Origin of the sequence: Streptomyces azureus, from assembly GCF_001270025.1 — a bacterium.
GTDB classification, from domain to species: Bacteria; Actinomycetota; Actinomycetes; order Streptomycetales; family Streptomycetaceae; genus Streptomyces; species Streptomyces azureus.
The window spans coordinates 23,407-80,034 of sequence record NZ_DF968392.1; the positions used below are offsets into that span (position 1 = coordinate 23,407).

Below are 56,628 nucleotides of genomic sequence, written 5' to 3' on the forward strand. Positions count from 1 at the left end.
AGGGGTGCTAGCCCCTGAACCCTTCAGTCCCTGTACCCCCACGCCTGGGCCAGTTCCCTCAGGCGTGGGGGGAGTTCGACGTCCGGGTCGGCGGAGCGGGCCGACTGGATGCGGCCGGACTTGATGGTGCTGGACCAGTCGCCGAGCTGGGGGCGGAAGATGCCGTGGTCCTTGCTGCCGTAGTCGAGCATGCCGGGCTCCCAGGGGACGCCGAGGTGGTCGCAGATGCCCCGGGTGACCTTCTCCGGCTCGGTGGTGAGCTCCTCGTAGGTGATCACATGGGGGGCGAGGTTCAGGCGGGCCTCCTCCAGCTTCTCGCTGTAGTCGAGTACCTCGGCGCGGACGGCTTCGTGATCGGGGTCGGCGCGCCGGTCGGTGAGGGATGTGACGACCGCTCCGGGGTGGCGCAGCAGCAGGATGTAGCGGGCGTTCGGCCAGCATCGCCGCAGGCGGGGCCAGATGAGGGTGTTCGGCGGGGTCTTGTCGACGATGATGTCCTTGCCGCTGCGGGTGATCTCCAGGTGCAGCACCCGGTCCCACAGCACGTGCTCCAGCTCGTCCTTGTCGAGGTGGAGCGCCCGCATGGCGTCCGCGGTGAAGTCGCGGGACAGGTTGACGTGCACCGTGCGCAGGTGCATCTCGTGCGGGGCGCGGATACGGCTGTGGCTGTTGAGCAGGACGCGCAGCAGGGTCGAACCGGAGCGCACCGACGACAGCACGAAAACCGGCGAGTCCACCAGCCGGGGGGCGGGCGGGGCGGCGTAGGTGTCGGCCGCCGGGCGCGGGGCGGGGATGGCGTCGAGGTTCCGGCGCGGTGGACTGACCGCCTGCATCACCAGCCTTCCGCGACGCTTCAGGCCCTTGCCGATCGCAGCCATACGCGGGTCTCGCACGGTGACACCTTTCGTTCGCGTTGTGCATTCCGCATCCCAGGGGGAACGGGCGAACCTCAGGTGTCCGGTAGGCGAACCGGCCTGCTCACGGGCGTCCACATACCGCCCGTGAGCAGGCCACTCACCGGTTTCTTAAACTTTCGTCAGAATCGGCCGACTCCGCGGTAGAGCTCCAGTTCCCCTTCCAGTTCCACGGCCAGCACCGTGGCGTGCGGGTCGAGGTCCGGCGCGGCGGGAGGCTCGATCCACAGGACGCCCGGTGTCTCGTGGAGGCCGCCGGTGACCCGGTGGGCCAGTTCCGTGCCGCTGTCGAGCACCGAGACCCCGCGGACCTTGCTGAGCAGTCCGCGCACGTTGATCTCGGCGCGCGGGACGTCGAAGAGGATCAGGTAGAGGGTGCGGCGGTCCTTGGAGAGGGTGCTCGGGCCGTAGTGGTGGCCCGGCGGCAGCCCTCGTTCGGTGCCGTACACCGCCTCCGCGTGCCTGGCGATCCAGTCGCCGAGCCCTTCCAGCCGCTGCGCCTGCTCGGCCGGGATCGTGCCGTCCTCCCGCGGGCCGACGCTGAGCAGCAGGTTGCCTCCGCCGCCGATGGTCTCGGTGAAGTAGCGGATCAGCTGGTCGACCGACTTGTGGTTGTGGTCGTGGTGCTGGTGGCCCCAGGAGTCGTTGATCGTCAGGCACAGCTCCCAGGGGCCCTCGGGCGCAATGACCGGGGCACCCTGTTCCGGCGTCGCGTAGTCGCCCTCGCCGAGCATGCGGGCGTTGAAGACGACGTCCGGTACCTCGGAGCGGATGAGAGCGGCGAGTTCGGGGATGCGCCACTGTTCCTCGCTGCGGTCCCACTCGCCGTCGAACCACAGCAGGTCCGGCTGGTAGCGGGAGGTCAGTTCGCGGATCTGGCCGTCGCGGTAGGCGAGGAACCTCTCCCATGCCTCCAGGTCCTCGTCCTCGGCGGCGACCTCCGAGTAGCGGTTGTCCTCCAGCTCCGGCGGTCGGCCCGGCTTGCGGGTGGAGGCGTAGTCGGGGTGGCTCCAGTCCGAGTGCGAGTAGTACAGGCCGACCTTGAGGCCCTGCTCGCGCAGGGCGTCGGCGTAGCCGCCGATCAGGTCGCGGCCCACGTTCAGGTCGCCGTGCGCCGTGTCCCACAGGGCGACGCCGTCGTGGTGGCGGCTGGTCAGCACGGCGTACTTCGCGCCGGCCCGCGCGAAGAGCCTCGCCCAGTCGCGCGGGTCGTAGCGGGAAGCCGTGAAGCGGTCGAACTGGGACATGTACTGGTCGTACGGGACGATGTCGTCGTAGAACGACCATGACTCCTGGACGCCGTCGACGGCGTAGATGCCCCAGTGGACGAAGATCCCCAGCTTGGCGTCGGTGAACCAGGGTTGCATGGCCATGGGTCAGCCCCTGCGCAGACGCAGTGTCAGGATCTGGAAGGGCCGCAGTTCCACGGGAACACCGCCGCCGCCGTCCACGGGCGCCTCCTCCAGCGGCCGCTCCAGCAGGTCGGTGATCTGCGCGCCGGCGAGCGGGAAGCCGGTGTGCAGGACGCCCCGGGCCCGGCCGCCGCGGGACTCGTAGAGCCGTACGACGACGTCGCCGGAGGCGTCGTCGGCGAGCTTGACCGCCTCCACTGTCACGCCCTCGCCCTCGGCGGAGACGACCGGTGTGGGAGCGCCGGCCGCGTCGGCCACCCGGAGCGGGAGGTTGAGGGCGTAGCCCTCGGCGACGGCGTCCCCGATGGTCGCGCCGGGGAGCAGCGCGTAGGTGAAGCGGTGGCGGCCCTGGTCGGCCTCGGGGTCCGGGATGCGCGGGGCGCGGACCAGGCTGAGGCGCACGGTGGTCGTGGTGCCGCCGTCCTCGCGGACCGTGCGGGAGACGTCGTGGCCGTACGTCGAGTCGTTGATGACCGCGACGCCGTAGCCGGGTTCGCCGATGTGCACCCAGCGGTGGCCGGAGACCTCGAAGCGGGCCGCCTCCCAGCTGGTGTTGGTGTGCGTGGGCCGCTGGATGTGCCCGAACTGGATCTCGGCGGAGGAGTGCGGGGCGCGGATGTCGACCGGGAAGGCCGCCTTGAGGATCTTCTCGGTCTCGTGCCAGTCGATGTCCGTCTCGATGTCGATCCGGGGGCTGCCGGCGCGGACGGTGATCGTCTGGGTGATCTTCGAGCCCTTGCCGAAATCACGCTCGACGCGGATCGCGCCGATGAGCGGGTCCTGCTCGACGACCGTGACGGACGAGGCGTCGAGGAGGTCCGTGTAGCGGTTCTTGTAGTGCTTGTCGATGTCCCAGGCGTCCCAGTAGTTGGGCAGGTCGGTGTGCAGGCGGAGCAGGTTGCCCTGGTCGGCCAGGACCTCGCGGTTCGCGCGCAGATCGCGGACCGACGACAGGGTGCCGTCCTCCGCCACCTCCACGCGGACCAGCCCGTTGTCGAGCACCCGGCCGTTCACCGTCACCGGCTGCGGGGGCTCGGCGGCGGCGAGGGGCGCGGAACCGCTCGCGGGCACCTCCACGTACACCGGTGCGCCGTCGGCGGTGCGGACCACCTCGGCGCGGTCGTAGGGGCTGGTGTTGAAGACGCGGGTCCCGCCGGCGCCGAGGGCGGCCACCGCCTCGGCGGTCAGCGCCTGGAGCTCGCGGGCCACGCGGGCGTACTCGGCCTCGGCCTCGCGGTGGACCCAGGCGATCGACGAGCCGGGCAGGATGTCGTGGAACTGGTGCAGCAGCACCGTCTTCCAAAGCCGGTCCAGCTTCTCGTACGGGTACGTGTAGCCCGGCGCGTGCAGAGCCGCCGTCGTCGCCCACAGCTCCGCCTCGCGCAGGAGGTGCTCGGAGCGGCGGTTGCCCTGCTTGGTGCGGGCCTGGGAGGTGTAGGTGGCGCGGTGCAGCTCCAGGTAGAGCTCGCCGACCCAGACGGGCGCGTCCGGGTACTCCCCGCGGGCCTTGGCGAAGAACTCGTCGGGGTGTTCGACGACGACCTTCGCGGACCCCTCCAGGTCCGCCAGCCGGCGGGCGCGCTCCATGATCTCGCGGGTGGGGCCGCCACCACCGTCGCCCCAGCCGAAGGGGGCCAGGGAGCGGCTGGCGCCGCCCTTCTCCGAGTAGTTGCGGACCGCGCGGGACATCTCCTCGCCGCTGAAGCGGGCGTTGTAGGTGTCGACCGGTGGGAAGTGGGTGAAGATCCGGGTGCCGTCGATGCCCTCCCACCAGAAGGTGTGGTGGGGGAACCTGTTGGTCTGGTTCCAGGAGATCTTCTGGGTGAGGAACCACTCGTTTCCGGCGAGCTTGGCGAGCTGCGGGTAGGCCGCGTTGTAGCCGAAGGAGTCCGGCAGCCACACGCCCTTGGTCTCGATGCCGAAGTTCTCGATGAAGAACCGCTTGCCGTGGATGAACTGGCGGGCGACGGCCTCGCCGCCGGGCAGGTTGCCGTCGGCCTCGACCCACATGCCGCCGACCGGCGCCCACTGGCCCTTCTTGACCGACTCCTGGATGCGGGCCCAGACCTTGGGGTAGTTGTCGCGCACCCACTCGTACTGCTGGGCCTGCGAGCAGGCGAAGATGAACTCGTCGTACTCGTCTGCCAGGGACGTGACGTTCGAGAACGTGCGGGACGTCTTGCGCTTGGTCTCGCGGATCGGCCAGAGCCAGGCCGAGTCGATATGGGCGTGGCCGACGCCGGAGATCGTGTGCGCGCTGGCGTGCGCGGGCTTGGACAGCACCGGCTTCAGCGCTTCGCGCACGGCGGCGGCGGAGCCGGAGACGTCGTCCAGGTCCAGCAGGTCCATCGCCCGGTCGAGCGCGTGCGCGATCTCGTGCCGGCGCGGGTCGTGCTCGCCGAGCTCCAGCATCAGCTCGCGCAGCACCTGGACGTCGAGGTCGAGGTGCCAGACCTCCTCGTCGAGGATGGCGATGTCGGCGCTGCGGAAGGTGTAGAGCGGCTTGTCGCCTGCGGTGAGGATGTCGCCGAGCGGGGTCGTCTTCGAGAAGTTGTCGGCGAGGATGTCCGGGTTGGAGGCGGCCTCGACCAGGTAGTCGACTGTCTCCCCGCCCTGCGCCGGGTTGGCGATCGCCACGTACTGGTTGAGCGGGTTGACGGCCTTCAGCGGGGTGCCGTCCGTGAGGTGCACCAGTGCCTCGGCCTGGTTGCCGGGCCAGTCGCCCACGAAGCCGAGGTCGATGACGGCCTCGACGCGGCGGCCCGCCCACTCCTCGGGCACCTGTCCGCGCATGCGGAACCAGGTGGTACCCCAGGGCGGGCCCCAGGGGGTGCCCATCGCGAAGGGCGCGTACGAGGCGGCGGCGGCCTCCTCGAACGGGACCGGCTCCCCGGGAGCCTGCCAGGCCTCTACCTCGAAGGGGACGGTCGCCGCGTAGATCGCGGACTTGATGCGCTGGTCGTGAAGGCGCTGCACGCGCTCCTCGATCCGGCGGCTTTCGTCATGCATGGGATGTCTCCAGGAAGCGGGAAGAGCGAGCAGGCGGGAAGCGGTAGGGGAAAGCGCTTACCGAGCAGCGTTCACCTAAGGTACGCCAGCCCGGGGTGGACGTCGGTGTAGCCCTCGACCAGCCTGCGGGCCACATTGACGGAGTCGACGAGCGGGTGCAGCGCGAAGGCCTTCACGGCGGTCGCGCGGGAGCCCGAGTCCGCCGCGGCCAGCACCTCGCGCTCGACCGCCTTGACCGCGCAGACCAGACCGGTGGCGTGGTCGGGCAGCGGGTCGACGGTGACGGGGTGGGCGCCGTTGGCGTCGACGAGGCAGGGGACCTCGATGACGGCGTCCGTGTCCAGGACCGACAGGGTGCGCTGGTTGCGCACGTTGAGGATCAGGGTCGTGCGCTCGTCCCGGGCGATCGCCCGCATCAGTGCGAGGGCCACCTATTGTGGCGGGAAAGGTGCAGGTCTGAACCCTCCGCTGCCGCCCTCTCCCTCGCGGTCGGCCTCACGACCACGGCCGCCACGCCCGGCCAGGCCCCCGCGGCTTCCGTTACGGCGGCCGCAAGCCCGCCGCCTCCGGACCGGCCGGCTGCCCCGTCCAGTTCGACGACAAGATCAAGGCCACCGCCGACCGCCGGGTCCAGACCGACCGCCTCACCCCCGGCCCGTCCTGGCGGACCAGCTGCGGCACCCTCTACCGCGCCGACGGCCGCGGCCCGTCCGTGGTATTCGAGGAGGGCTTCCGCCCCCGGGACGTGGTCAACGGCCAGTACGACCCGGAGAAGTACGTCCTGGTCAACCAGCCGTCCCCGGATGTGTCCGCCACGTACGACCACGACCTGTTCAAGAAGTGGAAGTCCGCCTTCAACTACTACGTCGACGCCCCCGGCGGCGTCGACGTCAACAAGACCATCGGCGACACCCACCAGTGGGCCGTTCAGCGGGAGGCCGCCTTCCCCGGCGGCATCGCCCGCGAGTACATCGTCGGCGTCTGCCCGGTCGACAAGCGGACCAGGACCGAGATCATGAGCGAGTGCGAGAGCAACCCGCACCACGAGCCATGGCACTGAGCAGCACCTCCGAGCCCGCCGGCCGGTAGCCGGCCGCCTGGAACGCCCGCAGACTACGGGCGTTCCCCGCCGCCACCTGAGCCCACACCGGTGTGCCTCCGGCCAGGTGCCGCCCCGCCGCCGCCAGCCGCCGCCCGAGCCCCCGGTGCCGTACCCCCTCGTCCACCTCGACCGCGACCTCCCACCGCCCGGCCACGCCACGGCCCAGCACGAGCACCCCGCCGTCCGCCGCCCACACCCGCACGTCGTCACGCCGCCGGCGTGCGGACGCCACCCGTGGATGGCCGGGATCGTCGATCTCCGTCAACGCGAGCGGAGGCTCCCCGGGCAGCGCCGCACCGGTCAGCAGCACGTCGACCGTGTCGGACGCACGGCCCGTCCGGTCCATCAGTGCCGCCAGGAAGCGGACGTTCATCGTGGCCGCGAGCCGGTCGCAGTCGGTACCGGCCAGAGTCCGGCGCACCCAGTCCGGATCCTCGTCCGTGAAGACGACCGAGTGAGCCGTGAAGGCGATCACCCCGGCGTCCCGGGCGGAGGGCTGGCTCACGATCGTCGTCCCGCCGTCCGCCGGCGGGAAGACGCCCCGGGCCGCCGCGTCGAGAATGTCCCGCAGGGTTTCCGCCACCGAGCCTCCTTGAGTCTCCACCCACTGGAAGGCCCAGACTCCCAGACATGATCGACGACGGCACCGGACTGCTCACCATCGGCGAACTGGCCCGGGTCACCGGACTGACCGTGCGCACCATCCGGTACTGGTCCGACGAGGGCGCACTGCCCCCGGTGGGCCGGTCCGCAGGCGGTTACCGGCTGTACGACGCCGCGTCCGTGGCGCGTCTGGAGCTGATCCGGACCCTGCGCGAACTCGGCCTCGGGCTGGCGGACGTCCGCCGGGTGCTGGCCGGTGAGACGACGGTCGCGCAGGTCGCGGCCGCGCACGTGGTCGCGCTGGACGCGCAGATCCGGTCGCTCAAGGTGACCCGTGCGGTGCTCTCGACGGTCGCGAAGCGGGGTTCCGGCACGGAGGAGATGACCATCATGAACAGACTGGCACGGCTGTCGGCGGCCGAGCGGCGGCGCATCCTGGAGGAGTTCGTCGACGAGATCTTCCACGGGCTGGACACGGCCGACCCGGTGATCCGTGAACGCATGCGGAACACCGCCGCCGACCTGCCCGAGGAACCGACACCCGAGCAGGTGGACGCCTGGCTGGAGCTGGCCGAGATGCTCCAGGACCCGGACTTCAGGGCCGAGATGCGCACGGCCGCCGAGTTCAACGCGGCCGACCACGGCCATGACGCGCCCGCCGGGGCGTCCCTGTGGTTCTCCCGGCGGCTCGTACAACTGGGAGCCCGGGCCCGCGAGCGCGGCATCGCCCCCGATGCGCCGGAGGCCGCTCAGGTGCTGCGCGAGCTGCTGGGCGACGCCGACCCCGCCACCGTGCTGGAGCGGCTGCGGTCGCACGCCACCAACCGGATCGCCCGCTACCGCGAGTTGCTGGCCGTCGTGAAGGGAACCGGGCCCGGCGCGGCGTACCGCGAGGAGTTCGCGTGGGTGGTCGCCGCACTGGAGGCGCATACGGGCAGTTAATCTGACCTGCGTCAGCAAGACGCAGAACACGAGAGTAGGGGCGGATCGGTGGCGGACATCGAGGAAGCACGCAAGCAGTTCGAACAGATCGACACGGATGGTGACGGATTCATCACCGCTGCCGAGTTCAAGTCCGCCCTGGCCCGGTCCGGCGACTGGAACGTCACCGAGTCGGTCGCCGAGGTCGTCATCAAGACCCGCGACCTCGACGGCGACAAGAAGCTGAGCTTCGACGAGTTCTGGGGCTACCTGAACAAGTGACGCCGGCGCTCCGGCGCTGCGAGGAGTGGGGCCCGGTCCGTCCGCGGACGAACCGGGCCCCTCGTCTTACCCGGCGTGGCCAGACGCAGGGGGCGGGACCTTATCGACGACCCCGGCTTGGACACCGTCGACGCGGGCGGCCTCGACGACTCCTGGCGGCAGCGGCCGGACACCTCGGTTACGGCTGGCCCCCGCTCCGCTGGTCCTGGTCGAGTGCCTTCGCGACGAAGGCGTCCAGGACGCCCGTTCCCACCGCCACCGTTCGGGTGCGGCCGCGCCAGTCGGTGACCGAGTGGGACCGGGCGGCCTCGCGGTGGGCCAGGACAGTCGCGCGGGTGCCGGTGCCCTCGCGCAGGGCCATCGCGGCCAGGGCGGCCCGCGCCCAGTCGCTCGCGCACGCCACCCACGGTGCCGCCGACCGCCGCAGCGGCGCGGGAAGGGTGCCGCGCACTCCCGCCAGGACCGTGAGGCGTTCGCGCAGGGCGCGTTCCGCGCCCGCGCCGCCGCGCCAGTAGGCGGTGGTGAGCGCGGCCAGCCCGGGCGCCCGGCGGGCGTTGAGCCGGGAGGCGTGGTTGACGTCGGCGAAGGCGCGCAGCGCGGTGAGCGCCTCGTCGTCGCCGGCCGCGAGTACGGCAAGGCCCGCGTCGAGCGCGGCGGCCGGCCGGTATGCCGCGGGGTTCCAGGTGTACGCGGCCACGGAGAACAGGGCCGGGCCGGAGGCGGCGGCCTGGTTCATGGGATTGGCCGTCAGGCCGCCCACCGCGCCGGGCAGGCCCAGCTCGCGTCCCTCGTACGGGCCGAGCAGCAGGCGGTCCGCCGTGTAGTCGTTGGCGGGGTAGTTGTCCCACACCAGCAGCGGGTGTGCGTACAGCCGGGCGGCCTCGCGGGCCTGCTCGGTGCGCAGCGCCGGAGACACGACGAGGGGGCCCGTCCACATGACGGTGATGCGGCGGTCCAGCGCGGAGGCCAGCGCGCTCTTGTACGCGCTCGGCCGTGTCCCGTCGTATTCGGTGGGCACGGTGATCAGCGGAGCGGCGCCGGGCCGGCTGTCGAGGAACCGGCGCTGGACGGCGTTCAGCAGGTCCGCCTGTGCGCGCCCGACCGCTCCTCGGCCCTCGCCGTAGACGGCGGCGTCGCGCGCGCAGTTCCAGCGGTTGATGTCGATGTCGTCCAGAGGCACCGCGAAGGCACGCACCCCGGCGTCCCACAGCTGGCCGAACTTGCGCACGAGCGCGGCGGCGTCGGAGGCGGAGGAGTAGCACACCGACGGGCCCGGCGAGAGGGCGTACACGAAGGAGACGTGGCCGGACGCCGCCCGCCGGGCCAGTTCGCGCAGCTCGGCGAGCTGGTTCTCGGGGTACGGGTCGCGCCAGCGGGCGCGCAGGTAGGCGTCGTCCTTGGGACTGTAGAGGTAGGTGTTGAGCTTCCAGCGGGCGGCGAAGTCGAGTTGCTCCAAGCGCTCCCGGTGCGTCCAGGGCTTGCCGTAGAACCCCTCGACGACGCCCCGGACGGCGGTCGCGGGCCAGTCGCGGATGCGGACGGCCGGCACAGTGGTGCGGGCCGTCGAGCCGACCGGGCGCACCAGCTGGGCGAGGGTCTGCGCGGCGTGGAAGGCGCCGGCCCGGTCCGTCCCGGCGAGGACGGCCCGGGGCTCGCCGTGGTCGGTGCCGACGGCGAGGACGTACCCGCCGGCGGGGAGGCCTGTCGGCGGCTGCACGGCGAAGGGTTCAAGGGCGTCCGCCGTGCCGTCGCTGACCACGGTGACCAGCAGCTCGCCGGACTTCGGCGCGTCCCCGATCCGGACCTGCCGGGCGCCGCCCGCACGCAGGCTGCGGACGACCTCCTGCAAGGTGGCCGGGTCCGTGCCCGCGTCGCCGTGTACGGCCGCGCTGGTGCCGATCCGCACCGCCTCCCCGCCCCGCTGCACCTGGCGTGGCGGCGGCCAGAGGGCGGGTGGTGCCGCCCGGGCGCCGTCGGCTGGAGCCGTACGGGTCGTGCCCCCGTCGGCCGGCGCGGCCGGGCTGCCGCCGTCGGCGGTGCAGGCGCGGGCGGACAGGACGCATACGAGGCCGAGTACGAAGCCCAGCAGCAACGCCGTCGGGACGCGGAACGCGCGCACGGCCTTCCCCCCTTGCGCGAGTAGTGGTGCGGCGAGGCCGACTCGCCGGGCCCGACCCGAGTATGACGGGGCGGCAGATGCCGGCGGGGCGGAACGCGGGAACGTCCGCCGGGGCGAGGTCAGTGCCCGCGCGGCCGCTCGTGAGTGGTGCGGGGCGAATAGTCAAATGCACCACTCAGTGCGCCACTTGGCGTAGACACTGCTGGTTGCAGCTCGTATTCAGATAATCGCGGGGCGCGAGCGGCCCTGCCCGAGCACGGGAGGTCGCCGATGGTGGCGCCGGATCCACTGAGTCACTGGATCGTTCTCCTCGACATCGAGGACTTCAGTCTGCGTCCGGTGACCGCCCAGGCGACGCTGCACGAAGAGCTCTACCACGTGGTGGAGTTCGCGCTGGCCCGCGCCGGTCTCGACCTTGACCGATGCCTGGTGCAGGACCGCGGCGACGGTGTGCTGATCCTGGTTCCGAGCGGGACCAGCCCCACCAGACTGCTGCGGGAACTGGTGCGCGGGCTGGAGGACGCGCTGGTGGAGCACCGCGGCAAGTACAACGACGACCACCGGATGCGGCTGCGGGCCGGACTCCACCAGGGAGTGGTGATCCAGCGGGGCGAGCGGTGGACCAGCGACGCGATCAACGACCTGGCCCGCCTGGTGGACGCCAAGCCGGTCAAGCAGGTGCTCGCCCGGGCCCGCAGGGCCCATCTGGTGCTGGTGGTCTCCGAGGAGATACACCGGTCGGTGGTCCTGGGCCGCTTCCCGGGCATCGACCCGGCGGCATATCTGCCGGCCGACTTCGTCACCAAGCACGACGAGCCGCGCCGGGGCTGGGTCACCGTACCCGGCTATCCGGCGCCGCCCGGACTTCCCGCGGAACCGGGGGAGTCGCCACGTGACCGCGAGAGAACGGGGGGAGCCTCCGGCACGGGCGACGACGCGGGAGGAGTGGGCGGCGGGGCCGACACGGGGAGCCCGGCGCCGCCGCCCATGCCGCACATCCACGATGTGACGGGAAGTCAGATAGTGGTGGGGGACGGTGCCCTGGCCGTCTCCGGTGACTACGTGGAGGGCGACAAGAACGTCCACCACCACACGCACGGGGTGGACGGCACGGTGGGGCTCCGCCGCGTCGCCCCCACTGACGGCTCATGAGCACGCCTGCCGGACCCGCGCCGGCCCCGTCGCCCGCGCCGGCGCCGCCCGCCGCCCAGCAGGCACCGCCGCCCGGACCCGCTCCCGCACCGCCGAACGGCGGCACCCCACAGGCCGCGGGCGGCGCGGACGGACAGGCGGCGGCAGCGCCCCAGGCCGACGCACCGCAGCCCGCCCCCGACACCTTCAACGTCGGGGCGGGCGCGAGCGCCAGCGAAGCCACCACCCGTACCGGGCAGGGCAGTCTGCGCGCCGGACTGCTGCGCGAGGCGTGGACCCACATCGGCGGCGACCACGTCCAGGGCGACAAGATCGTCATCCACGCCGCGGGAGAGCGCGGCGTCGTCCTTCGCACTCTGGCAGCCGCCATGGTCGAGGCCGTGCGGTACGCCTTCCAGCCGCCGCCTCGCTGGGAGGACATCCAGGCCGATGCCTGGCAGCGCCGCTCGGTCGTGCTGCGCGGGCCGGGCGGCGCGGGCAAGACCGCGGCCGCCGTGCGGCTGCTGCTCGCCGCCGGCGCCAAGGCCTGGTACCTGCTGGACTCGGTGGCGGAACTGACCCGCCTGACCGAGCTGCGGCAGCTCGGAAGCGGCGCCGGCCTGGTGCTGGATTGTCCCCGGGACCTCGGTGAGCTGCGCGGCTCCCATCTGGCGGGTCTGGAGGACCTGCTGGAGCGGGCCGACGCCCGCCTGGTGCTGATCGCCGGACCGGACGCCGAACTGGACCGCACCGTCGGAGAGTACGTGCAGCGGGTCGCCCGTCCCGACGCGCTGGACACCGTCCTGGCCGCCCATCTGGCGCAGCGGCTCGGCGAGGACGACGCCGAGCGCGCCCTCGCCACGGCCGGCGTCGCCGACCTCGCCGCCGAGCTGCTCGACGCCGGCGCCGCCTGCCGCGACGCCGCCCGGCTCGCGGAGGTCCTCGCGCACGAGTACGGTGCCGGCGCCCTCGACCTGGACCGGATCCGCACCCGCATGGACCAGACCGGCGGCGAGTCCCCCGAGGAGTGGTTCGAGGGGCTCGGCGACACCGTGCTGCGCACCCAGGCCATCGCCCTCGCCGTCCTCGGCGGCCTGCCGCAGGAAGACGTGGCGCTGGCCGCCTCCAGCCTGCTGGACCGGTTCCGCGGTGAGCGGGGCGTCCTCAGCGCCAGCGTCGAACAGGGCCCCGTGCCCCTGCGTCAGGACCCGTTCGCCCGGTCCCGGCGGCTGTTCGCCGAGAAGCTGCGCGCCCGCACCGTATCCGCCGTGACCCGCGGCAGCTACGGACGGTTGCCGTGCACCGTCGCCGAATACCGCAACCCCGGCTATCCGCCGCGGATCATCCGGCACGCCTGGTCCGAGTACCACATCCAGCACGAACTGGTCGGCTGGCTGGCCGAACTGGTCGACTCCCCCTCGCAGCAGGTGCGCAGTTTCGCCGGTACCGCGCTCGGCCTGATCGCCACCGAGTCCTTCGACCACATCGCGACCCAGGTCTTCCCCGGCTGGATCCGCGACGAGGACAGCGGCTACCTGCGCCGCGAGGCCATCGCCTACGCCCTCCGGGTGTGCGCCCGCGAACCCGCGCTGCGGCCCGGCGTACACGCCCTCGTGGACGGCTGGTACCTCAGCGGCACCTGGCAGTTCCAGGCTGCCGCCGCCCGTGCCTACGGCCTCTGCCTGGGGGGCGCCGACCTCGACACCGCGGTCCACGCGCTCACCCGGCTCGGCACCGTGGACCACATCCGCGTAGCCGTCGCCATCGGCGACGCCTGCGCCGACCTGGTGGAGGAGGACGTGGCCGGGCACGCGCCCGTGGTGCTGCGCGCGGTCGCCGAGATGGTGCACGAACCGAGCAGCCGCGCCTGCGGCCACCTGGTGTTCCTGATCCTCGCCGACGCCCTCGTCGCGGAGGAACCGGACGCCGTCGGTACCCCGCCGCGCAGTCGCCCCACCCTGCTCCAGCTGGCCGCTCGGAGCGCGCCGGGGAGCGAACTGCGCCGGCTGCTCGGTTACCTGTGGTCCGAGGTGATCCGCGGCGAACTCTTCGCCGACCAGGCAGCGGGCGTGCTGGAGGGCTGGGCAGCCCAGGCCGAGACCGACCCCCTCCTTCTCGACGACCTGGTCCGCGTCCTCGTCGAGGACGTGGCTGAGCCCAGTCCGCGCGCCGCCCTGCTCCTTCAGCGGTACACCTCGCGTTGGACCGAGCGCGACCGTTTCCGCCCCCTGCCCCGCTCCGCGGCGGTCCTCGGCAGCGCCCTGCGCCGCACCGCGACCGCCGGCTCCGCTCATCCTGGAGGTGCCCGGTGACCCAGCCGGTGTCGTTGATCGTCAACCAGTCGCCGGTGCCCCGCATGGCCGTGGGCCCCACCAAGGCGACTCAGCCGCACCTTGCCGTCGTCTACGCCACCGCCGCCGGCGAGGTGGTGTGCTTCGAGGGCCGACCGATGAAGCCCACACAGCAGGTCTTCTCCAAGTACTGCACCCGCTACGAGGTCGACATGCGCCCGCAGCAGCGCACCGCCGTCCTCGGCCGCAATCCGCTGATCTCCGCCGATGGCGTGCACGCCTTCGAGGTGCAGGTCTCCTTCTGTTTCTGCGTCGACGGCTGGCAGGGCGCCGAGAACCTGGTGCGCTCCGGACTGTCGGACGCGCTGCCCGTGGTGCACGGCTGGCTGGTCGGCCGGTTCCACGGCGCCGGACAGCGCTTCGCGATCGAGGACTCCTTCGGCCTCGAGCGTCACCTCAACCAGCTGTGCGCCGCCCCGGTGGTCCTCCAGGAGGGGCTGAAGGTCTACGGCTGCCGCGTGTCCGTGCGGCCCGACGCCGCATCCCTGTCACATCTGGAGTCCCTGATCGAGGCCCGGCGGCGCGAGGCGCGGGGCGCGGCCGAGCACATGCCGAACACGGGCGACGTCGTACGCAAGGGCGAACTCGAAGCACTTCAGCAGGACTTCGCCATCAGGGCCACGGCCCGGCAGGCGGCGGCGCTCGCCGAAACCCTCACCACCAGCGAGGGACTGATCCGCCACTACCTGATCACCCACCCGCACGATGCCGCGGGCGCCTTCGCCATGGCCCGGCAACTGGAGGAGGCCCGCGCCGCCACCGCCGAACTGCAGAACCAGCGTGCGCTCGGTCTGTTCCAGGTGATGGCGGAGAAAGGCCTGATCCAGGCCGGTGACCTCGACCACGTGCGCCAGCAGCTGACCGGCACGGTGGGCCGGGCCACCGGCGGCGACGGACAACTCGCCTCCGCCGTCATGCCCCAGTTGCCCGGCGCCCGCCCCTGGGACGCGCCCCAGCTCCAGGCCGCGCCGGCCCCGGCCGCCGCGGTACCCGGCTCCGCGGGGCCCACACCCACCCTGGTGGAGCCCGTCGTCACGGAGCCCGCCCCCCGGCGGACCGCCGCACCCGCGGCGGTCACGGGTACGGCGCTGATCTACCTGGTCCTGGACGAGTCGCTGGACCGCGAGTGCGTCGGCGAGCTCCAGCGCGGCCTGGACGCGCTGCACGCCGCGCTCTCCGCAGCACCGGACGTCTCCAGCGTCCTGCGGCTGTGCGTCCTCGGCATGGCCGACACCACCGAACAGCGGCTGCCCCTGGCCAGGGTCGGGCCCGGCACGCGGACCCCGATCCTCCTAGCCCGGCGCGGGCTGTCGTACAGCCAGGCCTTCCGCACCCTGAAGTCCCTCATCGGGCAGGACGCCACCGTCGTCAAGAGCGAGGGCGCGCAGGTCCTGCGGCCGGTCGTCTACTTCCTCACCGGCGGTGTGCCCGACGAGGGGAACGCCTGGCACACCGCCTTCCAGGAGCTGACGGACCCCTCCGCCAACCCCGCCGCACCGCGGATGGTGGCCCTGGGGCTCGGCCGGGCCGAGACGCCGGCCGTGCGCACCGTGGCGACCTTCCCCGAGTCCGCGTTCATGGCCGCCCCCCACCAGGACGCCGCATCGGCCGCCCACAACTGCGCCGCGTTCCTGCGCGACAGCGTGGTCGGCTACGGGCGACGCCTCGCCGACGGCGAGGCGAACTTCACAGTCAGCCCGCCGGACGGCTTCCGGCGGGCCGAGGACGCTCTGTGACATCTCCCTGTGTAACTGACGCAACGTCACCTACGCTGCCGGGCACGGCAGTTGAGCAACCGCATCCCACCCACGCCAATCCCAACGGGACCAGAACGGAACGACGATGATGGAAAGCAACCGGGGGCACTTGCTCCCCATCTACGTCCTCGCCGACGAGTCGGGCTCGATGACCGCGCACATCGACGACCTCAACGACGGGCTGAAGTCACTGCACCAGGCGTTGCTCGGCGAGCCGATGGCGGCGGCCAAGGTGCGCTTCTCGGTACTGGGCTTCTCGGACGACGTGATCGAACGCGTCCGCCTGGTGGACCTGCGCAGTGCCGGCGAGTTCCCGCGCCTGACGACCCGCGGCATGACCAGCTACCTCGCTGTTTTCGAGGACCTGATCTCCCGCATCCCGGCCGATGTGAACAGCCTGAAGGCGGAGGGCTACCAGGTGCACCGGCCCGCCGTGTTCTTCCTCAGCGACGGCCTGCCCAACAAGGAGGACTGGAAGGACGCGCACCGCCGGCTCACCGACCGGGGCACGACCCTCGGCGCGCCGAACATCATCGCCTGCGGCATCGTCGACGCGGACGCCAGGACGATCAACGAGGTCGCCACCCAGCCGGAGTTCGGCTTCGTCGCCAACAAGGGCGTCGACGTGGGCGCGGCCATCGCCAAGTTCTGCACGGCCCTCACCAAGAGCGTGATCGCCTCGGGCCGTTCGCTCGGCTCGGCGTCTCCCCAACTGGTGGTGGACAGGCCGGAAGGCTTCACCGTCGCGATCGATGTGATCTGACGTGGGCAAGCACCGTCACCAGCACACCGAGGACCAAGGGGAGGCGGGCCGGCCCGTGCCGCCCCCTCCCGGCCCGGCTCCCGCCCTCTATCCGCAGGCGCCCCAGGCACCGGGGGCACCGCACGAGCCCGGCCTCGCCGACGTCTACGACTGGCGGCGGGACGGCTGGTCGGCCGACGGGCCTTCCCCGGCGCCCGTCCCCCCTGCCCGGCAGGTGCCCGAAGAGCCGTCTGCCCGGCGCTGGGACCCGCTCACCGTCGGCACCGCCGGACCCGCGTTCGAGCCCCGGCCGGCGACGGGCCTGTCGTACCGGCCCGACACGGTGTGCGACGGCTGGTCGACGGACGCGCTCGCACTGCGGCTGGCCTCGGTCCGCGGATACCAGCACCGGTACGACGGCCGCCCGCGTGAGGACGACGCCGCGGCGGGCTGGGACCAGGACACCGGCACCGTGGTGTTCGCCGTCGCGGACGGCGTGTCCGACGCCCGGCAGCCGCACATCGGCTCGCAGCTGGCCTGCCGCAGCGCGGTCGACGAGATGCTCGGCCAGGTGCGGGCGGGCGGCGGTTTCGTCGCCGACTGGAACAAGCTGCTGTCCACGGTGCACTGGCAGCTGCGCGAACAGGCCAGTCGCCTCCTGCGTTCGCCGGACACGAGCGTCGAGGAGACCGCCGGCCTGCTGGCGACCACCCTCGTCGCCGGAGCGGCCACACCCACCCCGAGCGGTGTGGAGGTCACGCTGGTCTCGGTGGGCGACTCCGGGGTCTGGGCGATCAAACACGAGCAGCTCTACCCGCTGACCGGCGGAAAGCAGGCCGGGGCCGACGGCCTGGTCTCCTCGGCCGTGCAGCCGCTGCCCTACGTCCCCGGTGACCTCCGCCCGTTCCATTTCTCCCTGGACCCGGGCACCGTCCTGCTGGTCGGCACCGACGGCTTCGGGGACCCCGTCGGCGATGGACGGGGCGCCGTGGCCCGGCTGTTCGCCACCGCGCTGCGCCGCCCCGTACCGCCGTTGGGCTTCGCCCACCTGCTCGACTTCTCCCGGGAGACCTTCGACGACGACCGGACGCTGGTGGCACTGTGGCCACGGAACGAGGGGCCCGGATGCGCGATGTAAGGGTGCCCTGGGTCCGTCCCGGCCAGTTGGGCGACTACCGGCGGAACCGGCTGGGCGACGGCGGGCAGGGTGTCGTCTACGGCGTGCCGCGTCCGCCGGACAGACTCCCGGGCACGTATCTGGCCTTCAAGGAGTACAAGGTTCCGATCGACGCCGACGTGCTCCACGACATGTGCTGCTTCCTCGACCTGCTCAGCGACGAGGACCGCGCCTTCCTGGAGCCACGGCTGACCTGGCCGGTCGCCATGGTCTACACGGGCAGCCCGCCGAACGCACCGCCGCCGTCCGCGAATCCGGCCACAACGGTGGTCGGCTTCCTGATGAACCGGGTCACCGGCGAGTTCGAGCTCAGCAGTCCCACGCTCGGGCAGACGAAGCCGCAGGCCCTGGAATTCCTGCTGAACGGCGACGACTACATGTCGATGATCGGGCTGCATGCCGACGACGGACAGCGGCTGCGGCTCCTGATCGACCTGGCACACACGCTCGACCGGTTGCACCGGCAGCACGTGACGGTGGGCGACCTGTCACCGAAGAACGTCATGTTCACGCTTGCCGGACAGGGCAGATGTCTGCTGATCGACTGCGATTCGATGCGGTACCGGGGCAGGGATGTGCTGACCCAGGTGGAAACCACCGGCTGGGAGGTGCCCGAGGGCGAGAAGGGCACGGTGGCCTCCGACTCCTTCAAGTTCGGACTGATCGCCCTGCGCCTGTTCAACCGCAGCCAGGACCTCATGGACCCCGGCCCGCTGCGCGGCGTGTCGCCGGATCTCGCGGACCTGGCCATGCGGAGCCAGAGCAGGGAACCGCACCGGCGGCCGAGGCCGGCCGACTGGCTGTCCGCGCTGGACCGGGCGGACAGCCGGTTGAAGACCCGCCGGAGCACGGCCGGCACCGGGCCCGGTATTAACGGGACGGTGACCGTCGCCCCGCATCAGCAGGTCACCGGCACCGGGTCGGCAGCCGTGCCGCCGCAACCGCCCGTACCCGGCCCGGCCGGGGGCTCGCCGGGCGGCGGCCGTGCGGCCGGCACGCTGGTCGTCCTGCTGGTGATGGCCGTGCTCGGCTACGGCGCGGTGAACCATTTCGACTCGTCGAACGGCTCCGACGACTCCCCGTCGCCGGTCAGCAGCGGCAGCCCGTACGGCGGCTCGACCTCCGACAGCGGCCCGGGCTTCGGCTCCCAGGAGACCGAGGACTCCGGGTCGGCCCGGGCCGAGGCGCCCGGCGCCGCCGTGGACTACTCCCAGGTGGCCGGCGATCCGGAGGCCGAGGAGGTGGCCGCCATGTTCGCCCGCTTCTTCGGTGCTATCAACACCCGGGACTACGACACGGCGCTGAGCTACTACGACCCCGCCACCACCGCCGTCGACATGGACTCCACCGTGAGCCGCAACAAGTGGAAGCAGGTCATGTCCACCACGAAGGACAGCCGCTTGGTCCTCAGCGGTTTGGACACCTCCGGGAAGTACACCTTCGCCACCGTGCACTTCCGCAGCCGGCAGTCTCCCGGCTACGGTCCGGCGGAGCGGCCGAACGACACCTGCGACGACTGGACGGTGACGTACCAGCTGACCCGCACGGACGGCTTCCGCATCTTCAAGGCGCCGCGGGACGGGGTGAGCTATGCCCCCTGCTGACCCTGACGCCCGCGCGACGCGGAGCCAGAGCGGGGAACCGGGCCGGCGGCCGGCGCCGAGCGCATGGCAGCCGGTGCGGCAGCGGGCGATCGAGGGAGGCAAGTCGGACTCCTCCTGGATCGATGCCGATCCCGTCTGAACACCTCCGAGCGCATCCCGGCCGGCCCAGAGTGGGTCGATCGACCCCGAGAGACGGGCGGTCACCCGCCGAAGGCCTGCCCCTTGAGTTGGTCCATGGAGCGCACCAACAACGTCTGGCGCCCCGTCATGACCCAGCCCTCGGAGCGCCACTGTTCCAGGACCCGGCTCACCGTGCGACGGGAGGTGAGCAGCAGGCCGGCCAGGTCGTCCTGGGAGAGGGGCAGGCCGATACGGCGGCCGGTGCCGTCGGGCGCGGGGTGGCCGCAACGTTCGGCGAGGTCCAGCAGGAGAGCGGCGAGCCGGGCGGGCACGGGCTCGGTGATGCCGGTGCGCTGCAGATCCGCCTCGCGCAGGCGCTGGGACAGGGTCTGCTCCAGTGCCGCGGCGATGCTCGGCCGGGCACGGGCGAGGCCGTGGAAGCGGGCCGCGGTCACCTGGAGCACGTCGACCGTGGTGGCCGTCAGCAGAGAGGCCGAGCGGCGCCGTTGCTCCAGCCCGGCCTGCTCGCCGAGAAGTTCGCCCGAACCACGCAGGGCGAGCAGGGCGCGGTAGCCGGCGTGGGACTGGGCGACGACCTTGATCCAGCCGCGCAGCAGCACGATCAGATGGTCCGAGTCCTCGCCCTGGGCCAGCAGTTGCCGGTCAGCGGGCAGCGAGCACTGTGTCGCCACCCGCCGCAGCGCGGAGCGGTCGTCCGGGTCCAGTGCCTCCCAGAAGGGAGCGGGGCGGCCACCCATGATGGTCAGCCCAGCAGCCACGCGAGCGCAGTGACGGCCACGCCCGCGACGGCGAGCACGAGGGACTGCCGCACCCGCTGGTGCTTGGCCCAGGCGATCTGGCTCATGTCCACCAGCTGACGCGTCAGGGAGGGCAGCGGAGAGGTGGTCGTGAGCTTCTCGGTGAGGTGCTCGGGATCCCAGTGCCGCAGATCACCGAAGTACACGAAATGCTGGTTGGGGTCGTGCCCCGGCTGTGACCGCAGCCGCGGGCTCACGACGGACACGGACGCCAGGGCGGCCAGCCCGAGCAGCGCCACACCCAGCCACAAGAGCAACCTGGGGACCGTGCCGTGCACCTGCCCCAGGTGGTGGCCGGATCCGGACAGCGCGACCAGGGCGCCCAGTACCGCCGACTCCAGTGTGAGCGCGAAGCCGGCCTTCGCGTCGACCCTGCCTGTCCAGTCGGCCAGTGCCGCGTGGATTCGCCAGGCCGTCTCCACGGGATCCGTCTCCGCCATGGCCCCCGCCCCCCTCGTCGACTGCATCGAGACTGCATAAGTGTGGCCTCGGGCGATCCCTGCAAAACCTGATGGTCCCTGGGAATTCACACCGAGCCGAGCGCCGGGCCGGTCCGCCGGTGGGCCGTACCGACTCCCGTCAGGCGTCCTCCGCCCACTTCCGCAGCGCCGCCTTGCTCCCGAAGTCGGCCACGTTCTTGTCCAGCGGGTCGTCGGTGTACTGGTGGAAGCGCCACTTGGCCTTGATGCGGGGCTTGCCCGCGGAGACGTAGTCGGCTATCCACAGCCCGTCGCCCGCGTAGGACGTCGTGTCGATGTTGAGCCAGAAATTCCGGTTGCAGTAGAGCACCACCTGGTTGTTCGGCCGGAGGTCCTTCAGCTTCCGGATGAACAGGTCCTTCTGCGCGTTGCTCGCGTGCGTCCCTTCGCTGGTCGTCTCCCAGTCGACGGCGAGGATGTCGCCCGGCCGGTCCGGGGCCTTGGCGGCGAAGTACTCGGCCTGGGCGGTGAGGTTGCCGGGCCACAGGAAGTGGTAGAAGCCGACGACCAGCCCGGCGTCGCGGGCACGCTTCGTCTGGGCGGCGAGTCTGGGGTTGACGTAGGAACGCCCCTCGGTCGCCTTGACGAAGACGAAGGACAGGCCGTCGGTGTCGTAGGAGGAGGACTGGTAGGAGCTCACGTCTATGCCGCGCAGCATCGGGGTCTCCCTGGAGTGCCGGTGAGGGGCGGGGAGTTGGTGCCTACCACCATGGCACGGGCTGCTGTGGACCGACGTGGAAATGTCAACTTGGGTGGGCCGTGGGGTGGGCGCGGGCCGCCGTGGCGGCGATCCGATCGGCCAACTCGGCGACACTCGCGAGGAGTTCGGCCGGTGGGCGGGCGAGGTCCAGGGCGTGGGCCGTGACCGTGATGCCGGAGCGGCGGATGACGTGGCCGTCCGGGCCGTCCTGCGAGGTGGCGGCGTAGACGAGGTGGCCGTGCGGCAGGCCGAGCGCGGTGCAGTAGCCGAGCAGTTGGCCGAGGTGGTCGGTGGAGGGCGCGAGCCTGTCGAGGAAGACGTACTTCGCGTCGACGACGGACACGGGGCGGCCCGCCCGGTACAGCACGATGTCCGGACGCAGACGCACCCTGCGGGCCTCGTCCAGGCGGTGGTGTCCCTCCTGCCCGGCGCATTGGACCCCCTGGCGGGCGAGGACGTCGCAAGCCCGATCTGCTCGGGCACCAGCGGCGCCATGTTCACGAACAGCAGCTCGGCGGCGAGGACCACCGTCGCGTCGGGGGCGCCGTCGAGCTGGCGCCGCAGCTTGACCAGGAAGGTGTCCGAGGACTCGTCCGGCTGGTCCACGAACCGGACCCGCAGATCGGAAGCCGTCGCCCCGCTCCAGGCCGGCAACTCCCGCGCGAACGCGGACGTCCCGCTCAGCAGTCCCTCGCGGAAGACCCGCCGCACCGCCGCCACGACATCGGTGCTTTCCGGCCGCCTCGCCATTGTGCCCCACCCCCTGGTGCTCGAAGGGCCCAGACTAGGCGGAGGACGGTGCTCCGGGTGAGGGTTCAACAGCCCTCCAGGGCACGCAGACCACGACGGCGAACGAGAACGGTGTCCGACCAGATGACGACAGCACACACCCCCGCTGTGACCCCGACGGCAGCGGACGACGGCGGCGGGGCGGGGAGCAGCACCGTGCTCTACCTCGGCCTGCGGCGCTCCCCCCTGGAATGGCGCGCCGAACTCGGCGCCGCCGCCGCACGGGGACTGAATGTCCACGTCGCGTCCGACGCCGACGTCTCCCACACGGAGCTGCCCGGCCACCGGCTCGGTTCCTTCGACCGCGGCTCCTCGCTCGCGGAGCAGGCCGCTCAGGCCTCTCCGGACCGGATCCCCGCCGCCGTCGTCTGCTGGGGCGACAAGTACGTCGGCCTCACCGCGCTGCTCGCCGAGCGGTTCGGGGTGCGCGGCATCGGTACCGACGCCGCGGCCGTCACCACCGACAAGGCCGCCCAGCGCCGGGCCATGGAGCCGTACGGCCTCAACCCCCCCTGGCGGGCGGGCCGGACGCTCGACGACCTGCGGGCCGTCGCGTCGGAGCTCGGCGCCGCGGGCCGACCCCTGGTGTTCAAGCCCGCCCACTGCTCCGGCGGCCGCGGCATGGCGCTGATCACCCAGGACACCGGCCTGGACGAGGTGTTCGCGCTCACGGCCGCCAACTACTCCAAGACCAGCGACTTCCTCGTCGAGGAGTACGTCGACGGCTCCGAGCACTCCGTCTCGGGTGTCGTCTCCGACGGCACGGTGCGGATCCTCGGCGTCACCGACAAGAGCGTCGACGGGCCGTTGTCCCCGTCATGGGCCACGGCTGTCCCCTCCGCCTTGACGGACACGCAGGTCAAGGACCTGATGCGGGCCGCCGAGCAGGCCGTGCACGCCGTCGGCCTCGGGACCGGTGGGTTCCACGTCGACCTGCGGCTCGGCTCCGCGGGCCCGTTCGTCCTGGAGGTCGGCGGGCGGCTCGGCGGCGACCTGATCAACTCGCACCTCATCCCGTACGCGCACCAGGGAGCCGTCCGGCCGTACGAGGCGCTGCTCGCCCTGCTCACCGACGGAGAGCTGCCCGGCGAGACCCCCGAGCCCAGCCGCGGCGCGGCCACGGTGCTGCTGCCCAAGGACGGGCGCCCGGCGGGCGAGGTGGCCGTGGCCGCGCTCGCCCGCCCGCGGGTCGTCCTCGCCGAGGACTGGCCCGGCACGGACACCGTCGTGGCGATCGTCGTCACCGAGGACCCGGCCGACCTGCCCGCGGCCGTCGCGGACGTCCGCGAGTCGGCCCGGTGACCGCCGGCCCCTGAAACCGTGCCCGGCCTTCGAGCGGCTGACACGCCTCACCGGCACGGACGGCGACGGTGTCTTCCGCTACGGCCCCGGCACGGACGGCGACGGTGCCTTCCGCCACGACCGCGGCGGCCGCTGCCCGGCGCCGCGCCGGCCGTCAGCACTCGATGATGTTGACCGCCAGCCCGCCCCGCGCCGTCTCCTTGTACTTCACCGACATGTCCGCGCCGGTGTCCTTCATCGTCTTGATGACCTTGTCCAGGGACACCTTGTGGGAGCCGTCGCCGCGCATCGCCATGCGCGCGGCCGTGACGGCCTTCACCGCGGCCATGCCGTTGCGCTCGATGCACGGGATCTGGACCAGGCCGCCTACGGGATCGCAGGTCAGGCCGAGGTTGTGCTCCATGCCGATCTCCGCGGCGTTCTCGACCTGCTCCGGCGAGCCGCCGAGCACCTCGGCCAGCGCGCCCGCCGCCATCGAGCAGGCGGAGCCGACCTCCCCCTGGCAGCCGACCTCGGCGCCGGAGATGGACGCGTTCTCCTTGAACAGCATGCCGATCGCGCCCGCGGCGAGCAGGAAGCGCACCACGCCCTCCTCGTCGGCGCCGGGCACGAAGTTGACGTAGTAGTGCAGGACCGCCGGGATGATGCCGGCCGCGCCGTTCGTCGGGGCGGTGACGACCCGGCCCCCGGCCGCGTTCTCCTCGTTGACCGCCATCGCGTAGAGCGTGATCCACTCCATGGCGAGGGCCTTCGGGTCGCCCTCGGAGCGCAGCTTGCGGGCGGTGTTCGCGGCCCGGCGGCGCACCTTCAGACCGCCCGGCAGGATGCCCTCGCGGGACATGCCGCGCGCCACGCACGCCTCCATCACCCGCCAGATCTCCAGCAGGCCTTCGCGGATCTCCTCCTCGGAGCGCCAGGCCCGCTCGTTCTCCAGCATCAGCGCGGAGATGGACAGGCCCGTCTCCCCGGCCATGCGCAGCAGCTCGTCGCCCGTGCGGAAGGGGTACTTCAGCACGGTGTCGTCGAGCTTGATGCGGTCCGCGCCGACCGCGTCCTCGTCGACGACGAAACCGCCGCCGACCGAGTAGTACGTCTTCGTCAGCAGCTCCGCGCCCGAGGCGTCGTACGCCCACAGGGTCATGCCGTTCGCGTGGTACGGCAGCGCCTTGCGGCGGTGCAGGACCATGTCGTCGTCGTAGGAGAACGCGATGTCGTGCTCGCCCAGCAGGTTCAACCGGCCGTCGGCCTTGATCGTCTCCACCCGCTCGTCGGCCGACTCCACGTCCACCGTGCGCGGCGAGTCGCCCTCGAGACCGAGCAGCACCGCCTTGGGCGTGCCGTGGCCGTGGCCGGTGGCGCCGAGCGAGCCGTAGAGCTCCGCGCGGACCTTCGCGGTCGGGGCCAGCAGTTCCTCGTTGCGCAGCCGCCGCGCGAACATCCGGGCCGCGCGCATCGGGCCGACCGTGTGGGAGCTGGACGGGCCGATGCCGATCGAGAACAGGTCGAAGACCGAGATGGCCACGGGGAACTCCTGACTACGGGGGTGGTGCAGAGGGGGTGGGCGCCGCGCCGCTTGTGGCCGCACGGCGCCCGAAAGGCTTCTTCGTTATGGGTTCAGACCCGGGTAGAGCGGGTGCTTGCCGGCCAGGGCCTTCACCCGGGCCTTGAGGGCCTCCGCGTCGTAGGACGGCTTCAGCGCCTCGGCGATGACGTCCGCGACCTCCGCGAAGTCCTCCGCCTGGAACCCGCGGGTGGCCAGGGCCGGTGTACCGATCCGCAGGCCGGACGTCACCATCGGCGGACGCGGGTCGTTCGGGATGGCGTTCCGGTTGACCGTGATGCCCACCTCGTGGAGGCGGTCCTCGGCCTGCTGTCCGTCCAGCTCCGAGTGGCGCAGGTCGACCAGGACCAGGTGCACGTCCGTGCCGCCGGACAGGACGTCCACGCCCACGGCCCGGACGTCGTCCTTCACCAGACGCTCGGCCAGGATGCGGGCACCCTCCAGCGTACGGCGCTGGCGCTCCTTGAAGTCCTCCGAGGCCGCGACCTTGAAGGCGACCGCCTTGGCCGCGATCACATGCTCCAGCGGACCGCCCTGCTGACCGGGGAAGACAGCCGAGTTGATCTTCTTGGCGAGCTCGGCCGTGGAGAGGATCACACCGCCGCGCGGGCCGCCCAGCGTCTTGTGGGTGGTCGTGGTCACCACGTGCGCGTGCGGGACCGGGTTCGGGTGCAGCCCCGCCGCGACCAGACCGGCGAAGTGCGCCATGTCGACCATCAGGTACGCGCCGACCTCGTCCGCGATCCGGCGGAAGGAGGCGAAGTCCAGCTGCCGCGGGTAGGCCGACCAGCCCGCGACGATCAGCTTCGGCTTCGACTCCTTGGCGAGCCGCTCGACCTCGGCCATGTCGACCCGGCCGTCGTCGCCGACGTGGTAGGCGACGACGTCGTAGAGCTTGCCGGAGAAGTTGATCTTCATGCCGTGGGTCAGGTGCCCGCCGTGCGCGAGGTTCAGACCCATGATGGTGTCGCCCGGCTTGAGCAGCGCGAACATCGCGGCGGCGTTGGCCTGGGCGCCCGAGTGCGGCTGCACGTTGGCGTGCTCGGCGCCGAACAGCTCCTTGATGCGGTCGATCGCGATCTGCTCGACCACGTCGACGTGCTCGCAGCCGCCGTAGTAGCGGCGGCCCGGGTAGCCCTCGGCGTACTTGTTGGTGAGGACCGAGCCCTGCGCCTCCATGACCGCGACCGGCGCGAAGTTCTCCGAGGCGATCATCTCGAGCGTGGACTGCTGCCGGTGCAGCTCGGCGTCGACCGCGGCGGCCACGGCCGGGTCGAGCTCGTGCAGGGGTGTGTTCAGGACGGACATACGGCTACGCCTCCTCAGCCGGCGGAGAACGCGGTGTACTCGTCGGCGGAGAGCAGGTCGCCCGGCTCGTCCGTGACCCGCACCTTGAACAGCCAGCCGCCCTCGAAGGGGGCCGAGTTCACCAGCGACGGGTCGTTCACGACGTCCTCGTTGACCTCGGTGACCTCACCGGAGACGGGGGAGTAGAGGTCGGACACCGACTTGGTCGACTCCAGCTCGCCGCAGGTCTCGCCCGCGGACACGGAGTCACCGACCTCGGGGAGCTGGACGAAGACCACGTCGCCGAGCGCGTTGGCCGCGTGCTCCGTGATGCCGACCGTCGCGACGCCGTCCTCGGCGGCCGACAGCCACTCGTGTTCCTTGCTGTAACGCAGCTGCTGGGGGTTGCTCATGGCCTGGATTCTCCTGTACGCGCGGGAGTGCTGTTGACGGGGGGACTACTGGTGAGCTGGAACGAAGGACCACGGGGGCGCCTGCGGCGGCCCCCGGCCAGTGTCTACTTCTGCCGCTTGTAGAACGGCAGCGCCACGACCTCGTACGGCTCGTGACTGCCCCGGATGTCCACGGCCACGCCGGGTGTGCCGGGCGCGGCGTGCGCGGCGTCGACGTACGCCATCGCGATCGGCTTGCCGAGGGTGGGGGAGGGGGCGCCGGAGGTGACCTCGCCGATCACCTCGCCGCCGGCCACGACCGCGTACCCGGCGCGCGGGACCCGGCGGCCCTCGGCGACGAGCCCGACCAGCACGCGGGGCGGGTTCTGCTCGGCGCGGGCGGCGGCCTCCCGCAGGGCCTCGCGGCCCACGAAGTCGCCCTCCTTCTCGAACTTCACCACCCGGCCGAGCCCGGCGTCGAAGGGCGTCAGGGAGGTGCTCAGCTCGTGCCCGTACAGCGGCATGCCCGCCTCCAGACGCAGTGTGTCGCGGCAGGACAGCCCGCAGGGGACCAGACCGGCGCCCTCGCCCGCCTTGGTCAGGGCCTGCCACAGCTCGACCGCGTGCTCCGGCTTCACGAACAGCTCGAAGCCGTCCTCGCCGGTGTAGCCGGTGCGGGCGATCAGCGCCGGGACGCCCGCGACCGTGCCCGGCAGACCGGCGTAGTACTTCAGGCCGTCGAGGTCGGCGTCGGTGAGGGACTTCAGGATCCCCGGGGACTCCGGTCCCTGCACGGCGATCAGCGCGTAGGCGTCCCGGTCGTCACGCACCTCGGCGTCGAAGCCCGCGGAACGTTCCGCCAGGGCGTCCAGGACGACCTGGGCGTTGGAGGCGTTGGCGACGACCATGTACTCGGTCTCCGCGAGCCGGTAGACGATCAGGTCGTCGAGGATGCCGCCGTCGGCCCGGCAGATCATGGTGTAGCGGGCGCGGCCGGGCTTGACGCCGCCGATGTTGCCCACCAGGGCGTGGTCGAGGAGGGCGGCGGCCTGCGGACCGGTGACGGTGATCTCCCCCATGTGGGAGAGGTCGAACAGGCCGGCCTTCGTGCGCACGGCGTTGTGCTCGTCGCGCTCGGAGCCGTAGCGCAGGGGCATGTCCCAGCCGGCGAAGTCGGTCATCGTCGCGCCGAGCGAACGATGCAGGGCATCGAGCGCGGTGTGGCGGAGTTCTCCTGTACTGCTCATCGGTCGGTCGTCTCCAAGGGCATGACGGGCGAGGTCGTTCCTCCCCATCTGTCATCGGAACCTGAGAGGTTCGCCATGACCACACGGTCCTGGCTTGCACCTTGGGTGGAGCCGCACCCCTTGTCCTGGACAGGGGAAGGCCCGCTTTTCAGATGTGCCTCGCCCGCGCGGTAACGGGGCCTGAGAGATTCAAGGGAGGGACTTGCTCCTTCGGCGCCCCAGCGTCAGCGATGCTGGGAACTCTCCCGCGCGGATTCAAACGGCCGGTATGCAGTTGGCGCGCACATCATTGCACGCATCGTCGCGGGGTGGCAGGGGCACCACCCTGTAGCAGGCCTGTTGCAGGAAGAGGACTAAAACCAGAGAGATCGGGCATTACCTTCTCTTTACACTCAGCGGGGATGGGACTCCGTACCTGGCCCCAGGGGAGGACATCACGGTGAACAGGACCACCGCGTACGCCACGACATCGGGCGTCGCGCTGCCCGAGCAGCCGGCCGCTCCGGCACGGGCGGCCTGCGGCCCGCTGCCGGTGCCGGTCGTCCGCGATCTGCGCGAGCGCGCCGGCCGCAGCCCGCACGCGCTGCTCTTCGGCCCCCGCGACCTCGTCGTGGTCACGGGCCTGCCCGGCAGCGGCAAGTCCACGCTGATGCGGCGCACCGTGCCCGGCCGGCGCATCGACTCCCAGGACACCCGCGACCGCTGGGACGGCCGCATGCCGCGCTTCCTGCCGTACGCGGTCTACCGCCCGCTCGTCCGCCTCGCCCACTACGCCGGGCTGCGCCGCGCCCTGCGCGCCGGCGAGGGCGTCGTCGTGCACGACTGCGGCACCCAGGCCTGGGTCCGCCGCTGGCTGGCCCGCGAGGCCCGCCGCCGGGACGGCACCCTGCATCTGCTCATGCTCGACGTCACCCCCGAGGAGGCCCTGGCCGGCCAGCGAGACCGCGGCCGCGGTGTCTCGCGGTACGCCTTCCTGCGCCACCGTGCGGCGACCACCCACCTGCTGCGCGCCGTGGAGCGGGGCGAACTGCCCGCGGGCTGCGGCTCGGCGATCCTCGTCGACCGGGACGCGGCGGACACCCTGCGCCGGATCGGGTTCACGGGCTGACCGCAGGCGGCCGGCGAGACGCTAGCCTTTTGAGCCACAGCAGTGGTTCCAGGCAGGCGGTAGGCAGATGGACTTCCCGGCGGACTTCTCCGCGGACTTCCCGGCGCACACGCAGACCCACCCGCACGGCGGATGGCCAGGCAACGAACTGGAGGAGGTGCTCTCGGCCTCCCTCGGCGCCGGGCCGTCGGCCGGCGGGCGGATCGTCGAGGTGCTCGGCCGGAGTTTCGTCTGGGTCCCCCTGCCGAGCGGCGGCGGCCCGCGGAGCGGTCCCCTCGACCTGCCCGGCATCGAGATCGAGGGCCAGGCGTACGTACCGGTGTTCAGCTCCGAGGAGCAGTTCCGCCAGGTCGTCGGCTCCCACATGTCCTACACCATCGCGCCCGCCGTGGAGTTCGCCCGCGGCCTGCCCCCGCACGCCGGGATAGCCGTCAACCCGGGCGGCGTGGTCGGCATACCGCTCCCGCCGCCCGCCGTGGCCGAGCTGTGCCGGGCCGGCCGGACGCCCCTGGACGGCCCCGCGAGCGGCGGCCGGGTCCGCCTCTTCGAGCCCGACTGGCAGGACGACCCGGTGGACTTCCTCGCCGCCGCCTCCGCCGAGTTCGAGGCGATCGGCGTCGTCGTCACGGCCCGCCGCTGCCTCGCCGCGATCGAGACCGCCGACCCGGTGATGTTCGTGGGCGTCGAACTCTCCCAGTGGGAAGGCGACCTGCGGGCCCTCCCACTGGACGCCCTGTCCCGGGCCGTCACCAGGTCCCCGGCCCCGTGGCAGGTCAACCTGGTCCTCCTGGACGTGGCGGAGGACCCGGTGGGTCACTGGATGCGGGAGCGGGTGCGCCCGTTCTTTCAGCGGGCTCACTAGCGAACGCTCCCACGAGTGAGGCGCGCGGCCGGCCACGGCCGGACCCGCACCCGCCGGACGAGGCAAGTCCCGAGTCGGCGGGCGGGCTTAAGCTAGGTCACGGTCGAGGCGTTGTACGAAGGGGCGGTAAAGGTGAGCGCGAGCGGCACGGCCGCGGCCGGACAGGTCGAGCACATGCTGCGCCAGGTCACGCCCGGGCGTTACGACGCCTACGAGGCACTCCTGCGCGCGCTCGCGACCCCGCACTCCGGCCAGATCTGGATGCTCCTCTGGCACGGCCAGGCGGGCTCCCCCGACGCCCAGTACGGGAACATGGAGGTCGACGGCTACGGCTACGCCCCCTGTGTGACCTCCGCCCAGGAGCTCTCGGCCAGCGGCTGGAACCGCTCGTACGAGGTGGTCGACGGAGTCGACGTCGCCCGCGCCCTCTACCCCGACCACTACGGCCTCTGGCTCAACCCGCACGCCCCCGGCGGCGGCGTCGGCATCCCCTGGCTCGACCTGCGCCGGATCGCCACGGGCCTGGACCGCCAGCCCGCCGGCCCGCTGCGGCTGTCCGAACCGGCCATCGAGATCCCGCAGTTCTACGCCCTGCTCGCGCAGAACGCCCACCGCACCCCGGCCGTCCGCTCGCTGCGCCGGGCCTGGGTACAGCCCGCGCTGGGCGCGCCGTATCTCGCCATCGGACTGGATGTGTACGACACCTCGCCGCCGGCCGTGGATTCAGTGCGCGCGATGATGCAGCAGTCCCTCGGTGCCGTACCGGACGGGCTGCCCGTCTCGACCGTCGCCATGTCCGACGAACACGACCCGGTCGCCATGTGGCTGCGCGCGAACGCCCGCCCCTTCTACGACCGTGAGGCCCATGCCACGGCCCCCGTCCAGGCCCCGGCCTCCGGCCACGGCTTCCCCCCGGCCCAGGGCAGGTACTGACCCGGCCCGCACCGGCCGTTGCCGCGCCGGCCGTCCAGCTCGCGGGTGCCAGGTGCTCTGCGCGCAATGCGCATGTTTCAAGGCCGTATCGTCCGGACCACGTGCCCGCGTGTCCGGATAACGGAATCCCCCAGTCGGCATCACGGTTGCGCATACTTTCTCCACCAGGCCTGGCGTGTGATCGTAAGCGCGTTGAAGACTCGCCTCTCAGGCGCGAGGCCGTCGATCCTGTGAGCGATACCAAGCGAAGGATCGGCCTGACGGTGGCCGTACCATCTGCGGACGCCGCGCCATAGCCACAGTGGAGCAAGCCGCCGACAACGGTGGGCAAGGGGGCCGGTGACCACCGGCGAGAAGGGGCAGGGCACTTGTGACGGCACCGATCGAGACCACCGGATCGCAGGCCGAGGCCCAGCCGGAGGCCGTGCTGGCGGGTGTGAAGTCCCAGAACATCGAGGGCCGGTCCCTCGGGCAGATCGCCTGGACCCGCTTCAAGCGCGACAAGGTGGCGGTGGCGGGCGGCGTCGTGGTCGTGCTGCTCATCCTGACGGCCGCCCTGTCCCGTCCGCTTCAGTCGCTGCTGGGCCTCGACCCCAACGCCTTCCACCAGGACCTCATCGACCCCAACACCACGCTCCCCAAGGGCGACTTCGGCGGCATGAGCTGGGACCACCCGCTCGGTGTGGAGCCGAAGTTCGGGCGCGACATCCTCGCCCGCATCCTGGAGGGCTCCTGGGTCTCCCTCGTCGTCGCCTTCGGAGCGACGGTGCTGTCCAATGTGATCGGCACCGTGCTCGGCCTGGTCGCGGGCTACTACGGCGGGCGCGTCGACGCGGTCATCAGCCGGCTCATGGACACCTTCCTGGCCTTCCCGCTGCTGCTCTTCGCCATCGCCATCTCGGCGACGCTCCAGGGCGGCGCTTTCGGGCTCGAGGGCCTCCCGCTGCACATCCTCGTGCTGATCTTCGTCATCGGCTTCTTCAACTGGCCCTACATGGGCCGCATCGTCCGCGGTCAGACGCTGGCGCTGCGAGAGCGGGAGTTCGTCGACGCCTCCCGGGGGATGGGCGCTTCCGGGCCGTACATCCTCTTCAAGGAGCTGCTGCCGAACCTGGTCGCGCCGATCATCGTCTATTCGACGCTGCTCATCCCGACCAACATCCTCTTCGAGGCCTCCCTCAGCTTCCTCGGCGTGGGCATCCAGCCGCCGCAGGCGTCGTGGGGCGGCATGCTCAACCAGGCCGTCGACTTCTTCGAGGTCGATCCGCAGTACATGCTCGTCCCCGGTCTTGCCATCTTCATCACCGTACTGGCCTTCAACCTCCTCGGTGACGGCCTCCGGGACGCTCTCGACCCCCGCAGCCGCTGACGTCTGCGGTCGCGGCCGGTGCCGCGTCCAGCCCAAGTGTTCAACTTCAGAAGGGGAATCCGACCATCATGCGAAGGTCAGCAATTGCCGTCGCCGCGGCCCTCAGCAGCGCCAGCCTCGTGCTGGCGGGCTGCAGCAAGGCCGACGACAACGGCGACAACGGCGGCAGCAAGGCCACCGCCGACGCCGCCACGAAGTCGGTCGTGAACGCCTCTACGGAGAAGGGCGGCACGGTCACCTACGCGATGTCCGACGTCCCGGACTCGTTCGACCCGGGCAACACGTACTACGCGTACATGTACAACTTCAGCCGCCTCTACGCGCGTCCGCTGCTCACCTTCAAGCCGGCCCCCGGCGAGAAGGGCAACGAGATCGTGCCGGACCTCGCTCAGTCCAAGGGCCAGTCGTCCGACGGCGGCAAGACCTGGACGTACAAGCTCCGTCAGGGCGTGAAGTACGAGGACGGCACCGAGGTCACCTCGGCGGACGTCAAGTACGCGGTGGAGCGCTCGAACTTCGCCCGTGACGTGCTCTCCCTCGGCCCGAACTACTTCGCCCAGTTCCTGGACGGCGGCGACAAGTACAAGGGCCCGTACAAGGACAAGAGCGGCAAGGGCCTGGCGTCGATCGAGACGCCGGACAAGTACACGATCACCTTCAAGCTCAAGCAGCCGTTCACGGACTTCGACTACCTGGTCACCGCCCCGCAGACGGCTCCGGTGCCGAAGGCCAAGGACACCGGCGTCGACTACACCAAGAAGATCGTCTCCTCCGGCTCGTACAAGTTCCAGAGCTACGAGGAGGGCAAGTCGGTCACCCTGGTGCGCAACCCGGAGTGGAACGCCAAGACCGACCCGCTGCGCAAGCAGTACCCGGACAAGATCGTGGTCAACCTGAAGGTCAACCAGGCCACGATCGACAAGGACCTGATGGCCGGCAGCACCACCGTCGACCTCGCGGGCCGCGGCGTGGACACGCAGACCCAGGCCCAGCTGCTCAACAACAAGGACAAGAAGGCCAACACCGACAACACCTACGGTGGCCGTCTCGTCTACGCGGCGCTCAACACCACGGTCAAGCCGTTCGACAACGTCGAGTGCCGCAAGGCCGTGCAGTACGCCATCGACAAGGTGGCCGTGCAGACCGCACAGGGCGGCCCGGTCCGCGGCGACATCGCCTCCACGGTGCTGCCGCCGGACGTGATCGGCTACCAGAAGTTCGACTCCTACGCCACTCAGGGCAACAAGGGTGACGCCACCAAGGCCAAGGGACACCTGAAGGCCTGTGGCCAGGAGAAGGGCTTCAAGACCTACATCTCCGCGCGCAGCGACCGTCAGCAGGAGGTCGACGCGGCCACGGCGATCATCGACTCGCTGAAGAAGGTCGGCATCAACGCCGAGATGAAGCAGTACCCGTCCGGCAAGTACTTCACGGACTACGCCGGTGTCCCCGCCTTCGCCAAGAAGCAGAAGATCGGCATCATGATGATGCAGTGGGGCGCCGACTGGCCGACCGGCTACGGCTTCCTGAACCAGATCCTCAACGGCAAGGCCATCAGCACCTCCGGCAACACCAACCTCTCGTCGTTCGACAACGCGGAGGTCAACAAGCTGCTCGACGAGGCCATCCAGAACCCCGACGAGTCGGCGCGCAACGCCGCCTACGCCGAGGTCGACAAGAAGACGATGGACGAGGCCGTCATCGTGCCGCTGACCTACTTCAAGGTCTTGCTGTACCGCTCGCCGAACGCCACCAACGTGGTCTCCTCGGCCGCCTGGAGCGGTCAGTACGACGCCCTCAACCTCGGTACGACGAAGAAGTAGCGCGAAGAGCAGCCCTGGAAGGCAGGTGAAGGCATTGGCGCCCGTGGGTTTCACCCCCCGCGGGCGCCGGCGCCGGTCCCCGTGATCTCGTACATCATCCGCCGGGCGATCGCGGCAGTGATCCTGCTGCTGGTCGTCACCGCGGTCACCTTCGGCATCTTCTTCCTGCTGCCGAGACTGGCCGGGCAGAGTCCCGACCAGCTGGCCGCCCAGTACATCGGAAAGAACCCCTCGCCCGAGGACATCCTGGCGGTCAAGCAGAACCTCGGGCTCGACAAGCCGGTCTACGAGCAGTACTGGGAGTTCATCAAGGGGATCGTCTCCGGCGCCACTTACAACCTCGGCCCCACCACGGCCAAGTGCGAAATGCCCTGCTTCGGCTACTCCTTCAAGAACCACATCGAGGTCTGGCCGCAGCTCGTGGACCGGCTGCCGGTGACCATCTCCCTGGCCGCGGGCGCCGCCGTGCTGTGGCTGCTGTCGGGTGTCGCCGCAGGTGTGATCTCCGCGCTCAAGCCGGGCTCGTTCTTCGACCGCGCCGCGATGGGCGTGGCCCTCGCCGGTGTGTCGCTCCCCATGTTCTTCACCGGCCAGCTGGCCCTGCTCGTCTTCAGCTATCAGCTGGACATCTTCGGGCGGACCTATGTGCCGTTCACCGAAAACCCGTCCCAGTGGGCCAACACCCTGTTCCTGCCGTGGTGTTCGCTGGCCCTGCTGTATTCCGCCATCTACGCACGGCTCACCCGGTCCGGCATGCTCGAAACCATGAACGAGGACTTCATCCGCACCGCACGGGCCAAGGGCCTGAAGGAGCGCAAGGTCGTCGTCAAGCACGGCCTGCGGGCGGCGCTCACGCCGATCGTGACGGTCTTCGGCATGGACATCGGCCTGCTGCTCGGCGGCGCGGTGATCACCGAGTCGGTGTTCTCCCTGCCCGGCATCGGCCAGTACGCCGTCCAGGCCATCACCGACAACGACCTGCCGCCGATCCTGGGCGTCACCCTGCTGGCGGCCTTCTTCGTCGTGCTCTGCAACCTGGTGGTGGACGTGCTGTACGCCACCGTCGACCCGCGGGTGAGGCTCTCGTGACCGAACTGACCAAGACCGGGGCCGCCGTGGGCGAGCCGACGAGCAGCGGGGAGGTCCCCCGGGCGTTCCTCGATGTGCGCGACCTCAAGGTGCACTTCCCGACCGACGACGGCCTGGTCAAGTCCGTCGACGGGCTCTCCTTCCAGCTGGAGAAGGGCCAGACCCTCGGCATAGTGGGCGAGTCCGGCTCCGGCAAGTCGGTGACCTCGCTGGCCATCATGGGCCTGCACCGCCTCGGCAACCGCGGCAAGAACGTGCGGATGTCCGGCGAGATCTGGCTCGACGGCAAGGAACTCGTCTCGGCGAGCCCCGACGAGGTGCGCCGGCTGCGCGGCCATGACATGGCGATGATCTTCCAGGACCCGCTGTCCGCGATGCACCCGTACTACACGGTCGGCAACCAGATCGTCGAGGCGTACCGGGTCCACCACGACGTCGACAAGAAGACCGCCCGCAGGCGCGCCGTCGAACTCCTCGACCGGGTCGGCATCCCCGAGCCCGACAAGCGCGTCAACAGCTACCCTCACGAGTTCTCCGGCGGTATGCGCCAGCGCGCCATGATCGCCATGGCGCTGGTCAACAACCCCGAGCTGCTGATCGCGGACGAGCCGACCACCGCGCTCGACGTGACCGTGCAGGCGCAGATCCTCGACCTGATCCGGGACCTGCAGAAGGAGTTCGGCTCCGCGGTCATCATCATCACGCACGACCTCGGCGTGGTCGCCGAGATCGCCGACGACATCCTCGTGATGTACGGCGGACGCTGCGTGGAACGCGGACCGGTCGACACGATCTTCTACCAGCCGCAGCACCCCTACACCTGGGGCCTGCTCGGCTCGATGCCGCGGATCGACCGTGAGCAGACCGACCGGCTCATCCCGGTCAAGGGCCAGCCGCCCAGCCTCATCAACGTCCCCTCGGGGTGCGCGTTCAACCCGCGCTGTCCGCACGCGGACGTCCCCAAGGGCGGGATCACCCGCACCGAGCGGCCCGAGCTGCGCGAGGTGGGTGGCAGGCACTTCACCGCCTGCCACCTGTCGCAGGAGGACCGCACCCGGATCTGGAACGAAGAGATTGCGCCGAAGCTGTGAGCGAGACCGATACCCGGGCAGGGACGACGGCCGTGACCGACGACGATGACAAACCGCTGCTCAAGGTCGAGGGACTGGTCAAGCACTTCCCCATCAAGAAGGGCCTGTTGCAGCGGCAGGTCGGGGCGGTCAAGGCCGTGGACGGCATCGACTTCGAGGTGCGCCGCGGTGAGACCCTCGGCGTCGTCGGCGAGTCCGGCTGCGGCAAGTCGACCATGGGCCGTCTCATCACCCGGCTGCTCGAACCCAGCGGCGGGAAGATCGAGTTCGACGGTACGGACATCACGCACCTCGGCACGAGCGGCATGCGCCCGTTCCGCCGCGACGTGCAGATGATCTTCCAGGATCCGTACGGATCGCTGAACCCCCGGCACACCATCGGCACCATCGTCTCGGCGCCGTTCAGGCTTCAGGGCGTGGAGCCCGAGGGTGGCGTCAAGCAGGAGGTCCAGCGCCTCCTGGAACTGGTGGGCCTGAGCCCCGAGCACTACAACCGCTACCCGCACGAGTTCTCCGGCGGCCAGCGCCAGCGCATCGGCATCGCCCGGGCACTGGCCCTGAAGCCGCGGATGGTCGTGGCCGACGAGCCGGTCTCCGCGCTCGACGTGTCGATCCAGGCGCAGGTCGTGAACCTGATGGACGACCTCCAGGACGAACTCGGCCTGACGTACGTGATCATCGCGCACGACCTGTCGGTCGTCCGGCACGTCTCGGACCGGATCGCGGTGATGTACCTCGGCAAGATCGTCGAGTTGGCCGACCGCGGCTCGCTGTACGCCAGTCCGATGCACCCGTACACCAAGGCCCTGCTGTCGGCGGTGCCGATCCCGGATCCGCGGCGCAGGGCGGCCAAGAGCGAGCGCATCCTGCTCAGGGGCGACGTACCCTCGCCGATCGCCCCGCCGAGCGGGTGCCGCTTCCACACCCGGTGCTGGAAGGCCACGCAGATCTGCAAGAGCACCGAGCCGCCGCTGATCGAGCTGCGGCCCGGCCAGCGCGTCGCCTGCCACCACCCGGAGAACTTCGAGGACCAGGCCCCGCAGGACACCGTTCTGCTGTCCGCCGCCAAGGAGGCGGCGGCACTGGTCGCCGACGAGGTGCTGGCCGAGTCGGCACAGACGTCGGCGGCGGTGGCGGCGGAGAAGGGACCGGAGTCCTCCCGGGAGGGTGCCGAGACGGAGGCGGAGGCCTCCGTGGAGGAAGCGGCAGATTCCGCCTCCAAGGAGCCCGGGGGCAAGTGACCCAGCCCTGCCAGAGCGCCTGTGCCTTGACAATTAAGGCCGAGGCGCTCTGGCAGGTAAAAATGTTCGGGTGCTCCAGCAACTGTTCAGCCCCTCCGTCCAGCACACGCTCGACCTGATCGGCATCTTCGTCTTCGCGATCTCCGGCGCCCTGCTGGCCGTGCGCAAGAACTTCGACGTGTTCGGCATCGCCGTGCTCGCCGAGGTCACGGCGCTGGGCGGCGGGCTCTTCCGTGACCTGGTCATCGGGGCCGTGCCGCCCGCCGCCTTCACGGACCTGGGGTACTTCCTCACCCCGCTGCTCGCCACGCTCCTCGTCTTCTTCCTGCACCCGCAGGTGGAGCGCATCCAGGTCGCCGTGAACGTCTTCGACGCGGCCGGCCTCGGACTGTTCTGCGTCGCCGGCACGATCAAGGCCTACGAGTACGGGCTCGGCCTGACCGCCTCCGCCGGGCTGGGTCTGACCACCGCGGTGGGCGGCGGTGTGCTGCGGGACGTCCTCGCCAACGAGGTGCCCTCGCTGCTGCGCTGGGACCGCGATCTGTACGCGGTCCCGGCGATCGTCGGCTCCGCCCTGGTCGCCCTGTGCATCCGCTACGACGTCCTGAACCCGCTCACCAGCGCCCTCGCGGTGGTCACCGCCTTCGTACTGCGCCTGCTCGCGATGCGGTTCCACTGGCGAGCTCCGCGGGCCTGGCACCGGCGGTCGACGGTGAGCGAGGAGGAGCAGCCCGTCCTGCCGTGACGTGGCCGCGGCCGGTCACCTCCGTCAGCCAGCGGAACGCCGGGACCACCTGCGGCCGCCACAGCGCCATGGTGTGACCGCCCGCGCTCCTCGGGATGTACACCACGTGCACGGTCGTCGGCGCCTTCGCGGCCTGTTCCAGGGCGACGGCCGCCTCGTAGCCGTCGTGCGGCTGGCCGGAGAGGTAGAGCGAGATGCGCGGCGGGACGGGCGCCTTGCGTAGCAGCAGGTAGGGGTTGTTCTCGGCCCGGAGGGTGGGGTTCTGTGCGGCGAGCGAGTCGCGTTCGCCGATCGGGTCGTCGTAGCCGGACAGGCTGACGGCGGCCCGGTAACGGTCGGGGTGGGCGACGGCGAGCTTGGCCGCGCAGTGCCCCCCGGCCGAGTAGCCGGCCACCGCCCAGCCCCGTGGGGCGGACTCGGCACGGAAGTTGTCCATGACCATCATCGGCACGTCGACGCTCAGCCAGGTGTCGGCGTTGACCGTGCCCGGGATGTTGGCGCAGCCGGTGTCCACCCCGGCCAGCAGATTGGTGCGCGGCGCCACCAGGATGAACGGGGCGACCTGCCCGTCCCGCATCAGCGGCTCCAGCTGCTCGTGCACGTGCAGTGAGCCGAACCAGGCCTTCGCCGAGCCGGGGTAGCCGGGCAGCAGCTCCACGACCGGGAACTTGTGGTGACGATAGGCAGGCTCGTCATACTGCGGCGGTAGCCAGACGTAGACCTCGGCGTTCACACCCGACACCCGGCCCTTGAGCTGGGTGACCCGTACCCCGCCGGCCGCGCGCGTGCCGGGCCCGGTGGCCGGCCGGAAGGTCTGGCGCACCTTCGGCAGCCGCTTCAGGGCGATGCCTCCGGTGCCGTCGGCGCCCAGGTCGGCCGCCTGCTGCACGTGGTCGCCGGTGCCGAGCAGGTCGGCCCAGTTGTCGTACAGGTTGTTGGCGTTGTTGACCAGCGTGAAGACCAGCGCCACGGCGGTTCCCTGGGCGAACAGCAGCATCAGCGCGCGCGTCGCGGTGCGCAGGGCGCGGGGACCGCGGACGCGCGACCACAGGGCGAGCGGCAGCGCCAGCGCGACGACCGACAGCGCGATCAGCGTGTAGAGGAACGGAGTCCCGGTGAGGCTCATGTCTCTTCAGAGGGACGGACGGCCCTTCGGGTTTACGGACGAGTGCGGACACTTACCGAGAAATTGCCGACGCCTCACCCAAGACGGAACCGACCAAAGCTACCGCTTAGTATTTAGTTCTTGTACTGTTCAGCCATGTCAGAAGCAGCCACCGCACCGGCCGCCCGGGCCACGATCGGCGACAGCGAGTTCGACCGCGACACCGCGCTCACCCGGCGCGCGCCCGGCGTCTACGACATCGACCTCTCCGCCGGCTGGACGATCATCAGCGCCGTCAACGGCGGTTATCTGCTGGCCGTCCTGGGCCGCGCGCTCGCGGACACCCTGCCGCACGCCGACCCCTTCACCATCTCGGCGCACTACCTCACCGCGTCCCAGCCCGGCCCGGCGGTCGTCCGCACGGACACCGTCCGCACCGGCCGGACCCTGTCGACGGGCCAGGCCTCCCTCTTCCAGTACGACGACGGGGGCCGCGAGGTGGAACGCATCCGCGTGCTCGCCTCCTACGGCGACCTGGACGCCCTGCCCGGCGACGTCCGTACGACGGCCAGGCCGCCCGCGATCCCGCCGCTGGAGCACTGCCTCGGCGCGGAGGACGGCCCGGCCCCGGTGCCCGGCAGTTCGGCCATCACCGACCGGCTGATGCTCAAGCTCGACCCGTCGACCCTGGGCTGGGCCCTCGGCAAGCCCTCCGGCAAGGGCGAGATGCGGGCCTGGTTCGGGCTCGCGGACGGCCGCGACCACGACCCGTTCTCCCTGCTGCTGGCGGTGGACGCCCTGCCGCCCACCGCCTTCGAGCTCGGGCTGAAGGGCTGGGTGCCCACCGTCGAGCTGACCGTGCACGTCCGCTGCCGCCCGGCGCCGGGCCCGCTGCGTGTGTCGATCACCACGCGCAACCTCGCCGGCGGCTTCCTGGAGGAGGACGCCGAGGTGTGGGACAGCGCCGACCGGCTGGTGGCGCAGTCCCGTCAGCTCGCCCGGGTCAGGCTCGGCTGAGCGGCTCGCGCCCCAGCCAGGCCGCCAGCCTGCCGTAGGCGTCGGCGCCCTCGGGGGCCGGCCGGGCCGTGGCGAACGGCGTGTTCTCGTCCCGCTGTTCGTCCGGCAGCATGCGCCGGGCGACGGTCAGCGCGAACTCGGCGAGCTCCGGGTCCAGTTCGCGCGGATGCCCCAGGGCCTCGGACAGGTCCCAGGTGTGGGTCACCGTCTCCAGGGCGTAGGCCGACAGGGCGGCCCGGCCGGGCATCTCGCCGAACGGCAGCCGCACCACCGTGTCCAGCAGGTCGTCGCCCGCCCAGGCCTTGACGGCCCGGGTCCTGGCCTCGTCGTACGCGGCCGTCCATCCGTCGTCCGGCACGCCCTCGACGAATGGCCGAACGGCGCTCGCGTCACTGCCCTCGGCGACGACGGCCACCCGGTGGGTCGCGCCGGTGAGATGGCTCAGCAGCGTGCGCACGTCGAACTCGGTACACGGCGTGGGGCCGTCGAGCTGCTCCGCGCGCACGGACCGGATGAGCTCGGCGGCCTGCTCCGCGGCGCGGCCGAACAGCGGACGGGGGTCGTTGGTCATGAAACTCCTCCTGAGTGCGTGGGCAGGACGAGCATGGCCGGAAAACCTGACAGCCGCCGTCAGCATTTGCCCGGGCTCCTCGCCCGCCACGATGCTGATGCCGTGAAGTCCGACCGCCTGCTGTCGATCCTGCTGCTCCTCCAGACCCGCGGCCGGGTCCCGGCACGCGAACTCGCCGAGCGGCTGGAGGTGTCGGTCCGCACCGTCTACCGCGATGTCGAGGCCCTGTCGGCCGCCGGCGTCCCGGTCTACGCCGAACGCGGCCGGCACGGCGGCATCGAACTGCTCGCCGGTTTCCGCACGGACGTCACGGGTCTGACCGCCGACGAGTCCCGCGCGCTGTTCGTCCTGGCCGCGCAGGGCGCGCATGCCGCCCTCGGCCTGGACACGGCGTTCGGCTCCGCCCTGCGCAAGGTGATGGCCGCGCTGCCGGCTCCGCACCGCCCGGCCGCCGAGACGGCCTCCCGACGCATCCTCGTCGACGCCACCCGCTGGCGCGGTGGGCCGCAACCGACCGTCGACCTGGGAGTGCTGAGGGACGCGGTCTTCGCCGACCGCAGGCTGAGGCTGCGCTACCGGCACAGCGGAGAGCGCCAGGTGCGCACGTACACCGTCGACCCGTACGGCCTCGTCGCCAAGGCGGGCGTCTGGTACCTGGTCGCCGACCGGCGGGCCGAACCCCGGCTCTTCCGGGCGGACCGGGTGCGCTCCGCCCGGCTCCTCGACGATCCCGTACGGCGGCGCCCGGGCGTCGAACTCGCCGACGCCTGGGAGGGCCTGCGACGCCAGGTCGAGGAACGCCCCGGCGGGTTGGACGTCACCGTCCGGGTGCGGCGAGACCGGCTCGACATGTTCCTGCGGCTGACGGCCTTCCTGCCGGCCGAGCTCCTCGACGACGACGGTGAGAGCGAATGGGCGACCGTGCGGCTGACGTACGGATTCCTCCCCGAGACCCGCCAACTGCTCGTGTTCGGCGACCAGGTGGAGGTCCTCTCGCCCCCTCAGGTGCGCGAGGAACTGGCCCGGGCGGCCGGTTCCGTCGCGGAGCTGTACCAGCGCTCGGGCGAAGCCCCGGCGTGAAATGCCTGGTCCGCGAGGTGCCTTGAGGGGCGCTTTGCCCTGCTGACAGGGCAGTCACAGGGCGGTCCCAGGGGACGCCTGAGCGGCGTTGGTCGAGTGTCCGCCTCAGGACTCCCTCATCTTCCCTGGAGTTGTCTCTCATGAAGCGTGTGCGTCTCGTTCCTGCCGTGGCCCTGCTGGCGCTCTCCCCCCTGGCCCTGATGGCCTGCGGTTCCGGCGACTCCTCGACGTCTTCGGGCAGCGGCGGAGGTTCCGGGCAGCGGCAGACCTGCCGGGCGCCGTCGGGGGCGCCGAGCGGTGCGCCGTCGGGTGCTCCCTCAGGGGCTCCGTCCGGCGCGCCGTCGGGTGCTGCGTCCGGCGGTGCCGAGCCGACGGGGACGCCGTCCGGGATGCCTTCGGGGATGCCCAGCGGGGCGCCGGGTGGCGGGCAGTGCGGCACCTGCGGGGGCCCGGGTGGTGGGGGCCAGGCCGCGGGCGGGCAGGGACAGCAGGCCAAGTAGGCGTACGCGAACGGGCCCGGGCACGACCGGGGCGGCGCGCTCGGCGAACGGGCGCGCCGCCCCGGTGCCGTTCCTGCCCTGTGGTCGGTCAGTCCAGCCAGTGATGGCGGCCCAGGCCGATCAGCCGCATCTGCCGGGTCGCCACCTGTGCGGCGTGCCGGGTCCGCTCCTCGCGCTCCTCCTCCGGCCCCTCCAGCGCCTCCAGGAAGAGCGACGCGGTGATCAGCATCTGGTCGACGTAGAGGTGCGCGAGCATCAGCAGGTCGTCCTCGGTCCAGCCCGCGGAGACCGGGTCCTTGGCCAGTTCGGCCTTGACCTCCTGGGCGAACCGGGCCAGCTGCTCCCGTATGGCCTCCCGTACCGGCTGGACTCCGCCATGTCGCTCACGGGCGATGAACCGGACATGTGCGGGGTACCCGTCGACGTGACGGGCGATCAGCTCGATGGCGCGCGTGATGCGCTCCTCGCCGTCGCCCGTCGTGGACACCGTCGTCCGGATCATCGGGTGCAGGCTGCCCAGCGCCTCCTCGACCAGGGCCACGCCCAGATCCGCCGTGGAGCGGAAATGGCGGTAGAAGGCCGTCGGGGCGACACCGACGGCGCGGGTGACCTCGCGCAGCCCCAGGCTGCTCAGACTCTGCTCCTCCAGCAGCCCGAGGGCGGCGTCCAGGAGCGCCTGCCGGGTCTTCTGCTTCTGGGCCTGCCGGATGCCGAGGGTGTGACTCATACCATGCAGTTAACAACTGTTCTCTGGAATTGGAAAGTCGTGGAACACGCTAGACTGGGAAGTCAGTGAACAACTGTAACTACAATCGTTCACCGAAACCCTGGGGGTTGTTTCCCGTGCTGTTCATCGTCGCCGCACTCCTGCTGCTGGGTGCCGTGCTGGGCACCGTGGCCCACGCGCCGCTCACCTTCTCCGTCGCCGCGGGCGCCGTCATCGCCGTCTGGCTCGGCATCTTCGCGCTCCGTGAGCGCCACGGCCGCCGGCGCCACACCCAGGCCCACTGACGCGGCACGCGCTCAACCGGCGACCACCACCGACCCGACACCGGGAGTCGATCACCATGCAGCTCACCGCTCCGGCCACGCGCCGCACCGGTATCCGCGACACCGACGGCATGGCCGTCGCGTCGTTCGTCCTGGGCCTGCTCGGCCTCCTCGTCCTGAACGTCTTTCTCGGCCCGATCGCCATCGTGCTGGCGAGCGTCGCCCTGTGGCGCGGCACCCAGCGCCGCGGCCGCGCGTTCCTGGGCCTGGGCCTCGGCGTCGCCGACCTGGTGGTCCTGGTGGCGTTCATGCAGGCGGACAGCACGATCTCGTGGAGCTTCTGAGCCGTTCGGGCAGTCGCCCGCCGACAGGCCGCGGCCGACCCGGGGGCGACGGGGCGCAGCCGCGCGGGAAAGCGGTTCACGCACTTTCCGGCTTCGGCCAACCTTGATCTGAGGACGGTCGACGGAGAGCCGTAGAATCGGGCTCACCATGGCTTACCTCGACCACGCCGCGACCACCCCGATGCTCCCGGAGGCGGCAGAGGCGCTCACCGCCCACCTGGGTGCCACCGGCAACGCGTCCTCCCTCCACGCATCCGGCCGGCAGGCCCGCCGCACCGTCGAGGAGGCTCGCGAGGCCCTCGCCGAAGCCCTCGGCGCCCGCCCCAGTGAGGTCGTCTTCACCTCGGGCGGCACGGAGGCCGACAACCTCGCCGTCAAGGGCCTTTACTGGTCACGCCGTGGCGCCGACCCGGCCCGCACCCGTGTCCTCGCAAGCCCCGTCGAGCACCACGCCGTCCTCGACGCCGTGCACTGGCTCGGCGAACACGAGGGCGCCACCATCGAGTACCTGCCGGTCGACGCCCACGGCCGCGTCCACCCGGACGCCCTGCGCGAGGCGATCGCCCGCGACCCCGACGACGTGGCCCTCGCCACCGTCATGTGGGCGAACAACGAGATCGGGACGATTCTGCCGGTCCGCGAACTCGCCGACGTGGCCGCCGAGTTCGGTGTCCCGCTGCACTCGGACGCCGTCCAGGCCTTCGGTCAGATCCCCGTGGACTTCGCCGCCTCCGGCCTCGCCGCGATGACGGTGTCGGGCCACAAGATCGGCGGGCCGTACGGCATCGGCGCGCTCATCCTCGGCCGCGAGCACACCCCCGTGCCCGTCCTGCACGGCGGCGGCCAGGAACGCCACGTCCGCTCCGGCACCCTCGACGTGCCCGCCATCGCCTCCTTCGCGGTCGCCGGGCGGCTGGCCGCCGAGCAGCGCGAGTGGTTCGCCCACGAGATCGGCGCCCTGCGCGACGCCCTCGTCACCGCGGTCCGTACGGCGGTGCCGGACGCCATCCTCGGCGGAGACCCGGACCCGGCGGGGCGCCTTCCGGCCAACGCGCACTTCACCTTCCCCGGTTGCGAGGGCGACTCCCTGCTGCTCCTGCTCGACGCCCAGGGCATCGAGTGCTCCACCGGCTCCGCCTGCACCGCCGGCGTCGCCCAGCCCAGCCACGTCCTCCTCGCCACCGGCACCGACCCGGACCTGGCCCGCGGCACCCTCCGCTTCTCCCTCGGCCACACCTCCACGGAGGCCGACATCGAGGCCCTGGCGAAGGCCATCGGGCCGGCCGTTGAGCGGGCGCGGGCGGCGGGACTTACGTAGGACCCGGCGCGAACCCGGGGCGCTCGGCGCTTGGCGTTGACCGGGGGCGCGCGGGACTCGGCGCGTGCCCTTGCCCGGAGAGGGGCCCGTGCGGTCACTCCGACGTGAATGTCGTCACGCAGGTCTTCGCCCTGCTCGCCGCCCTGATCCACATCGGCGTGGGGACGCAGGAGCGCTTCTTCTACCACCGCCCGGCGGTCCGGATCTTCCTCACCACGTCCACGGCGGACGCACCCGGGGTGACCCTGTGGCGGTCAGGGGCCGCCGTCTGCAACACCCTCCTCGGACTCGGGCTCGTCGCCGGGGTCGTGGCCCTGCACACCGGCGACACCACGGCCGCGCGCGCCCTGGTCGGCTACCTGTGCGGGTTCCTGATCGTGCCCGCCGTCCTCTTCGCGCTTTCGTTCCCCCGGCTGTGGCGCGGGGCGCTCGGCCAGGGGCTGGCCCCCGCCGTCGCGCTCGTCGCCGCCCAGTTCTGACCGGTCAGGCCGGCGCCGTACGCGCCTCACGCACCAGCCGCAGGTACCTGTCCCAGTCCCAGTGCGGCCCCGGGTCCGTGTGGTCCGTGCCCGGGACCTCCACGTGGCCGATGATGTGCTCGCGGTCGACGGGTATGCCGTAGCGCGCACAGATCCGGGCCGTGAGGCGGGCCGAGGCCTCGTACATCTCGTCCGTGAAGTCCTGCGGGCGGTCCACGAAGCCCGCGTGCTCGATGCCGACACTGCGCTCGTTGTAGTCGCGGTTGCCCGCGTGGTACGCCACGTCCAGCTCGCGGATCATCTGGGCGATGTGCCCGTCCCTGCGGACGATGTAGTGCGACGCCGCTCCGTGCGACGGGTTCTGGAAGGCCCGCACCGCGCTGTCGAAGCCGCCCTGGGTGACGTGGATGACCACCATGTCTATGCCGTAGTCGTCGGGACGGTCCGCGCGGCGCCAGTTCGCGTCTGACGCGGCCACCCAGCGCGCGCCCCCGTAGTCGACCTCGCCCTCCTTGCGCGGCTTCTCGACGCCGGGCACGCGCCACCACAGACGCGCCAGCTCGTCCCGGGCCAGCAGGGCGGAGCCCGTCGCGGCCACCGTGCCACCGATCAGCAGCGCGCGACGGCCGACCTTCCGGTCGCCGTCCTTCGAAGCCTTCCGCTGTCCCATGTGATCGCCAACGGATACCCGGCGGCCTTGGTTCCCGCGCCCCCGTACCCTGGAAGGGTTATGACTCACACCCCGCAGCGCTCCCGTCCCCTCCGCGTCCTGGCCGCCATGTCCGGCGGAGTCGACTCCGCCGTCGCCGCCGCCCGCGCGGCCGAGGCCGGCCACGACGTGACCGGCGTCCACCTCGCGCTCTCCGCCAACCCCCAATCCTTCCGCACGGGCGCGCGGGGCTGCTGCACCATCGAAGACTCGCGCGACGCCCGCCGCGCGGCGGACGTCATCGGCATCCCGTTCTACGTGTGGGACCTCGCCGACCGCTTCCGTGAGGACGTCGTCGAGGACTTCGTCGCCGAGTACGAGGCCGGCCGCACCCCCAACCCCTGCCTGCGCTGCAACGAGAAGATCAAGTTCGCGGCGCTGCTGGACAAGGCGCTGGCCCTGGGCTTCGACGCGGTCTGCACGGGCCACTACGCGCAGGTCGTCACCCTTCCCGACGGCACCCGCGAGCTGCACCGCGCCTCCGACATGGCCAAGGACCAGTCGTACGTCCTCGGCGTGCTGGACGAGAAGCAGCTCGCCCACGCGATGTTCCCGCTCGGCGACACGGTCACCACCAAGGACGAGATCCGCGCGGAGGCCGAGCGCAGGGGCCTGGCGGTGGCCAAGAAGCCCGACTCGCACGACATCTGCTTCATCGCCGACGGCGACACCCAGGGCTTCCTCGCGGACCGGCTCGGCAGGTCCGAGGGCGACATCGTCGACGAGTCCGGCAACCGGCTCGGCACGCACGAGGGCGCGTACGGCTTCACCATCGGCCAGCGCAAGGGCCTGCGCATCGGCACCCCGGCGCCCGACGGCAAGCCCCGCTACGTCCTCGACATCTCCCCGGTCACCAACACGGTCACGGTCGGCCCGGCCGACGCGCTGGACGTCAGCGCCCTGACCGCGATCAAGCCGCGCTGGTGCGGCGTCGCCCCCACCGGCCCGGGCACCTACACGGCCCAGCTCCGCGCCCACGGCGGCGAGACGGAGGTCACCGCCGAGCTGGTCGACGGCCGGCTGGAGGTGTCGTTCGCGGAGCCGGTCCGCGGCGTCGCCCCCGGCCAGGCGATCGTCCTGTACGACGGCACACGCGTGGTGGGCTCGGCGACGATCGCGTCGACCAGGCGGGCGACGGCGGGCGTGGCCTGACCCCGCGGGCGTCCGGGGCAGGCCGGTTCCACGCGCGCGTGCCCCCGTCCCTCTCGGCCCCGCGTGCTCAGCTCCGCGTGAAGAACTCCACCAGCACCGGCGCCATCACATTCGGCTCCACCATGTGCGTCTGGCCCTGGAGCGTGCGGTACGACCCGTCGGGGACGGAGTCCGCGATCGCCCGGGCCGCCTCGCGGAGCCAGGCCGGGCTCGCGTCGCCCGCGACCGCCAGGACGGGGACGTCGATCGAGGCCAGCCGGGCGCGCGGGACCCGGCCGTCGCGCATGACGGCGTCGTCGTAGGCGAGGCTGGGGGCGATCGCCTCCATGCCGGCCCACATGGGGGACTGGCGGGCGCCCTGGATCACCCCTTCGGCCAGGCCGGTCAGCCGCAGGAACAGCTCGACCGCGTCCCCGCGCCGTCCCTCGCCGAGCGCCTCCGTCAGACGCACGGTGTACTCCGCGCGCTCCCTGGCGCCCTCCTCGGACATCGCGAACGGCGTCTCGTAGACGGCGACGCGCCGCACCGGCAGGCCGCTCGCCGCCGCCTCCAGTGCCAGTGCCCCGCCCGACGAGATGCCGTACAGGAACGCCTCGCCGCCCACCGCCTCGATCACCGCCGCCAGGTCCTCGACCTCGCGCTCCACGGCGTACGGCGGCGTGTCCCCGCTGGCACCGCGGCCCCGGCGGTCGTACACGACGGCCTGGAAACGCTCCGAGAGCGACACGGCGAGCGGCGCCAGGGTGCCGCCCGTCGACATCGCGCCGCTCACCAGGACGACCGCGGGACCCCGGCCGGTGCTCTCGTAGGCGATGCGGGTGCCGTCACGCGAAAGGATGTTCTTGTCCATGTCTGTGCAGACTGCCGCACGGCACGGTGTTCATCGATGAGGCGGGCCGCGCGTCAGCCGATCACATCACTTCCACCTCGTAGAAGCACAGGTGGTCCTTGATCTCCGCCACGTCCGGCTTGGGCTCCGGATACGCCCAGACGAGGTCCGCGGCGTCCGGCAGCGACCAGTAGGACGCGGTGCCCTTGAACGGGCAGTACGTGCGCGTGCCGGACGGTGTCAGCAGGTCCAGGCGTACGTCCTCGGCCGGGATGTAGTAGCGCTCGGGACAGCCCGTCTCGCGCAGGACCAGCGGCCGGTCGCTCTCCGCCAGGACCTGCCCGGCGTAGACCACGCGTACGGGCCGGTCACTCTTCTTGATGGTGATGCGATGCCCGGTGGCCACGATCGCCCTCCTTTGGATAGCCGATGCCTAGGATCAGCGCACGTTGAAGCGGAGTTCTTCCCTCGCCGCAGGAGGCCACCCATGCCAGCCACGGAACCGGCCAGAAACCGCAGCGCCCTGGCCCACCAGGTCCGGTACGCCCTGCGCCACCCCGAGCGCGTGCCCGCGCACGCCCGGCGTGCGGTGCGGGACGCCTGGTTGCGGCTGCGGTACCGCGACGACCACATCGCGTACTACCGCGCCGTGATGGCCTCGGACGCGGCGCGCAGCGCGGAGGCGGCGGTGGGGCACAACCCCTCCCGCGAGGCGTGGCTGCGGATCGGGCGCATGCAGTTCGACTACCTGGTGGGGCACGGTCTCCAGCCGCACCACCGCATGCTGGAGATCGGCTGCGGCAACCTGCGCGCCGGGCGCCTGTTCATCGACTACCTCGACGCCGGGCACTACTACGGCATCGACATCTCGCCGCACATCCTGCTCGCCGCCCAGGACACCCTCGTGGCCGAGAAGCTCCAGCCCAAACTGCCCTACCTGGCGCTCGCCGACGACCTCGCCTTCGCCTTCCTGCCCGACGGGCACTTCGACGTCGTACACGCGCACAGCGTCTTCTCGCACTCGCCGCTGCACGTCATCGAGGAGTGCTTCGCCCACGTCGGCCGGATCCTCGCCCCCGGCGGGTTCTTCGACTTCACGTTCGACCGCACCGAGGGCGCGGAACACCAGGTGCTGCACGAGGACTTCTACTACCGGACGGCGACGCTGACGGAACTCGCCGCCAAGCACGGCCTGGACGCCCGGTTCATGGACGACTGGGAACAACTCCCGCACCGGCAGTCCAAAATGCGGGTCACCACGACGGCGGAGCGGGCCCGTACGGTGGGTCCATGAACATCTGTGTCTTCCTGTCCGCCGCCGACCTCGACGAGCGCTACACCCGTCCCGCGCGGGAGTTCGCCAAGCTGCTGGGCAAGGGCGGCCACACCCTCGTGTGGGGCGGCTCCGACGTCGGCCTCATGAAGGTGGTCGCCGACGGAGTGCAGGAGGCGGGCGGCCGGCTCGTCGGTGTCTCCGTGCAGTTCCTCTCGGCCAAGGCCCGCCCCGGCGTCGACGAGATGGTCGTCGCCCGTGACCTCGCCGAGCGCAAGAAGCTGCTCCTGGAGAAGGCCGACGCCGTGGTGATCATGGTCGGCGGCACCGGCACGCTCGACGAGGCGACCGAGATCCTGGAGCTGAAGAAGCACGGGCACACCGACAAGCCGGTCGTCCTGCTCAACACCGCCGGCTTCTACGACGGCCTGAAGGAGCAGTTCCGCCGCATGGAGGACGAGGGCTTCCTGCCCCGCCCGCTCAGCGACCTGGTGTTCTTCGCTGAGGAGCCGGTGGGGGCGCTGGCGTACCTGGAGGAGAGCCGGGGCATCGAGTGACCCCGGCCGCGGGGGAGTGCCAGGGCGTGGCGTGACGGCCCTCGCGTGATGCGAGCATGGCGGGCATGGCTACTCATGTGATCACCGGAGCCGGCTCCGGCATCGGCGCCGCCGTGGCCCGCCGTCTGCACGCGCGCGGGGACGACCTCGTGCTGCACGCGCGCGACGCGGGCCGCGCGAAGGAGCTGGCGGCCGAGTTCCCCGGGGCGAAGACCCTGGTCGGCGACCTGGCCGACCCCGACAGGCTCTCCTGGGCCTTCTCCCACCAGTCGCTGCCCGACCGCGTGGACTCACTGCTGCACATCGCCGGGGTCGTCGACCTCGGCCCGGTCGGCGAGCTCAGCCCGAAGACCTGGCGCCACCAGCTCAACGTCAACCTCGTCGCCCCGGCCGAGCTGACCCGCCACTTCCTGCCCCAGCTGCGCGCCGCCCGGGGCCACGTGGTCTTCGTCAACTCCGGCGCCGGCCTGAACGCCCACGCCGGCTGGTCCGCGTACGCCGCCTCCAAGCACGGCCTGAAGGCCCTCGCCGACTCCCTGCGTCACGAGGAGCACGGCAACGGCGTCCGCGTCACCTCGGTCTACCCCGGCCGCACGGCCAGCCCCATGCAGGCCAAGGTCCACCAGCAGGAGGGCAAGGAGTACGACGCGTCGAAATGGATCGACCCCGAGTCGGTCGCGACGACGATCCTGATGGCCCTGGACCTGCCGAGGGACGCCGAGGTCAACGACCTCACGGTACGACCGGGGAACTGACCGGCCGGGACGCTGCGTAGGCTGCTCCGGTGAGCGAAAACAGCCAGTTCAGGTTCGGTGCCGCCACGGGCGTCGGCTCCATGCCCGGAGGCGACGCCCGGGAAGCCGCCAGAACCGTCACCGGAACCTTCGAGGACTTCCCCTTCCTGCCCGAACTGCCCGCCCGCGGGCCCGGCGCGGACATGATCGGGCGAACCGCCGGCATGCTCGTCGAGCTGTACGCGCGCGTGGAGCCCAGCGGCTGGCGGCTCGGCGACCGCCCGGGACGGGACACCAAACGGGCCCGCTCCTGGCTCGGTCAGGACCTCGACGCGCTGGAGGAATTCACGCAGGAGTACCAGGGGCCGCTGAAGGTCCAGGCCGTCGGGCCGTGGACCCTCGCCGCCAACCTGGAGCTGCGAGGCGGCGAGGCCGCCCTCTCCGACCCCGGAGCCTGCCGCGACCTCGCCGCCTCCCTCGCCGAGGGGCTGCGTCTGCACCTCGCCGAGGTCCAGCGGCGGGTCCCCGGCGCGCAGCTCGTCCTCCAGCTCGACGAGCCGTCCCTCACCGCCGTCCTGCGCGGCCAGGTGAAGAGCGCCAGCGGCTACCGCACGCACCGGGCCGTCGACCGGCAGATCGTCGAGGGCGCGCTCCGCGACGTCGCCGCGGTGCACGCCGGCGGCCCGGTCGTCGTCCACTCCTGCGCACCGGACGTCCCGTTCGCCCTGCTGCGCCGGGCGGGCGCGGCGGCCGTCTCCTTCGACTTCTCCCTGCTCACCGAGCGTGACGACGAGGTGATCGGCGAGGCGGTGGAGGGCGGGACCCGGCTCTTCGCCGGTGTCGTCCCATCCGCGGAGGGCCCATTGTCAGACCCTGCCGGTAGCGTCATGGGTGTCAGGACGCTGTGGCGCAGGCTGGGGCTGTCACCGGGGCTTCTCGCGGAGGCGGTCACGGTCACCCCGGCGTGCGGACTCGCGGGGGTCTCCCCGGGGTACGCGCGCACGGCTCTCGCCCACTGCGTCCAGGCGGCGAGATCCCTCGCGGACAACCCAGAGTAACGGGAGGACGACACGGTGGCCGGCGACAAGCAAGCGGAGACGACGACGGTGCCCGCCGAGGCACGGGAGAAGCACGCGCGCCTCGCGGAGCAGATCGAGGAGCACCGCTTCCGCTACTACGTGAAGGACGCTCCCGTCGTCAGCGACGCGGAGTTCGACCAGCTGCTGCGTTCCCTGGAGGCGCTGGAGGAGGAGTTCCCGGAGCTGCGCACCCCGGACTCGCCGACCCAGAAGGTCGCCGGTTCGTACGAGACGGAGTTCACGGCGGTCGAGCACCGCCAGCGCATGCTCTCCCTCGACAACACCTTCAACGACGAGGAGATGGCCGCCTGGTCTGAGCGCATCGCGAGGGAACTGGGCGAGCAGGACTACCACTTCCTGTGCGAGCTGAAGGTCGACGGCCTCGCCGTGAACCTCACCTACGAGCACGGCCGTCTGACCCGCGCGGCGACCCGCGGCGACGGCCGCACCGGCGAGGACATCACTCCGAACGTCCGCACGATCGCGGAGATCCCGGAGCGCCTCAAGGGCGACTCCGTCCCCGACCTCGTGGAGATCCGCGGCGAGGTCTACTTCCCGATGGAGAAGTTCCAGGAGCTCAACGCCCGTCTGGTCGAGGCCGGTGACAAGCCCTTCGCCAACCCGCGCAACGCGGCGGCCGGTTCACTGCGCCAGAAGGACCCGCGCGTCACGGCCACCCGCCCGCTGCACATGGTGGTCCACGGCATCGGCGCCCTGGAGGGGTTCACCGGCCTGACCCGCCTCTCCCAGGCCTACGACCTGCTCAAGACCTGGGGCCTGCCCACCTCCCGGCACAACAAGGTGGTCGACGGCCTCGACGGCGTACGGGAGTTCATCGCGTACTTCGGCGAGAACCGCCACTCCGTGGAGCACGAGATCGACGGAGTGGTCGTCAAGCTCGACGAGATCCCGCTCCAGGGCCGCCTCGGCTCCACCTCGCGCGCCCCGCGCTGGGCGATCGCGTACAAGTACGCGCCGGAGGAGGTCAACACCAAGCTCGTCAACATCCGCGTGGGCGTGGGCCGCACGGGCCGGGTCACGCCGTACGCCCAAGTCGAGCCGGTCACGGTCGCGGGCTCCGAGGTCGAGTTCGCCACGCTGCACAACCAGGACGTGGTCAAGGCCAAGGGCGTCCTCATCGGCGACACGGTCGTGCTGCGCAAGGCCGGTGACGTCATCCCCGAGATCCTCAGCCCGGTCGTCGACAAGCGCGACGGCACCGAGCGCGAGTTCGTCATGCCGAGCGAGTGCCCCGAGTGCGGTACGGCGCTGAGGCCGATGAAGGAGGGCGACGTCGACCTGCGCTGCCCCAACGCCCGTACGTGTCCGGCCCAGTTGCGCGAGCGCCTGTTCTACCTCGCGGGCCGCAAGGCGCTGGACATCGAGCACTTCGGCTACGTCGCCGCCGCCGCCCTCACCAAGCCGCTGGAGCCCGAAGACCCGCCGCTGGCGGACGAGGGCGACCTGTTCGACCTCACCGTCGACCAGCTGCTGCCCATCAAGGCGTATGTCCTCGACCCGGACAGCGGTCTGCCCAAGCGCGACCCGAAGACCGGCGAGGAGAAGGTCGCCACGATCTTCGCCAACCAGGAGGGCAAGCCCCGCAAGAACGCGCTCGCCATGCTGGAGAACATCGCGGCGGCCAAGCAGCGCCCGCTCGCCCGGATCATCACCAGCCTGTCGATCCGTCACGTCGGACCGGTCGCGGCCGAGGCACTGGCCCGCGAGTTCCGCTCGATCGAGCGCATCGACCAGGCCACGGAGGAGGAGCTGGCGGGCACCGAGGGCGTCGGCCCCACCATCGCCGCCTCCCTCAAACAGTGGTTCGCCGAGGACTGGCACCGCGAGATCATCCGAAAGTGGAAAGCCGCCGGCGTCCGCATGGAGGAGGAGAGCACCGGCGAGGACGAGGGACCGCGCCCGCTCGAAGGGCTCACCGTCGTCGTCACGGGAACCCTCGAACACTTCACGCGGGACGGCGCCAAGGAGGCGTTGCAGAGCCGCGGAGCGAAGGTGACCGGCTCGGTTTCGAAGAAGACGTCGTTCGTCATTGTGGGTGACAGCCCTGGATCGAAATACGACAAGGCGATGCAGCTGAAGGTCCCGGTCCTGAACGAGGAGGGTTTCGGGGTCCTGTTGGAACAGGGACCGGACGCGGCGGCGGAAGTCGCCCTTTCGGCTGAGGAGTAGCGGTTGAAGGCCACCCGTTCGGCGCATACCAGATGCATACGGGTGGCCGGGGCGCATTCGGGCAACCGTCGGCGACCGCTGCCCGTGGAAGCCTTCTGCGGCCTACTGTTGAGATGTGCGCCTGCCGTGCCCAGCTGCGGTCGGGGCATCTTTGTGCTCGCGGAGCACGGGGAAGGGTTTTCCAACGCGGGCCGCCCAAGGGTTGTCGGGCACCGGGCCGCGGGGCGTGGGCACCGCCGGCTGTGAGAGGGACGGGAATGGAACCGACCGAGAGCGCCGTGCCGGGCTCACGGCTGCGCCTGAGCCGTATGGCGGTCGTATGGCGTGCAGTCCGTGGGACGGGTCGGCCGGCGGGGCGTCCGGGCGCGGAAGTGCGCGCCGTCGGACAGTACACCGCGGACGGGCGCACCTCCGGGGGGCGCGCCGCGGCGGACGGCCGCGGCGCCGCACAGCCGGTCACCGAGCACACGTCCGGCCTGACCGGCGAGGACGCGGACCCGGAACGGCACCTGTCCTGGCCCGCGCTGCCCGCGGCGGTCGTCGCGGCGGCCGGGTTCGTCCTGGGCGCCGGCTTCTACCGCGCCTTCACCGGCGGCCACGCGCTCTTCCCGTCCGGCACGGCCGGCTGGTCGCTGGCCGTGCTGACCGGCATCATCGTCGGCCACCTCGTCATGCTGGGCCGCTCCCGCTGGTGGGGCGGCACCGGCTCGGGCGCCGCCCTCACGCTCGCCGTGCTGCTGCTGTACGGCTGGGTACCGGCCGGCATGGTCAGCCTCACGGTCGTCGTGCTGGTCGGCGTAGCCCGCCGCAACCGCTGGCGCCAGGGCATCCTGCACGGGGCGGTCGACCTCCTCGGCATCGGCGCCGGCGCCCTGGTGCTGGGCGTCTTCGGATCAGTACCGTCCGTGGAGTCCCCCTCGGACCCGGACAGCTGGACGCTCTACACCGCGCCCGAGGTGGTCATGGTCGCCGTCTCCTACCTGGCGGTCACCCGCGTCCTGCTCTGGTATCTGCACGCCCCGCGCCCCGGTCTGCCCACCGTCGCCCGCACCGCCCTGGTCAGACAGGGCCTGGTCGCGGTCGCGCTGCTGGGGATCGCGCCGCTGGTCTGTGTCGTGGCCGTGGCCAATCCGATCCTGCTGCCGCTGTTCTCCATCCCCCTCATCGCCCTGGACTCCACGCTCTGGATAGCCCGGGCCCGGGCCGAGGAGCAGCTGCGCGACCCGCTGACCGGGCTGCCCAACCGCCAGTGGCTGCTGGAGCGCATCTGGACCGCGCTGGACGACGCCGAGCGGATCGACGCGCGCGCCGCCCTGATGCTGATCGACCTCGACCGTTTCCGGTCGGTCAACGACACGCTCGGTCATCTGGCCGGTGACCGGCTGCTCCTCCAGATCGCCGACCGGCTGCGGGTGGCGCTGCCGCGCGGGGCGGAGGCCGCCCGGCTCGGCGGGGACGAGTTCGCCGTCTTACTACCGGTCGCCGACTCCACGACGTCCGCGACCCGGGTCGCCCGCAACCTGGTCGCCGCGCTCAGCTCCCCGCTCGACCTCGACGGCCTCACCCTCGTCCTGGAGGCCAGCGCCGGGGTCGCCGTCTTCCCCGACCACGCCCTGGACGCCGAAGGGCTGCTGCGGCGGGCGGACGTGGCGATGTACCAGGCGAAGCGGGACCGTACGGGCGTGGAGGTCTACGAGTCCAAGCGCGACTCGAACACCCCGGACCGGCTCGGTCTGCTGGGAGACCTCCGCAGGGCGCTCGACGCCCACGAGGTCGAGCTGCACTACCAGCCCAAGGTCCGCTTCGACGGACAGGTCGCGGGTCTGGAGGCCCTGGTCCGCTGGGTGCACCCCGAGCGGGGCAAGGTGCCGCCGGACGAGTTCATAGCGATCGCCGAGTCCTCGGGCCTGATGCCCCATCTCACCGAGTACGTCCTGGAGACCGCGCTCGCCCAGGTCGCGCGGTGGCGGGCCCAGGGACTGTTCGTCCCGGTCGCGGTCAACGTCTCCCCGCGTGACGTGCACACCCCCGGCTTCGCCGGCTCGGTCGCCGCGCGGCTGGCCCGGCACGGCGTCCCGGCGGGAGCGCTCCAACTGGAGATAACGGAACACGTCCTCCTGGAGGACCCGCAGCGCGCCGCCGACACCCTCAACGCGCTGACCGGGCACGGCGTGAAGATGTCCCTGGACGACTTCGGCACGGGCTACTCGTCGCTGGTCCACCTGCGCAAACTCCCGGTCAGCGAACTGAAGATCGACCGCTCCTTCGTCGCCCGGCTCGCCGTCGACAACGAGGACGCGGAGATCGTGCGCTGCACGGTCGACCTCGCGCACTCCCTCGGTCTGCTCGTCGTCGCCGAAGGCGTCGAGGACGACGAGACCTGGGAGCGCCTGCGCGACCTCGGCTGCGACGCCGTCCAGGGCTGGCTGGTCGCCGCCGCGATGCCCCCCGAGGAGACCACGGCCTGGCTCCGCGCCAGGGGCTCCCGCGGCTGGCAACGCCCCCGGGCCGCCCTCCCGGCGGCGACGGCGGACGACTCGGGCCGCATCGCCTAGACGACTCGGGCCGCATCGCCTAGTGCCCCGGCAGGCAACGTTTGCCCGTCAGGGAGCGGCGTCCGG

The 56,628-nt window shown here is 71.6% G+C and carries 50 protein-coding genes, 3 pseudogenes and 2 riboswitches; of the genes and pseudogenes, 33 read left to right on the top strand and 20 right to left on the bottom strand.

The window, feature by feature from the left end; translation table 11 throughout:
• Window positions 1–23 precede the first annotated feature (23 nt).
• From AOQ53_RS32435 to AOQ53_RS32450, 4 genes and pseudogenes are all read right to left on the bottom strand, one after another.
• The gene (locus tag AOQ53_RS32435) at window positions 24–893 is read right to left on the bottom strand and encodes a sulfotransferase family protein (protein ID WP_059422700.1); all 870 of its coding nucleotides are present in this window, start codon (window positions 891–893) and stop codon (window positions 24–26) included.
• A gap of 143 nt (window positions 894–1,036) precedes the next feature.
• On the bottom strand, window positions 1,037–2,287 hold the full coding sequence (locus AOQ53_RS32440; protein WP_059422702.1) for an alpha-L-fucosidase: 1,251 nt from the start codon (window positions 2,285–2,287) through the stop codon (window positions 1,037–1,039).
• A 3-nt stretch (window positions 2,288–2,290) separates the two neighbouring features.
• Window positions 2,291–5,335 (bottom strand): alpha-mannosidase, encoded by a 3,045-nt coding sequence (locus tag AOQ53_RS32445; protein ID WP_059422703.1) that lies wholly within the window; start codon window positions 5,333–5,335, stop codon window positions 2,291–2,293.
• A gap of 71 nt (window positions 5,336–5,406) precedes the next feature.
• A pseudogene (locus tag AOQ53_RS32450) lies at window positions 5,407–5,766 on the bottom strand (family 4 glycosyl hydrolase); the annotation flags it as partial.
• 3 nt (window positions 5,767–5,769) lie between these two features.
• Here AOQ53_RS32450 and AOQ53_RS32455 point away from each other — a divergent pair.
• Window positions 5,770–6,395: pseudogene (locus tag AOQ53_RS32455) on the top strand (ADP-ribosyltransferase).
• Here AOQ53_RS32455 and AOQ53_RS32460 read toward each other — a convergent pair.
• Window positions 6,349–7,020, bottom strand: a complete 672-nt coding sequence (locus AOQ53_RS32460; RefSeq protein WP_059422705.1) for a GNAT family N-acetyltransferase — start codon at window positions 7,018–7,020, stop codon at window positions 6,349–6,351. The pseudogene AOQ53_RS32455 and the gene AOQ53_RS32460 overlap by 47 nt on opposite strands.
• A gap of 47 nt (window positions 7,021–7,067) precedes the next feature.
• On the opposite strand from AOQ53_RS32460, the gene AOQ53_RS32465 reads away from it, so the two are divergent.
• The 3 genes and pseudogenes from AOQ53_RS32465 to AOQ53_RS46850 all read left to right on the top strand — a co-directional run.
• On the top strand, window positions 7,068–7,982 hold the full coding sequence (locus tag AOQ53_RS32465) for a helix-turn-helix domain-containing protein (protein WP_059422706.1): 915 nt from the start codon (window positions 7,068–7,070) through the stop codon (window positions 7,980–7,982).
• Between the two features lie 48 nt (window positions 7,983–8,030).
• Entirely contained in the window at window positions 8,031–8,243 is a 213-nt protein-coding gene (locus AOQ53_RS32470) for an EF-hand domain-containing protein (protein WP_059422708.1), read from the top strand.
• Window positions 8,244–8,336: 93 nt separating this feature from the next.
• A pseudogene (locus tag AOQ53_RS46850) lies at window positions 8,337–8,423 on the top strand (NADP oxidoreductase); the annotation flags it as partial.
• On the opposite strand, the gene AOQ53_RS32475 reads toward AOQ53_RS46850, so the two are convergent.
• Window positions 8,422–10,362, bottom strand: coding sequence for a beta-N-acetylhexosaminidase family protein (locus AOQ53_RS32475; protein ID WP_059422709.1), 1,941 nt, complete (start codon window positions 10,360–10,362; stop codon window positions 8,422–8,424). The pseudogene AOQ53_RS46850 and the gene AOQ53_RS32475 overlap by 2 nt on opposite strands.
• A gap of 270 nt (window positions 10,363–10,632) precedes the next feature.
• Here AOQ53_RS32475 and AOQ53_RS32480 point away from each other — a divergent pair, with 270 nt between their 5' ends.
• The 6 genes from AOQ53_RS32480 to AOQ53_RS32505 all read left to right on the top strand — a co-directional run bounded on the left by AOQ53_RS32480 (window position 10,633) and on the right by AOQ53_RS32505 (window position 19,124).
• Window positions 10,633–11,514 (top strand): hypothetical protein, encoded by an 882-nt coding sequence (locus AOQ53_RS32480; RefSeq protein WP_059422711.1) that lies wholly within the window; start codon window positions 10,633–10,635, stop codon window positions 11,512–11,514.
• Window positions 11,511–13,805 carry a hypothetical protein gene (locus tag AOQ53_RS32485; protein WP_059422713.1) on the top strand — a complete coding sequence of 765 codons (2,295 nt, stop codon included), beginning with the start codon at window positions 11,511–11,513 and terminating at the stop codon, window positions 13,803–13,805. The genes AOQ53_RS32480 and AOQ53_RS32485 overlap by 4 nt, the downstream gene beginning before the upstream one ends.
• Entirely contained in the window at window positions 13,802–15,580 is a 1,779-nt protein-coding gene (locus AOQ53_RS32490; RefSeq protein ID WP_059422715.1) for a vWA domain-containing protein, read from the top strand. The genes AOQ53_RS32485 and AOQ53_RS32490 overlap by 4 nt, the downstream gene beginning before the upstream one ends.
• Before the next feature lie 106 nt (window positions 15,581–15,686).
• Entirely contained in the window at window positions 15,687–16,364 is a 678-nt protein-coding gene (locus AOQ53_RS32495) for a vWA domain-containing protein (RefSeq protein ID WP_078945608.1), read from the top strand.
• Window position 16,365: 1 nt separating this feature from the next.
• Window positions 16,366–17,481 (top strand): protein phosphatase 2C domain-containing protein, encoded by a 1,116-nt coding sequence (locus AOQ53_RS32500; RefSeq protein WP_059422716.1) that lies wholly within the window; start codon window positions 16,366–16,368, stop codon window positions 17,479–17,481.
• The gene (locus AOQ53_RS32505; RefSeq protein ID WP_148640403.1) at window positions 17,469–19,124 is read left to right on the top strand and encodes a hypothetical protein; all 1,656 of its coding nucleotides are present in this window, start codon (window positions 17,469–17,471) and stop codon (window positions 19,122–19,124) included. The genes AOQ53_RS32500 and AOQ53_RS32505 overlap by 13 nt, the downstream gene beginning before the upstream one ends.
• Window positions 19,125–19,324: 200 nt before the next feature.
• Here the strand turns inward: AOQ53_RS32505 and AOQ53_RS32510 are convergent, their stop codons facing one another.
• The 4 genes from AOQ53_RS32510 to AOQ53_RS32525 all read right to left on the bottom strand — a co-directional run bounded on the left by AOQ53_RS32510 (window position 19,325) and on the right by AOQ53_RS32525 (window position 21,629).
• Window positions 19,325–20,023 (bottom strand): Crp/Fnr family transcriptional regulator, encoded by a 699-nt coding sequence (locus tag AOQ53_RS32510; RefSeq protein ID WP_236711897.1) that lies wholly within the window; start codon window positions 20,021–20,023, stop codon window positions 19,325–19,327.
• Window positions 20,008–20,502 (bottom strand): Pycsar system effector family protein, encoded by a 495-nt coding sequence (locus AOQ53_RS32515; RefSeq protein ID WP_059422720.1) that lies wholly within the window; start codon window positions 20,500–20,502, stop codon window positions 20,008–20,010. Before AOQ53_RS32515 ends, AOQ53_RS32510 begins: the two co-directional genes overlap by 16 nt.
• A gap of 139 nt (window positions 20,503–20,641) precedes the next feature.
• Window positions 20,642–21,199, bottom strand: a complete 558-nt coding sequence (locus tag AOQ53_RS32520) for a glycoside hydrolase family 25 protein (protein WP_059422722.1) — start codon at window positions 21,197–21,199, stop codon at window positions 20,642–20,644.
• 85 nt (window positions 21,200–21,284) lie between these two features.
• The gene (locus tag AOQ53_RS32525) at window positions 21,285–21,629 is read right to left on the bottom strand and encodes an McrC family protein (RefSeq protein ID WP_059422724.1); all 345 of its coding nucleotides are present in this window, start codon (window positions 21,627–21,629) and stop codon (window positions 21,285–21,287) included.
• 485 nt (window positions 21,630–22,114) lie between these two features.
• On the opposite strand from AOQ53_RS32525, the gene AOQ53_RS32535 reads away from it, so the two are divergent.
• Window positions 22,115–23,332: an ATP-grasp domain-containing protein gene (locus AOQ53_RS32535; protein ID WP_148640404.1), complete on the top strand. Its 1,218-nt coding sequence runs from the start codon at window positions 22,115–22,117 to the stop codon at window positions 23,330–23,332.
• A gap of 154 nt (window positions 23,333–23,486) precedes the next feature.
• Here the strand turns inward: AOQ53_RS32535 and AOQ53_RS32540 are convergent, their stop codons facing one another.
• From AOQ53_RS32540 to gcvT, 4 genes are all read right to left on the bottom strand, one after another.
• Window positions 23,487–24,854 carry an L-serine ammonia-lyase gene (locus AOQ53_RS32540; RefSeq protein ID WP_059422727.1) on the bottom strand — a complete coding sequence of 456 codons (1,368 nt, stop codon included), beginning with the start codon at window positions 24,852–24,854 and terminating at the stop codon, window positions 23,487–23,489.
• An 84-nt stretch (window positions 24,855–24,938) separates the two neighbouring features.
• Window positions 24,939–26,201: a serine hydroxymethyltransferase gene (gene glyA / locus AOQ53_RS32545; RefSeq protein WP_059422729.1), complete on the bottom strand. Its 1,263-nt coding sequence runs from the start codon at window positions 26,199–26,201 to the stop codon at window positions 24,939–24,941.
• A gap of 14 nt (window positions 26,202–26,215) precedes the next feature.
• Entirely contained in the window at window positions 26,216–26,593 is a 378-nt protein-coding gene (gene gcvH / locus AOQ53_RS32550; RefSeq protein WP_059422730.1) for a glycine cleavage system protein GcvH, read from the bottom strand.
• 104 nt (window positions 26,594–26,697) lie between these two features.
• Complete coding sequence (gene gcvT / locus AOQ53_RS32555; RefSeq protein WP_059422731.1) at window positions 26,698–27,819, bottom strand: glycine cleavage system aminomethyltransferase GcvT; 1,122 nt, start codon at window positions 27,817–27,819, stop codon at window positions 26,698–26,700.
• Window positions 27,820–27,857: 38 nt separating this feature from the next.
• Window positions 27,858–27,977: riboswitch (glycine riboswitch) on the bottom strand.
• Window positions 27,978–28,077: riboswitch (glycine riboswitch) on the bottom strand.
• Window positions 28,078–28,258: 181 nt separating this feature from the next.
• Here gcvT and AOQ53_RS32560 point away from each other — a divergent pair.
• From AOQ53_RS32560 to AOQ53_RS32600, 9 genes are all read left to right on the top strand, one after another.
• A complete protein-coding gene (locus AOQ53_RS32560) occupies window positions 28,259–28,927 on the top strand; it encodes an AAA family ATPase (protein WP_059422732.1) in 669 nt (222 codons plus the stop codon).
• A 67-nt stretch (window positions 28,928–28,994) separates the two neighbouring features.
• Complete coding sequence (locus AOQ53_RS32565; RefSeq protein ID WP_059422733.1) at window positions 28,995–29,789, top strand: enhanced serine sensitivity protein SseB; 795 nt, start codon at window positions 28,995–28,997, stop codon at window positions 29,787–29,789.
• Between the two features lie 132 nt (window positions 29,790–29,921).
• Window positions 29,922–30,722 carry an enhanced serine sensitivity protein SseB C-terminal domain-containing protein gene (locus AOQ53_RS32570; protein WP_059422735.1) on the top strand — a complete coding sequence of 267 codons (801 nt, stop codon included), beginning with the start codon at window positions 29,922–29,924 and terminating at the stop codon, window positions 30,720–30,722.
• A 370-nt stretch (window positions 30,723–31,092) separates the two neighbouring features.
• The gene (locus AOQ53_RS32575; RefSeq protein WP_059422736.1) at window positions 31,093–32,091 is read left to right on the top strand and encodes an ABC transporter permease; all 999 of its coding nucleotides are present in this window, start codon (window positions 31,093–31,095) and stop codon (window positions 32,089–32,091) included.
• A gap of 68 nt (window positions 32,092–32,159) precedes the next feature.
• Complete coding sequence (locus AOQ53_RS32580; RefSeq protein ID WP_174523385.1) at window positions 32,160–33,914, top strand: ABC transporter substrate-binding protein; 1,755 nt, start codon at window positions 32,160–32,162, stop codon at window positions 33,912–33,914.
• An 81-nt stretch (window positions 33,915–33,995) separates the two neighbouring features.
• Complete coding sequence (locus AOQ53_RS32585) at window positions 33,996–35,003, top strand: ABC transporter permease (protein WP_059422738.1); 1,008 nt, start codon at window positions 33,996–33,998, stop codon at window positions 35,001–35,003.
• Window positions 35,000–36,094, top strand: coding sequence for an ABC transporter ATP-binding protein (locus AOQ53_RS32590; protein WP_059422739.1), 1,095 nt, complete (start codon window positions 35,000–35,002; stop codon window positions 36,092–36,094). Before AOQ53_RS32585 ends, AOQ53_RS32590 begins: the two co-directional genes overlap by 4 nt.
• Window positions 36,091–37,335 carry an ABC transporter ATP-binding protein gene (locus AOQ53_RS32595; RefSeq protein WP_059422741.1) on the top strand — a complete coding sequence of 415 codons (1,245 nt, stop codon included), beginning with the start codon at window positions 36,091–36,093 and terminating at the stop codon, window positions 37,333–37,335. The genes AOQ53_RS32590 and AOQ53_RS32595 overlap by 4 nt, the downstream gene beginning before the upstream one ends.
• A 70-nt stretch (window positions 37,336–37,405) precedes the next feature.
• Window positions 37,406–38,080, top strand: coding sequence for a trimeric intracellular cation channel family protein (locus AOQ53_RS32600; RefSeq protein WP_059422743.1), 675 nt, complete (start codon window positions 37,406–37,408; stop codon window positions 38,078–38,080).
• Here AOQ53_RS32600 and AOQ53_RS32605 read toward each other — a convergent pair.
• Entirely contained in the window at window positions 37,971–39,206 is a 1,236-nt protein-coding gene (locus tag AOQ53_RS32605) for an alpha/beta hydrolase (protein ID WP_059422745.1), read from the bottom strand. The two genes, AOQ53_RS32600 and AOQ53_RS32605, sit on opposite strands and share 110 nt — an antisense overlap.
• Window positions 39,207–39,341: 135 nt before the next feature.
• Here AOQ53_RS32605 and AOQ53_RS32610 point away from each other — a divergent pair, with 135 nt between their 5' ends.
• Window positions 39,342–40,202 carry a thioesterase family protein gene (locus AOQ53_RS32610; protein WP_059422748.1) on the top strand — a complete coding sequence of 287 codons (861 nt, stop codon included), beginning with the start codon at window positions 39,342–39,344 and terminating at the stop codon, window positions 40,200–40,202.
• On the opposite strand, the gene AOQ53_RS32615 is transcribed toward AOQ53_RS32610, so the two are convergent.
• Entirely contained in the window at window positions 40,189–40,773 is a 585-nt protein-coding gene (locus tag AOQ53_RS32615; protein ID WP_059422750.1) for a TIGR03086 family metal-binding protein, read from the bottom strand. The two genes, AOQ53_RS32610 and AOQ53_RS32615, sit on opposite strands and share 14 nt — an antisense overlap.
• Before the next feature lie 102 nt (window positions 40,774–40,875).
• Here AOQ53_RS32615 and AOQ53_RS32620 point away from each other — a divergent pair, with 102 nt between their 5' ends.
• Window positions 40,876–41,853, top strand: coding sequence for a helix-turn-helix transcriptional regulator (locus tag AOQ53_RS32620; protein WP_059422752.1), 978 nt, complete (start codon window positions 40,876–40,878; stop codon window positions 41,851–41,853).
• Window positions 41,854–42,441: 588 nt separating this feature from the next.
• Here AOQ53_RS32620 and AOQ53_RS32625 read toward each other — a convergent pair.
• The gene (locus AOQ53_RS32625) at window positions 42,442–43,080 is read right to left on the bottom strand and encodes a TetR family transcriptional regulator (protein WP_059422753.1); all 639 of its coding nucleotides are present in this window, start codon (window positions 43,078–43,080) and stop codon (window positions 42,442–42,444) included.
• Between the two features lie 116 nt (window positions 43,081–43,196).
• Between AOQ53_RS32625 and AOQ53_RS43180 the strand changes: the two genes are divergently transcribed.
• From AOQ53_RS43180 to AOQ53_RS32640, 4 genes are all read left to right on the top strand, one after another.
• Complete coding sequence (locus AOQ53_RS43180; RefSeq protein ID WP_099054738.1) at window positions 43,197–43,364, top strand: hypothetical protein; 168 nt, start codon at window positions 43,197–43,199, stop codon at window positions 43,362–43,364.
• Window positions 43,365–43,420: 56 nt separating this feature from the next.
• The gene (locus AOQ53_RS32630; protein WP_059422755.1) at window positions 43,421–43,687 is read left to right on the top strand and encodes a hypothetical protein; all 267 of its coding nucleotides are present in this window, start codon (window positions 43,421–43,423) and stop codon (window positions 43,685–43,687) included.
• A 148-nt stretch (window positions 43,688–43,835) separates the two neighbouring features.
• Window positions 43,836–45,005, top strand: a complete 1,170-nt coding sequence (locus tag AOQ53_RS32635; protein ID WP_059422756.1) for a cysteine desulfurase family protein — start codon at window positions 43,836–43,838, stop codon at window positions 45,003–45,005.
• Between the two features lie 104 nt (window positions 45,006–45,109).
• A complete protein-coding gene (locus AOQ53_RS32640; RefSeq protein WP_059422758.1) occupies window positions 45,110–45,484 on the top strand; it encodes a DUF1304 family protein in 375 nt (124 codons plus the stop codon).
• Between the two features lie 4 nt (window positions 45,485–45,488).
• On the opposite strand, the gene AOQ53_RS32645 is transcribed toward AOQ53_RS32640, so the two are convergent.
• Window positions 45,489–46,154 (bottom strand): N-acetylmuramoyl-L-alanine amidase, encoded by a 666-nt coding sequence (locus AOQ53_RS32645; protein ID WP_059422760.1) that lies wholly within the window; start codon window positions 46,152–46,154, stop codon window positions 45,489–45,491.
• 60 nt (window positions 46,155–46,214) lie between these two features.
• On the opposite strand from AOQ53_RS32645, the gene mnmA reads away from it, so the two are divergent.
• On the top strand, window positions 46,215–47,345 hold the full coding sequence (mnmA, locus tag AOQ53_RS32650) for a tRNA 2-thiouridine(34) synthase MnmA (protein WP_059422761.1): 1,131 nt from the start codon (window positions 46,215–46,217) through the stop codon (window positions 47,343–47,345).
• 67 nt (window positions 47,346–47,412) lie between these two features.
• On the opposite strand, the gene AOQ53_RS32655 is transcribed toward mnmA, so the two are convergent.
• Together AOQ53_RS32655 and AOQ53_RS32660 are read right to left on the bottom strand one after the other, a co-directional pair.
• The gene (locus tag AOQ53_RS32655; protein ID WP_059422762.1) at window positions 47,413–48,195 is read right to left on the bottom strand and encodes an alpha/beta fold hydrolase; all 783 of its coding nucleotides are present in this window, start codon (window positions 48,193–48,195) and stop codon (window positions 47,413–47,415) included.
• Between the two features lie 61 nt (window positions 48,196–48,256).
• Window positions 48,257–48,580 (bottom strand): DUF427 domain-containing protein, encoded by a 324-nt coding sequence (locus tag AOQ53_RS32660; protein WP_059422763.1) that lies wholly within the window; start codon window positions 48,578–48,580, stop codon window positions 48,257–48,259.
• An 81-nt stretch (window positions 48,581–48,661) separates the two neighbouring features.
• Here AOQ53_RS32660 and AOQ53_RS32665 point away from each other — a divergent pair, with 81 nt between their 5' ends.
• From AOQ53_RS32665 to AOQ53_RS32690, 6 genes are all read left to right on the top strand, one after another.
• Window positions 48,662–49,468, top strand: coding sequence for a class I SAM-dependent methyltransferase (locus AOQ53_RS32665; RefSeq protein WP_059422765.1), 807 nt, complete (start codon window positions 48,662–48,664; stop codon window positions 49,466–49,468).
• The gene (locus AOQ53_RS32670) at window positions 49,465–50,004 is read left to right on the top strand and encodes an LOG family protein (RefSeq protein WP_059422766.1); all 540 of its coding nucleotides are present in this window, start codon (window positions 49,465–49,467) and stop codon (window positions 50,002–50,004) included. Before AOQ53_RS32665 ends, AOQ53_RS32670 begins: the two co-directional genes overlap by 4 nt.
• Before the next feature lie 56 nt (window positions 50,005–50,060).
• A complete protein-coding gene (locus tag AOQ53_RS32675; RefSeq protein WP_059422768.1) occupies window positions 50,061–50,759 on the top strand; it encodes an SDR family oxidoreductase in 699 nt (232 codons plus the stop codon).
• A 29-nt stretch (window positions 50,760–50,788) separates the two neighbouring features.
• A complete protein-coding gene (locus AOQ53_RS32680; RefSeq protein WP_236711898.1) occupies window positions 50,789–51,796 on the top strand; it encodes a methionine synthase in 1,008 nt (335 codons plus the stop codon).
• A 15-nt stretch (window positions 51,797–51,811) separates the two neighbouring features.
• On the top strand, window positions 51,812–54,007 hold the full coding sequence (ligA, locus tag AOQ53_RS32685) for an NAD-dependent DNA ligase LigA (RefSeq protein WP_059422770.1): 2,196 nt from the start codon (window positions 51,812–51,814) through the stop codon (window positions 54,005–54,007).
• Window positions 54,008–54,264: 257 nt separating this feature from the next.
• The gene (locus AOQ53_RS32690) at window positions 54,265–56,562 is read left to right on the top strand and encodes a putative bifunctional diguanylate cyclase/phosphodiesterase (protein ID WP_059422771.1); all 2,298 of its coding nucleotides are present in this window, start codon (window positions 54,265–54,267) and stop codon (window positions 56,560–56,562) included.
• Window positions 56,563–56,628: the final 66 nt, after the last annotated feature.

Coding starts and splice junctions, on each gene's coding strand:
- AOQ53_RS32495 (WP_078945608.1), top strand. CDS start 15,687: ATGATGGAAAGCAACCGGGGGCACTTGCTCCCCATCTACGTCCTCGCC.
- AOQ53_RS32690 (WP_059422771.1), top strand. CDS start 54,265: ATGGAACCGACCGAGAGCGCCGTGCCGGGCTCACGGCTGCGCCTGAGC.
- AOQ53_RS32515 (WP_059422720.1), bottom strand. CDS start 20,502: ATGGCGGAGACGGATCCCGTGGAGACGGCCTGGCGAATCCACGCGGCA.
- AOQ53_RS32565 (WP_059422733.1), top strand. CDS start 28,995: ATGGACTTCCCGGCGGACTTCTCCGCGGACTTCCCGGCGCACACGCAG.
- AOQ53_RS32480 (WP_059422711.1), top strand. CDS start 10,633: ATGGTGGCGCCGGATCCACTGAGTCACTGGATCGTTCTCCTCGACATC.
- AOQ53_RS32645 (WP_059422760.1), bottom strand. CDS start 46,154: ATGGGACAGCGGAAGGCTTCGAAGGACGGCGACCGGAAGGTCGGCCGT.
- gcvH (WP_059422730.1), bottom strand. CDS start 26,593: ATGAGCAACCCCCAGCAGCTGCGTTACAGCAAGGAACACGAGTGGCTG.
- AOQ53_RS32675 (WP_059422768.1), top strand. CDS start 50,061: ATGGCGGGCATGGCTACTCATGTGATCACCGGAGCCGGCTCCGGCATC.
- AOQ53_RS32615 (WP_059422750.1), bottom strand. CDS start 40,773: ATGACCAACGACCCCCGTCCGCTGTTCGGCCGCGCCGCGGAGCAGGCC.
- AOQ53_RS32665 (WP_059422765.1), top strand. CDS start 48,662: ATGCCAGCCACGGAACCGGCCAGAAACCGCAGCGCCCTGGCCCACCAG.
- AOQ53_RS32520 (WP_059422722.1), bottom strand. CDS start 21,199: ATGCTGCGCGGCATAGACGTGAGCTCCTACCAGTCCTCCTCCTACGAC.
- AOQ53_RS32440 (WP_059422702.1), bottom strand. CDS start 2,287: ATGGCCATGCAACCCTGGTTCACCGACGCCAAGCTGGGGATCTTCGTC.
- gcvT (WP_059422731.1), bottom strand. CDS start 27,819: ATGAGCAGTACAGGAGAACTCCGCCACACCGCGCTCGATGCCCTGCAT.
- AOQ53_RS32605 (WP_059422745.1), bottom strand. CDS start 39,206: ATGAGCCTCACCGGGACTCCGTTCCTCTACACGCTGATCGCGCTGTCG.
- AOQ53_RS32610 (WP_059422748.1), top strand. CDS start 39,342: ATGTCAGAAGCAGCCACCGCACCGGCCGCCCGGGCCACGATCGGCGAC.
- mnmA (WP_059422761.1), top strand. CDS start 46,215: ATGACTCACACCCCGCAGCGCTCCCGTCCCCTCCGCGTCCTGGCCGCC.
- AOQ53_RS32535 (WP_148640404.1), top strand. CDS start 22,115: ATGACGACAGCACACACCCCCGCTGTGACCCCGACGGCAGCGGACGAC.
- AOQ53_RS32625 (WP_059422753.1), bottom strand. CDS start 43,080: ATGAGTCACACCCTCGGCATCCGGCAGGCCCAGAAGCAGAAGACCCGG.
- AOQ53_RS32505 (WP_148640403.1), top strand. CDS start 17,469: ATGCGCGATGTAAGGGTGCCCTGGGTCCGTCCCGGCCAGTTGGGCGAC.
- AOQ53_RS32655 (WP_059422762.1), bottom strand. CDS start 48,195: ATGGACAAGAACATCCTTTCGCGTGACGGCACCCGCATCGCCTACGAG.
- glyA (WP_059422729.1), bottom strand. CDS start 26,201: ATGTCCGTCCTGAACACACCCCTGCACGAGCTCGACCCGGCCGTGGCC.
- AOQ53_RS32630 (WP_059422755.1), top strand. CDS start 43,421: ATGCAGCTCACCGCTCCGGCCACGCGCCGCACCGGTATCCGCGACACC.
- AOQ53_RS32465 (WP_059422706.1), top strand. CDS start 7,068: ATGATCGACGACGGCACCGGACTGCTCACCATCGGCGAACTGGCCCGG.
- AOQ53_RS32580 (WP_174523385.1), top strand. CDS start 32,160: ATGCGAAGGTCAGCAATTGCCGTCGCCGCGGCCCTCAGCAGCGCCAGC.
- AOQ53_RS32635 (WP_059422756.1), top strand. CDS start 43,836: ATGGCTTACCTCGACCACGCCGCGACCACCCCGATGCTCCCGGAGGCG.
- AOQ53_RS32670 (WP_059422766.1), top strand. CDS start 49,465: ATGAACATCTGTGTCTTCCTGTCCGCCGCCGACCTCGACGAGCGCTAC.
- AOQ53_RS32445 (WP_059422703.1), bottom strand. CDS start 5,335: ATGCATGACGAAAGCCGCCGGATCGAGGAGCGCGTGCAGCGCCTTCAC.
- AOQ53_RS32485 (WP_059422713.1), top strand. CDS start 11,511: ATGAGCACGCCTGCCGGACCCGCGCCGGCCCCGTCGCCCGCGCCGGCG.